53 protein-coding genes and 2 pseudogenes (2 of these 55 running past the window's edge) are annotated in these 56,777 nt (G+C 63.0%); 21 read left to right on the top strand and 34 right to left on the bottom strand.

Annotated features, from left to right (window positions below; all coding sequences use genetic code 11):
- The 5 genes in view from NKH17_RS11300 to NKH17_RS11280 are tightly spaced (at most 45 nt apart) and all read right to left on the bottom strand, a layout consistent with a single transcriptional unit that may run on beyond the window.
- A protein-coding gene (locus tag NKH17_RS11300; protein WP_352688721.1) for a hypothetical protein crosses the window boundary here: on the bottom strand, nt 1-471 show its 5' portion. It extends 210 nt beyond the left edge of the window; only the first 471 of its 681 coding nucleotides appear in the window; it begins with the start codon at nt 469-471; its stop codon lies off the left edge, out of view.
- Between the two features lie 45 nt (nt 472-516).
- On the bottom strand, nt 517-1,917 hold the full coding sequence (locus NKH17_RS11295) for an APC family permease (protein ID WP_292653875.1): 1,401 nt from the start codon (nt 1,915-1,917) through the stop codon (nt 517-519).
- A gap of 15 nt (nt 1,918-1,932) precedes the next feature.
- Nucleotides 1,933-2,094, bottom strand: coding sequence for a hypothetical protein (locus NKH17_RS11290; RefSeq protein ID WP_023673991.1), 162 nt, complete (start codon nt 2,092-2,094; stop codon nt 1,933-1,935).
- Between the two features lie 17 nt (nt 2,095-2,111).
- Nucleotides 2,112-2,489, bottom strand: a complete 378-nt coding sequence (locus NKH17_RS11285) for a hypothetical protein (protein ID WP_023716770.1) — start codon at nt 2,487-2,489, stop codon at nt 2,112-2,114.
- Nucleotides 2,490-2,500: 11 nt separating this feature from the next.
- Complete coding sequence (locus NKH17_RS11280; RefSeq protein ID WP_352476575.1) at nt 2,501-2,788, bottom strand: hypothetical protein; 288 nt, start codon at nt 2,786-2,788, stop codon at nt 2,501-2,503.
- A gap of 286 nt (nt 2,789-3,074) precedes the next feature.
- Here NKH17_RS11280 and NKH17_RS11275 point away from each other — a divergent pair, with 286 nt between their 5' ends.
- From NKH17_RS11275 to NKH17_RS11260, 4 genes are read left to right on the top strand one after another with little or no spacing between them, the layout of a single operon-like run.
- A complete protein-coding gene (locus NKH17_RS11275) occupies nt 3,075-4,208 on the top strand; it encodes an aminomethyl transferase family protein (RefSeq protein ID WP_352895962.1) in 1,134 nt (377 codons plus the stop codon).
- A gap of 14 nt (nt 4,209-4,222) precedes the next feature.
- Nucleotides 4,223-4,819 carry a dimethylamine monooxygenase subunit DmmA family protein gene (locus tag NKH17_RS11270; RefSeq protein ID WP_352895960.1) on the top strand — a complete coding sequence of 199 codons (597 nt, stop codon included), beginning with the start codon at nt 4,223-4,225 and terminating at the stop codon, nt 4,817-4,819.
- Nucleotides 4,816-5,781, top strand: coding sequence for a PDR/VanB family oxidoreductase (locus NKH17_RS11265; protein ID WP_352895958.1), 966 nt, complete (start codon nt 4,816-4,818; stop codon nt 5,779-5,781). Before NKH17_RS11270 ends, NKH17_RS11265 begins: the two co-directional genes overlap by 4 nt.
- A 9-nt stretch (nt 5,782-5,790) precedes the next feature.
- The gene (locus tag NKH17_RS11260) at nt 5,791-6,831 is read left to right on the top strand and encodes a heme-dependent oxidative N-demethylase family protein (RefSeq protein WP_352476579.1); all 1,041 of its coding nucleotides are present in this window, start codon (nt 5,791-5,793) and stop codon (nt 6,829-6,831) included.
- Between the two features lie 51 nt (nt 6,832-6,882).
- On the opposite strand, the gene NKH17_RS11255 is transcribed toward NKH17_RS11260, so the two are convergent.
- Nucleotides 6,883-7,596 carry a helix-turn-helix domain-containing protein gene (locus NKH17_RS11255; RefSeq protein WP_254820747.1) on the bottom strand — a complete coding sequence of 238 codons (714 nt, stop codon included), beginning with the start codon at nt 7,594-7,596 and terminating at the stop codon, nt 6,883-6,885.
- A gap of 250 nt (nt 7,597-7,846) precedes the next feature.
- Between NKH17_RS11255 and NKH17_RS11250 the strand changes: the two genes are divergently transcribed.
- Nucleotides 7,847-9,205 (top strand): trimethylamine monooxygenase, encoded by a 1,359-nt coding sequence (locus NKH17_RS11250; protein WP_352895956.1) that lies wholly within the window; start codon nt 7,847-7,849, stop codon nt 9,203-9,205.
- A 26-nt stretch (nt 9,206-9,231) separates the two neighbouring features.
- Here NKH17_RS11250 and NKH17_RS11245 read toward each other — a convergent pair whose 3' ends face one another.
- Nucleotides 9,232-10,575 (bottom strand): aminotransferase-like domain-containing protein, encoded by a 1,344-nt coding sequence (locus NKH17_RS11245; RefSeq protein ID WP_352895954.1) that lies wholly within the window; start codon nt 10,573-10,575, stop codon nt 9,232-9,234.
- 103 nt (nt 10,576-10,678) lie between these two features.
- On the opposite strand from NKH17_RS11245, the gene NKH17_RS11240 reads away from it, so the two are divergent.
- The 5 genes from NKH17_RS11240 (at nt 10,679) to NKH17_RS11220 (ending at nt 15,461) form a co-directional block, all read left to right on the top strand.
- Nucleotides 10,679-11,647 carry a substrate-binding domain-containing protein gene (locus NKH17_RS11240; protein WP_352895952.1) on the top strand — a complete coding sequence of 323 codons (969 nt, stop codon included), beginning with the start codon at nt 10,679-10,681 and terminating at the stop codon, nt 11,645-11,647.
- 70 nt (nt 11,648-11,717) lie between these two features.
- Nucleotides 11,718-12,548: an ABC transporter substrate-binding protein gene (locus tag NKH17_RS11235; protein ID WP_502910594.1), complete on the top strand. Its 831-nt coding sequence runs from the start codon at nt 11,718-11,720 to the stop codon at nt 12,546-12,548.
- 8 nt (nt 12,549-12,556) lie between these two features.
- Nucleotides 12,557-13,477: an amino acid ABC transporter permease gene (locus tag NKH17_RS11230; RefSeq protein WP_352895948.1), complete on the top strand. Its 921-nt coding sequence runs from the start codon at nt 12,557-12,559 to the stop codon at nt 13,475-13,477.
- The gene (locus NKH17_RS11225; RefSeq protein ID WP_352895945.1) at nt 13,464-14,237 is read left to right on the top strand and encodes an amino acid ABC transporter ATP-binding protein; all 774 of its coding nucleotides are present in this window, start codon (nt 13,464-13,466) and stop codon (nt 14,235-14,237) included. Before NKH17_RS11230 ends, NKH17_RS11225 begins: the two co-directional genes overlap by 14 nt.
- Nucleotides 14,238-14,279: 42 nt before the next feature.
- Nucleotides 14,280-15,461 (top strand): M20 aminoacylase family protein, encoded by a 1,182-nt coding sequence (locus tag NKH17_RS11220; protein ID WP_352895943.1) that lies wholly within the window; start codon nt 14,280-14,282, stop codon nt 15,459-15,461.
- Nucleotides 15,462-15,587: 126 nt separating this feature from the next.
- On the opposite strand, the gene NKH17_RS11215 is transcribed toward NKH17_RS11220, so the two are convergent.
- The 9 genes and pseudogenes from NKH17_RS11215 to NKH17_RS11175 all read right to left on the bottom strand — a co-directional run bounded on the left by NKH17_RS11215 (nt 15,588) and on the right by NKH17_RS11175 (nt 27,201).
- Nucleotides 15,588-17,234 (bottom strand): hypothetical protein, encoded by a 1,647-nt coding sequence (locus tag NKH17_RS11215; protein ID WP_352895941.1) that lies wholly within the window; start codon nt 17,232-17,234, stop codon nt 15,588-15,590.
- 148 nt (nt 17,235-17,382) lie between these two features.
- Nucleotides 17,383-19,366: pseudogene (locus tag NKH17_RS11210) on the bottom strand (ABC transporter permease).
- The gene (locus tag NKH17_RS11205) at nt 19,363-20,439 is read right to left on the bottom strand and encodes a quaternary amine ABC transporter ATP-binding protein (RefSeq protein WP_352895939.1); all 1,077 of its coding nucleotides are present in this window, start codon (nt 20,437-20,439) and stop codon (nt 19,363-19,365) included. Before NKH17_RS11205 ends, NKH17_RS11210 begins: the two are co-directional and overlap by 4 nt.
- A 74-nt stretch (nt 20,440-20,513) precedes the next feature.
- Nucleotides 20,514-21,489: pseudogene (locus tag NKH17_RS11200) on the bottom strand (ABC transporter substrate-binding protein).
- 414 nt (nt 21,490-21,903) lie between these two features.
- Nucleotides 21,904-22,689, bottom strand: a complete 786-nt coding sequence (locus NKH17_RS11195) for an SDR family oxidoreductase (RefSeq protein WP_352476591.1) — start codon at nt 22,687-22,689, stop codon at nt 21,904-21,906.
- Nucleotides 22,690-22,697: 8 nt separating this feature from the next.
- On the bottom strand, nt 22,698-23,462 hold the full coding sequence (locus NKH17_RS11190; protein ID WP_352895937.1) for an SDR family oxidoreductase: 765 nt from the start codon (nt 23,460-23,462) through the stop codon (nt 22,698-22,700).
- Between the two features lie 126 nt (nt 23,463-23,588).
- Nucleotides 23,589-25,097 (bottom strand): sugar ABC transporter ATP-binding protein, encoded by a 1,509-nt coding sequence (locus NKH17_RS11185; protein ID WP_352895935.1) that lies wholly within the window; start codon nt 25,095-25,097, stop codon nt 23,589-23,591.
- Between the two features lie 33 nt (nt 25,098-25,130).
- Nucleotides 25,131-26,069, bottom strand: coding sequence for a sugar ABC transporter substrate-binding protein (locus NKH17_RS11180; protein ID WP_254820381.1), 939 nt, complete (start codon nt 26,067-26,069; stop codon nt 25,131-25,133).
- A gap of 148 nt (nt 26,070-26,217) precedes the next feature.
- On the bottom strand, nt 26,218-27,201 hold the full coding sequence (locus tag NKH17_RS11175; RefSeq protein WP_302897181.1) for an ABC transporter permease: 984 nt from the start codon (nt 27,199-27,201) through the stop codon (nt 26,218-26,220).
- Between the two features lie 308 nt (nt 27,202-27,509).
- On the opposite strand from NKH17_RS11175, the gene NKH17_RS11170 reads away from it, so the two are divergent.
- Complete coding sequence (locus NKH17_RS11170; RefSeq protein ID WP_031211026.1) at nt 27,510-28,472, top strand: sugar-binding transcriptional regulator; 963 nt, start codon at nt 27,510-27,512, stop codon at nt 28,470-28,472.
- On the opposite strand, the gene NKH17_RS11165 is transcribed toward NKH17_RS11170, so the two are convergent.
- The 7 genes from NKH17_RS11165 to NKH17_RS11135 all read right to left on the bottom strand — a co-directional run bounded on the left by NKH17_RS11165 (nt 28,469) and on the right by NKH17_RS11135 (nt 38,302).
- Nucleotides 28,469-29,962, bottom strand: a complete 1,494-nt coding sequence (locus tag NKH17_RS11165) for a xylulokinase (protein WP_352895932.1) — start codon at nt 29,960-29,962, stop codon at nt 28,469-28,471. The two genes, NKH17_RS11170 and NKH17_RS11165, sit on opposite strands and share 4 nt — an antisense overlap.
- Before the next feature lie 20 nt (nt 29,963-29,982).
- On the bottom strand, nt 29,983-31,305 hold the full coding sequence (locus NKH17_RS11160) for an NAD(P)H-dependent oxidoreductase (RefSeq protein WP_254820384.1): 1,323 nt from the start codon (nt 31,303-31,305) through the stop codon (nt 29,983-29,985).
- Nucleotides 31,306-31,518: 213 nt separating this feature from the next.
- Entirely contained in the window at nt 31,519-32,625 is a 1,107-nt protein-coding gene (locus tag NKH17_RS11155) for a mandelate racemase/muconate lactonizing enzyme family protein (protein WP_352895930.1), read from the bottom strand.
- Nucleotides 32,626-32,675: 50 nt separating this feature from the next.
- Nucleotides 32,676-33,401: a GntR family transcriptional regulator gene (locus NKH17_RS11150; protein WP_352895928.1), complete on the bottom strand. Its 726-nt coding sequence runs from the start codon at nt 33,399-33,401 to the stop codon at nt 32,676-32,678.
- Between the two features lie 281 nt (nt 33,402-33,682).
- Complete coding sequence (locus tag NKH17_RS11145) at nt 33,683-34,837, bottom strand: efflux RND transporter periplasmic adaptor subunit (protein WP_254820387.1); 1,155 nt, start codon at nt 34,835-34,837, stop codon at nt 33,683-33,685.
- Nucleotides 34,838-34,853: 16 nt separating this feature from the next.
- A complete protein-coding gene (locus tag NKH17_RS11140; RefSeq protein WP_352895925.1) occupies nt 34,854-38,033 on the bottom strand; it encodes an efflux RND transporter permease subunit in 3,180 nt (1,059 codons plus the stop codon).
- The gene (locus tag NKH17_RS11135) at nt 38,027-38,302 is read right to left on the bottom strand and encodes a hypothetical protein (protein ID WP_352895922.1); all 276 of its coding nucleotides are present in this window, start codon (nt 38,300-38,302) and stop codon (nt 38,027-38,029) included. Before NKH17_RS11135 ends, NKH17_RS11140 begins: the two co-directional genes overlap by 7 nt.
- Nucleotides 38,303-38,553: 251 nt before the next feature.
- On the opposite strand from NKH17_RS11135, the gene NKH17_RS11130 reads away from it, so the two are divergent.
- Nucleotides 38,554-39,135: a TetR/AcrR family transcriptional regulator gene (locus NKH17_RS11130; RefSeq protein WP_031211029.1), complete on the top strand. Its 582-nt coding sequence runs from the start codon at nt 38,554-38,556 to the stop codon at nt 39,133-39,135.
- Between the two features lie 544 nt (nt 39,136-39,679).
- On the opposite strand, the gene NKH17_RS11125 is transcribed toward NKH17_RS11130, so the two are convergent.
- From NKH17_RS11125 to NKH17_RS11100, 6 genes are all read right to left on the bottom strand, one after another.
- Nucleotides 39,680-40,702: a LacI family DNA-binding transcriptional regulator gene (locus NKH17_RS11125; protein WP_352476602.1), complete on the bottom strand. Its 1,023-nt coding sequence runs from the start codon at nt 40,700-40,702 to the stop codon at nt 39,680-39,682.
- Nucleotides 40,703-40,759: 57 nt separating this feature from the next.
- A complete protein-coding gene (locus NKH17_RS11120; protein WP_352801405.1) occupies nt 40,760-41,554 on the bottom strand; it encodes an ATP-binding cassette domain-containing protein in 795 nt (264 codons plus the stop codon).
- A gap of 4 nt (nt 41,555-41,558) precedes the next feature.
- Nucleotides 41,559-42,545, bottom strand: a complete 987-nt coding sequence (locus tag NKH17_RS11115) for an ABC transporter permease (RefSeq protein ID WP_254820392.1) — start codon at nt 42,543-42,545, stop codon at nt 41,559-41,561.
- Between the two features lie 105 nt (nt 42,546-42,650).
- Complete coding sequence (locus tag NKH17_RS11110) at nt 42,651-43,583, bottom strand: substrate-binding domain-containing protein (RefSeq protein WP_352895918.1); 933 nt, start codon at nt 43,581-43,583, stop codon at nt 42,651-42,653.
- Between the two features lie 251 nt (nt 43,584-43,834).
- A complete protein-coding gene (locus tag NKH17_RS11105; protein ID WP_352895915.1) occupies nt 43,835-44,629 on the bottom strand; it encodes an SDR family oxidoreductase in 795 nt (264 codons plus the stop codon).
- A gap of 77 nt (nt 44,630-44,706) precedes the next feature.
- Nucleotides 44,707-45,864, bottom strand: coding sequence for a fumarylacetoacetate hydrolase family protein (locus NKH17_RS11100; RefSeq protein WP_254820395.1), 1,158 nt, complete (start codon nt 45,862-45,864; stop codon nt 44,707-44,709).
- 222 nt (nt 45,865-46,086) lie between these two features.
- Between NKH17_RS11100 and NKH17_RS11095 the strand changes: the two genes are divergently transcribed.
- The 8 genes from NKH17_RS11095 to NKH17_RS11060 all read left to right on the top strand — a co-directional run bounded on the left by NKH17_RS11095 (nt 46,087) and on the right by NKH17_RS11060 (nt 53,442).
- On the top strand, nt 46,087-47,370 hold the full coding sequence (locus NKH17_RS11095; RefSeq protein ID WP_352895913.1) for an NAD(P)/FAD-dependent oxidoreductase: 1,284 nt from the start codon (nt 46,087-46,089) through the stop codon (nt 47,368-47,370).
- An 83-nt stretch (nt 47,371-47,453) separates the two neighbouring features.
- Nucleotides 47,454-48,341 (top strand): ABC transporter permease, encoded by an 888-nt coding sequence (locus tag NKH17_RS11090; RefSeq protein ID WP_352895910.1) that lies wholly within the window; start codon nt 47,454-47,456, stop codon nt 48,339-48,341.
- The gene (locus NKH17_RS11085) at nt 48,338-49,216 is read left to right on the top strand and encodes an ABC transporter permease (protein ID WP_352895907.1); all 879 of its coding nucleotides are present in this window, start codon (nt 48,338-48,340) and stop codon (nt 49,214-49,216) included. Before NKH17_RS11090 ends, NKH17_RS11085 begins: the two co-directional genes overlap by 4 nt.
- Complete coding sequence (locus NKH17_RS11080; RefSeq protein WP_352895905.1) at nt 49,201-50,271, top strand: ABC transporter substrate-binding protein; 1,071 nt, start codon at nt 49,201-49,203, stop codon at nt 50,269-50,271. The genes NKH17_RS11085 and NKH17_RS11080 overlap by 16 nt, the downstream gene beginning before the upstream one ends.
- 175 nt (nt 50,272-50,446) lie before the next feature.
- Nucleotides 50,447-51,055: a cupin domain-containing protein gene (locus NKH17_RS11075; protein ID WP_254820400.1), complete on the top strand. Its 609-nt coding sequence runs from the start codon at nt 50,447-50,449 to the stop codon at nt 51,053-51,055.
- Nucleotides 51,045-52,130 carry an ABC transporter ATP-binding protein gene (locus NKH17_RS11070; RefSeq protein WP_352895901.1) on the top strand — a complete coding sequence of 362 codons (1,086 nt, stop codon included), beginning with the start codon at nt 51,045-51,047 and terminating at the stop codon, nt 52,128-52,130. Before NKH17_RS11075 ends, NKH17_RS11070 begins: the two co-directional genes overlap by 11 nt.
- Nucleotides 52,131-52,158: 28 nt before the next feature.
- Nucleotides 52,159-52,974 carry a 2'-5' RNA ligase family protein gene (locus NKH17_RS11065; protein ID WP_352895898.1) on the top strand — a complete coding sequence of 272 codons (816 nt, stop codon included), beginning with the start codon at nt 52,159-52,161 and terminating at the stop codon, nt 52,972-52,974.
- A 114-nt stretch (nt 52,975-53,088) separates the two neighbouring features.
- Nucleotides 53,089-53,442, top strand: a complete 354-nt coding sequence (locus tag NKH17_RS11060; protein WP_352895895.1) for a SnoaL-like domain-containing protein — start codon at nt 53,089-53,091, stop codon at nt 53,440-53,442.
- 93 nt (nt 53,443-53,535) lie between these two features.
- On the opposite strand, the gene NKH17_RS11055 is transcribed toward NKH17_RS11060, so the two are convergent.
- Entirely contained in the window at nt 53,536-54,015 is a 480-nt protein-coding gene (locus tag NKH17_RS11055; RefSeq protein WP_352505457.1) for an SRPBCC family protein, read from the bottom strand.
- Nucleotides 54,016-54,017: 2 nt separating this feature from the next.
- Nucleotides 54,018-54,368 carry an ArsR/SmtB family transcription factor gene (locus tag NKH17_RS11050; protein WP_254820403.1) on the bottom strand — a complete coding sequence of 117 codons (351 nt, stop codon included), beginning with the start codon at nt 54,366-54,368 and terminating at the stop codon, nt 54,018-54,020.
- Nucleotides 54,369-54,541: 173 nt separating this feature from the next.
- Between NKH17_RS11050 and NKH17_RS11045 the strand changes: the two genes are divergently transcribed.
- Complete coding sequence (locus NKH17_RS11045; protein ID WP_352801413.1) at nt 54,542-54,895, top strand: ArsC family reductase; 354 nt, start codon at nt 54,542-54,544, stop codon at nt 54,893-54,895.
- Between the two features lie 61 nt (nt 54,896-54,956).
- Here the strand turns inward: NKH17_RS11045 and NKH17_RS11040 are convergent, their stop codons facing one another.
- From NKH17_RS11040 to NKH17_RS11030, 3 genes are all read right to left on the bottom strand, one after another.
- Nucleotides 54,957-55,322 carry a DUF488 domain-containing protein gene (locus NKH17_RS11040; protein ID WP_352895891.1) on the bottom strand — a complete coding sequence of 122 codons (366 nt, stop codon included), beginning with the start codon at nt 55,320-55,322 and terminating at the stop codon, nt 54,957-54,959.
- A 39-nt stretch (nt 55,323-55,361) separates the two neighbouring features.
- Complete coding sequence (locus NKH17_RS11035) at nt 55,362-56,618, bottom strand: aminopeptidase (protein ID WP_352895888.1); 1,257 nt, start codon at nt 56,616-56,618, stop codon at nt 55,362-55,364.
- A gap of 81 nt (nt 56,619-56,699) precedes the next feature.
- Nucleotides 56,700-56,777, bottom strand: the 3' end of a protein-coding gene (locus tag NKH17_RS11030; protein WP_502910590.1) for a LysR substrate-binding domain-containing protein. The gene runs 837 nt beyond the window's last position; only the last 78 of its 915 coding nucleotides appear in the window; the start codon falls outside the window, past its right edge — the gene reads right to left on this strand; the stop codon is at nt 56,700-56,702.

The following is a 56,777-nucleotide window of genomic DNA, read 5'->3' as shown; positions in this document are numbered from 1 at the left end:
AAAGATATCGAGGTGGTCGGCGATGACGGCTTCGGGGAAGCGCACGCCCTTGCGGTCGCTCCGCAGCACCGCCTCGGCTGGAAATCCGGCGGCCTTCGGCAGTGTCTGGACGAGATGATCGAAATTGGAAAACGTCGTCGGCGATCCCGGCCGCATCATCATGTCGAAAGTGCCTGGCACCGCGACCTTTTCGGTGATCGAAACGCTCAGCCAGCGCGCCGGCAGCTTCCTTATCGCCAGCGTGTCGACGATGGTCCGCACCTGCACCCGCCGGCCGTTCCACGAGCCGGCGAAGGTGACGACTCCGGCGGCGCCGTCCGAGATGTTTGCCACGTCGGGGATGATATCGCGAAGCCCCGCTTCGTCGGCGGCAAGCGCAGTCGAAGCCTTGGCGCGGCTGGCGCGCGCAAGCCAGGCTATGTGGAGGACGAGAGCCAGGGCAACCGCCCCGGCGAGCAATGCTGAGATCACCTAGCGCACCTCGTCACGCAAATGCCCGCCCAGACCGGCGCGCCGTCAGTACCCCTGCGGCTTCGGCCACGGCATGGTGAACTGGGCACCACGGCGTACGAATTTGTAGCGGTAGAAGTGGAACCACAGCGAGATCAGGAAGTAGAAGGCGACCATGGCGATCAGCTGCGAGCCGAAGCCGAGGAAGATCGCAAAGAAGGTGACCACGCAAAGGCAGAACAAGACGATCGCCGGCAGCGGATGGAACGGATGGGTGTAGCCGCGGCGGATCGAGCCGAGCGGCCACTTCTTCCTGAACATGATGATGTTGATGCTCATGAAGGTGTATTGCAGCACGCCCGACAGGATCGAGAAGGTGATCGCCTGGTTGAGGTCGGCGATGAAGGCAAAGGCGAGCGCGATCGGCAGCAGGAACAGGATCGAGCGATAGGGCGTGCGGTATTTCGGATGCACCGCCGAGAACCAGGTCGGCAGATAGCGGTCGCGGCCGAGCGAGAACCAGGCGCGCGCGGCATCGTTGATGCAGCCATTGGCGGAGGCAAGTGCCGCAAGCAGCGTCGCGATGAACAACAGGTTCTCCAGCAGCGCACTGCCGGTCAGTTTGCCTGCATCCCACAGCGGATAATAGGTGATGCCGAGATATTCCCAGGGCATCAGCGAGGCGCAGACATACCAGGTCATCGCGGCCGCGATCAGAAGCGTGATCATGCCGGCCATCGTGCCGTAAGGCAGCGAGCGCGCCGGCGAGCGAACTTCCTCGGCGGCCTGCGTGGTGCCCTCGATGCCGAGATAGTACCAGATGCCGAACTGGAAGGCGGCGATGACGCCGATCCAGCCATAGGGCAGGGCGTTGCCGGGGGTGACCAGCTCGTTGAGCTTCAGCACGGCGCCTTGGGTCCACGGGCTGACCGAGAAGAACAGGATGACGATCGAGACATAGGCGATGGCGGTGATGACGAAATTGACGTTGAGCGTCATCAGCACGCCGCGATAGTTCAGCCATGCCAGCACGACGATGGTGGCGGCGATGAAGGAATTGTGGTTGAGGCCCTCGACGCCGGCCTTGGCGACGATGGTGTCGCCGAGCAGGATCGCGTCCGACACTTCGAGCATGGTATAGGCAAAGACCAGGAAAAGCGCGACGTTGAAGGCCATCAGCGGCCCGACAATGTGCTTGGCCTGGGCATATTGGCCGCCGGCGGCGGCAACCGTCGAGGTGACTTCGGAATCGATCATCGCGACCGACGTGTAGAGCAGTCCGACGATCCAGCAGACGATCAGCGCCGCCAGCGCGCCGCCTTTGTCCGCCGCGAAATTCCAGCCGGTGAACTCGCCGACCAGAACGATGCCGACACCGAGCGCCCAGACATGGGCGGGGCCGAGCACCCTGAGCAGTGAAACCCTGTCGCCTTGCACTTGCACCGCTGGTTCAGCCGTGATCGTCATCGTTCAATCCCCCACTCAGATCCGGTGTTTTTCGGACACGGCTTCAAGCTCGCCTTCCCTGGACGAGGTCAGCATCTCTTCGGAATAGGTCGTGTCGATCTTGAACCAGTCGTAGAGCATCCACAGCGCGAGCACGATCGAGATGCCCCAGCATGCGTAAGAGAGTGCCACCCACATGACGATGCTTCCCTGATTTATTTGTCGTCGAATTTTTCGTTGATGACGTCGCGGTATTCGCGGTCCGATGCGCGGAACAGAAAAATGAAATAGCCGATCAGCACCGCAGCCATGATGATCAGCGTCGGCCAGTCGATGATGTAGTGGAACCGGTTCTGGATGATGTCGTGCGCGGTTTCCGGCGTGTAACCGAGCTTTTCCCAGATCGAGGCCATGGTCGGGTTCTGGCCGAGCGCCTCCCACGTCTTGGCGTCGAGCGCGTCGATGGATTTTGCCGCCCCTGCCAGGCCTAGTTTCAGCGGCAGCCACAGCGCGACGAAAATCGCGACCACGACGACGGCGATATCGAAAACCTGTCCGGCCTTGCTCTGTTCGGGCGGTGTATAGCGGGCCATGCGTCTCCCCCTCAGGACTTGCGGTTGCGGTAGGCGTCGGCATTCTTGATGTCGAGGCCGTAAATGAAGTCCTTGTCTTCCTTGTAGTGGTTGACCATCGCCAGGATCGCGGCCGTGTTGAAGATCAGCACGGCGGCCGCGGCGACCGCGACGACGAGCTTGATGCCGGCATCGGGGATGTATGGCCATGTCATGAACAGGACGAAGAGAATCGTCGCCCACAGGCAGACGATCAGGAGCATGGATCCACGCACGTCGGAACGATACAACGCTTCCACGCGCTGTTGCAGGTCGGACATCGGCTTTCCCCTTTTTCAACGCCGGTCCGGACTGGCCGGTCATTGCCCTCTTTCAAGAGAGTGAAATTTTTTTCATAAAATCCGGCCGAATTCTGGAATTGTCAAGACGATTTTACGCGACGTTAACCGTTTGTTTGAGCTCGCCAGATTTGCCTGACAATGAAATTATTTGCTTACGGGTATTGCAGGCTCCCGGCGTTTGCGATCAATATTCAAGGCAACGCTCCCGCCTGTGTGCAGGGAGCAGGGGAAAGCAAAAAGTTTTCTTTCGAACGGAGGACAGCGGATGACGGCATCCTGGAGATTTTCGACGCTTGCGGACCGCCATCGCGCGCTCGGCTCGAAGCTCGAGGACTGGAGCGGCATGGGTACCGCCTGGACCTACGACAAGGACGCCGACGAAGAGTATATCGCCATCCGCACCAAGGCCGGCCTGATGGACGTGTCCGGCTTGAAGAAGGTCCACATCGCCGGGCCGCACGCCTCGCACCTGATCGACCTGGCGACGACGCGCGACGTCGAAAAGATCTGTCCCGGCAAGTCGGCCTATGCCTGCATGCTCAACGAGGCCGGCAAGTTCACCGACGACTGCATCCTCTACCGCACCGGCCCGAATTCCTGGATGGTCGTGCATGGCTCGGGCACCGGCCATGAAGAGCTGCAGCGCGCTTCCGTCGGTCGCGACGTGTCGCTACGCTTCGACGACAATCTGCACGACCTTTCGCTGCAGGGGCCGCTAGCCGTGGACTATCTGGCAAAGCATGTGCCCGGCATTCGCGACCTCAACTATTTCCACCACATGCAGACGCAGTTGTTCGGCTTTCCGGTGATGATCTCGCGCACCGGCTACACCGGCGAGCGCGGCTACGAGATCTTCTGCCGTGGCCAGGACGCCGGAACGATCTGGGACAGGATCCTCGACGAGGGCAAGAGCGCCGGCATTATCCCGTGCCGCTTCACCACGCTCGACATGCTGCGCGTCGAGAGCTACCTGTTGTTTTACCCCTACGACAATTCGCAGAAATATCCGTTCGAGAATGAGGGGCCCGGCGACACGCTGTGGGAGCTTGGTCTCGACTTCACCGTCAGCCCCGGCAAGACGGGCTTTCGCGGCGCCGAGGAGCACTACCGCCTCAAGGGCAAGGAGCGCTTCAAGATATTCGGTGTGCTGCTCGAAGGCAGGGAGCCGGCCGACGAGGGCGCGCCGGTCTATCGCGACGGCAAGAAGGTCGGCGTGGTGACCTGCGCCATGTATTCGCCGCTGGTCAGGAAATCGATGGGCATTGCCCGGCTCGACGTCGACTGCGCGGTCCAGGGCACCCGGCTCGAGATCCGCAACAAGAGCGGCGCCATCAGCGCAACCGCCGAGCCGCTTCCGTTCGACGATCCGAAGAAGACCAAGCGCACGGCGAAAGGCTGAGGCATACTGCGGGTATGGCAGCGAAAAGCATCATCAGCCGCCCGGTCTATGGGACCCTGTCTCCACAGCCCGGCAAGCACCATCTTTTCGTAGCGGACGCAGAGGGAGCGCTGGCGATTACCGATCTTGCCGCCAAGGCACCGGCGGATTTCTTCGGCGGCGCCCACATCATCTTCATTCCCGGCCGCGACGGTAAATATGCCGAGGCGGTCGAAGCACTGAAGCCGGCGCAGCTCTACCTCGGCCATTCCTTCGCCAGTGCCCTGCCGCGGCTGAAGCAGACGCTGGCCAACGCCCATATGGGCCTCAGGCTCTACCTTGCCGGCACCGAAGAGCTGATCGGCCAGGCCATGCAGGCGGCGCTCGAAGCCGGCATCGACCACACCTCGATCCAGACCGAGCATCGCGGCTCGCTGGCGCGCCGCGTGCAGTGCGTCCATTGCAAGGGCATCACCGAGAACGTCACGACGCAGCCGGCAACCTGTTCGCATTGCGGCCTGCTGCTTCTGGTGCGCGACCACTATTCGCGGCGCCTCGCCGCCTTCCAGGGCGTCTGCATCAACGCCGAGGACCGCAGCGAAATTCCTCCGATCGAGGAGGTCTTTCGATGAGCACCGGCACCACCAAACTCGATGTCGTCGTCAGCGATGTCGTCCCGATCAACAAGCTGGTGACGCGCTTTCATTTCCGCAGGCGCGACGGCCAGCTTTTGCCGACCTTTTCCGGCGGCGCCCATGTCGTCGTCGAGATGCGCGATGGCGAACGCACCAGGCTCAATCCCTATTCGCTGATGGGCTCGCCGCTCGACACCCGCGAATACACCATCTCGGTGCGCCGCGACGACGCCGGCCGCGGCGGCTCGCTGTTCATGCACAGGCAGGTCAGGCCGGGCACGGAGATGGTGGTGAGCTACCCCGTCAATCTGTTCTCGCTCGATCTTCGGGCCAGGAAGCATCTGATGCTGGCCGGTGGCATCGGCATCACCCCGTTCATGGCGCAGACCGCGCAGCTGGCGGCGCAAGGCGGCAATTTCGAATTGCATTACACCTGCCGCACCGCCTCGCTCGGCACCTATGCCGACCTGCTGAGAGAGCGCTACGACCGCCGGGTCAGGCTCTATCACGACGACCGCGACGAGCGCGTCGATCTCGACCGGCTGTTGTCGTCGCAGCCGCTCGGCACGCATCTCTATGTCTGCGGGCCGTCCGGCATGATCGGCTGGGTGCGCGACCGCGCCGCTGCCATCGGCTGGCCGCCAGAGACCGTGCATTTCGAGCATTTCGCCGCACCCCAGCCGGGCGCGCCGTTCGACGTGACACTGGCGCTCAGCGGCAAGACGATCCGTGTCGACGAGCAGCAGAGCCTGCTCGAGGCGATCGAGGCGGCCGGCGTCGATCCGCCCTATCTGTGCCGCGGCGGCGTCTGCGGCCAATGCGAGACCAACGTGATTTCGCATGACGGCAAATTCATCCACAACGACCACTGGCTGAGCGAGGAAGACCACCGTTCGGGTTGCAAGATCATGCCTTGCGTCTCGCGCTTCGAGGGCAGGTCGCTGGTGCTGGAAAGATAGGAGGCGAGCTTGGGCATCACCTTTCGCAAGGAAACGTTCCGCGACGACTTCACCTTCAGGAATAGCCCCGAGCACATCAGGCGATTCCCGTTCCCGTTCCATGAAGACAGCTACATGTATGCGGTCAACATCGAGCCGCATGTCGTCGGGCCGAGGGGCAGCGTGCTGGAGAATTTGATCGACGTTGACGAGCACTATGTCGCCGAGATGCAGGACCGCGCTTTGGTGCTGGCCGAGGATCCGCTGCGCTGCCAGTCGCTGCCGCACATGACGCTGGCCGGCTGGGACCTGCTCGAACTCCTGATGGAGCAGCAGGCGCTGGGCTATCCCGAGCATTTCACGCTGATCCGCGACGGCGATCGCTGGCGCTGGATCAACCGGCCGCTCGGCATCGACGACAGCTTCACCTTCGGCGACGTCTCGACGCTGCCCTATGGGCCGATGGAATACATCACCCGCCAGAGCCAAGGAGATTTCTGCATTCTCGACCAGCGCGACGGCAATCTGTGGATGGATGCCGGCATGGTCACCACCCAGGCCGACTGGTCGCTCGATTTCGACATCGGCATGAACTTCTTCGAATGGCACGCGCCGGTGCCGCTGGCGCACGAGAAGGGGATCTTCGTCCGGGCGCTGAAATTCCTCACCAACATCCAGCAGGGTAAGCCGGCGCGCCGGCTGAACTGGACGATGACCATCAATCCGCGCCTCGACACCAGCCCGGAAAATTACCACAAATGGGGTCCGGACCGCGCCACGGTGACGCCGGAAAATGTCGGCGAAAAAGTGCATCTGCGCGTCGAGCTGCAGAGTTTCTGGCGGCTGCCGCGCTCGAATGCGATCGTCTTCCCGATCCGCTGCTACCTGATCAAGATGGACGAACTGGTGACGCAGCCGAAATGGGCAAGGCGGCTGCACCGCGTCATCCGCGACCTGCCCGACGAACTCGCCAATTACAAGGGCCTGACGCGTTATCGGCCGACCTTGGTCGAATGGCTGTCGAAATTGGATGATGGCAGCCCGACATCGCCGGGCTTCGGGCCGGATTAAAGCTGCCCGCGAAGCTGCTAATCTCCCCCACGAGGGGGGAGATTGGCCAACTCACCCCGCGCTCTGCGGGTAGCAGATGATCGACAGATAACGCATCGGCAGAACGCTCAGCACTTCCGGTCCGTGCGGCGCATCGGCGTCGAAGAACAGGCTGTCGCCGGGCTTCATCGGGTAGAGATTGCTGCCGTGCCGGTAAACCACCTCGCCCTCGAGCATATAGAGGAATTCCATGCCCTCGTGCTGGAAGGTCGGGAACACGTCGGAATCCTCGGTGAGCGTGATCAGATAGGGTTCGACGACGACGCCGCTGGTGTTGGAGCCGATATGGCCGAGCAGATTGTACTGGTGGCCGGCGCGCGTGCCGCGGCGTTCGACGTCGAGGCCTTCGCCGGCCTTGACGAAGACGGCACTGCGCTCCTCCTCGAAACGGCGGAAGAAGGCGGTGACCGGAACGCCGAGCGCCCGCGACAGCGCCTGCAACGTGGTCAGCGATGGCGAGGTGATGCCGTTCTCGATCTTCGACAGCATGCCGAGCGAAATGTCGGTGGCGGCAGCCAGATCGGCGACGGTGATGCCGAGCTTTTTGCGGAATGCCCGCACCTCGCGGCCGATCGCGACCTCAAGCACTTTTTCGCGGGTGTCGCGAATGGCGTGCGGGTTCTGGGTGAGCGGCACGCGTATCTTGCGCGGCTCGATCGCGGCGGGCTTGGCTTTGCCCGCCACGGCGCCGGCATCATGCTTCAGACTGGATGCTTTTTTTGCCATTTCGCCACCCCGGACCTTGCCGATTCATTTCACTCACGGTGAACATATTCGGTGCCGATACAGAAGCGCAACTCTCACGACAAGCCGAATTGCGCAATGACCGGATTTCGCCCGAGCTTCCACGTCGTTTAGAAATCCAGCTCGGCGAAGCGCGGTTTCGCGACAAGCCCTGTTGACAGCATCGAAGGGGCAATTACTGTCCTGTCAGTGAAATTTGTTTCGTTAGAGAAATGAGATCGGGAGGCCCGCAATGAAAGATCGTGTTGCCATCGTTGGAGCCGGGCCGTCCGGCATGGCCCAGCTCCGGGCCTTCAAGTCGGCCGCCGACAAGGGCGCCGATATTCCCGAGATCGTCTGCTTCGAAAAGCAGTCCGACTGGGGCGGCCTGTGGAATTACACCTGGCGCACCGGCCTCGACGAGCACGGCGACCCGGTGCATGGCTCGATGTACCGTTACCTCTGGTCGAACGGCCCGAAGGAATGCCTCGAATTCGCCGACTACACCTTCGAGGAGCATTTCGGCCGGCCGATCGGCTCCTACCCGCCGCGTGCCGTCCTGTGGGACTATATCAAGGGCCGCGTCGAAAAATCCGGCGTGCGCCAATGGGTGCGCTTCAACAGCCCGGTGCGCATGGTCACCTTCTCCGACACGACGAAAAAATTCACCGTCACCGCGCATGACCGCACCAACGACGTCACCTATTCGGAAGAGTTCGACAACGTCGTCGTCGCCTCGGGGCATTTTTCCGTGCCCAACGTGCCCTATTTCGAGGGCTTCTCGACCTTCAACGGCCGTATTCTGCACAGCCACGATTTCCGCGACGCGATGGAATTCAAGGGCAAGGATATCTTGATCATCGGCCGCTCCTATTCGGCCGAGGACATCGGCTCGCAATGCTACAAATACGGCGCCAAATCGATAACCTCTAGCTACCGCTCGAAGCCGATGGGCTTCAAATGGCCGGAGAACTGGAAGGAAGTGCCGCTGCTGCAGAAGGTCGTCGGCAAGACCGCGCATTTCAAGGATGGCAGCACCAAGGACGTCGACGCCATCATCCTGTGCACCGGCTATCTCCATTCCTTCCCGTTCCTCACCGAGGATTTGAAGCTGAAGACCGCCAACCGCATGTGGCCGGACGGGCTCTACGAGGGCGTCGTCTGGGAGAAGAACCCGAAGCTTTTCTATATCGGCATGCAGGACCAGTTCTACACCTTCAACATGTTCGACGCGCAGGCCTGGTTCGCCCGCGACGTCATCATGGGCCGTATCAAGCTACCCTCGGCCGAAGCGATGGCGGACCACGGCCGGAAATGGCGGGCACGCGAGGAGACGCTGGAAGACGCCGAGCAGATGATCTGGTTCCAGGGCGACTACACCCGAGAGCTGATGGAGCAGACCGACTATCCGGGCTTCGACGTCGAGGCCGTCAATCGGACCTTCATGGAGTGGGAGCACCACAAGGCGGAAGACATTATGGGCTTCCGCGACCATGCCTACCGCTCGCTGATGACCGGCACGATGGCGCCTTTGCACCATACGCCGTGGCTGCAGGCGATGGACGATTCGATGGAGAGCTATCTCGAGGTGAAGGACGTGGCGGCGGAGTAGACAGCCCGAACGGCGATTGCCTTGCCTCAGACAACTTCCCGCGCCGGGTCGGCTGCAAGCGCCAGGGAATTTGCGACGTGCTCGAGGTGCTCCTCGTCCAGAATGCTGGTCGCGACGCGGACGGCGTTCGTTTTTCCCGTCGAAAACTTCGCTCCGGCATGGACCGCGATGCCGTGGGCGGCCAGCGTGACCATCGCGTAAGGTTCCGAAGCAACCGGAATGAGCACGCTGAGACCGTGCCCGGCGTCGATATCGACATTGCGTTCGGCCAGTTCGCAGGCGAGCCGTTCGCGGCGGCGGCGGTAGACCTGCTTCGCCCGCTCCACCAGGGCGGCCGTGGCCGGGTCTTGCAGCAGCCAGGCGGTGGCCGCCTGCAGGATGCGGCTGGTCCATCCCGAGCTGAAGCTGCGGTAGGATTGGATCTGCTCGACGATCGTCGCCGATCCGGACAGGACGGCGAGCCGCAGGTCCGGGCCGTGGGTCTTGGAATAGGACAGGATATGGACGACGCGATCGGGAAAACGCCGACCCAGCGAAATGCGCGGCGCCGAGGCAATATCGCCGACGCCATCGTCTTCGACAATCAGCACATCGGTACCGGCGAGCAGGTCGCCGATGACTTCCAGCCGCGCCGGCGACATGCAGGCGCCGGTCACCGAATGGACGCGCGGCTGGAACAGGAACGCGACCGGCCGCTGCCGCAGAGCGCTGGCGAGCGCGTCCGGCAAGGGGCCGTCACCGTCGCAGTCCACCGGGATGATCGGTACGTCGAGATCCTCGAGGATGTCGAGCAGGCGAAGCGCCGTCGGGTTCTCGATGGCCACCGGCGCTCCCGGCGGGACCAGCGCATGCAGCAAGGTGTAGATGGCGTTGTAACCGCCATTGGTGGCCAGGAACGCACCGGGATCGTACGGCCATGACGGGCGCACTGCGGCCTCCAGCTCGGGCAGGATACGCACCCGCTCGTAGCTGTTGAGCTTTTCGGCGCGCGCACCATGCGCCAGCGCGATGTCGAGCGGCGGCAAGAGCCTCACATCGGGCTCCGCGATCGCCAGGTTCAGAACATCCTGTCCGTAATTGCCGCCGCTCATGTGGCGCTCGGGGCGGGCGGCAAAGCGGTTGCCCATGATCCAGGTGCCGTTGCGTCCGCGGCCGCCGATGATCTTGTAGCGCCGCAACTCGCTCCACGCCTGCGAGACCGTCGCCGGGCTGACGCCGAGCACATAGGCCAGATCGCGCACCGGCGGAAGTTTCGCGCCGACCGGCAGCGCGCCGCTTCTGATCAACGCACTGGTCTCGCGCGCGATGCCGCGCATCGTGCGGTCGCCAAGGCGTTCAGCGAACCATCCTGCATCGAAATCCATCGGCATCGGCGACCGTTGAAGCTAATGTTCAATAACATAATAACATTTGATCGGCAGAAAATAAACATTTACCAATCGCCGGTCAAACATAGCTTTGAAGTTCATGCCGATGGCCGTTTCGATCACTATAGCCACCCGCGATTGGGACTATCTCACTCCCTTGGTCCTGGGTGACGTCGCCTCCAGCCGCCTGTCGGTGAAGGTTGATCGTGTCGCCACGCTAATCGCGGATATCGGCACCGATCCGAACTACGATGCGGCGGAGGTCTCGTTCAGCCGTTATGTGTCGGCCATGGCGTCGGGCCGGGATACGGTGGTTGGAATACCGTGCTTCATCATGCGCGGCTTTCGCCATCGCTGTATCATCACGGTCGAGGACAGTCCGCTGGAGCAGTTTTCCGACCTTGCCGGCAAACGTATCGGCGTCACCGGCTGGCGCGATTCCGGCAACACGTGGACGCGCGGGGCGCTTCGCCGGGAGGGCGTCGGCATCGAGGATGCCTATTGGTTTGCCGGCCGGTTGACATCCGAGCACCCGATCGCCGACCGCCTCGACGGATTCGGCAGGCCGGGGCGCATCGAAGCAGCACCAGGCGAGCGCCCGATGATGGAGCTGCTGGCGCAAGGCGAGCTCGACGCCGTTTTCACGCCCTTCATGCCGGACGGCTTTTTCGGCCCGGCTTCCGGCTTCCGGCAAGTGCTGCGCGATTTTCGCGCGGCCGAACGCGCCTATTTCGCCGACGTCGGTTATGTGCCGGGCATGCATCTGGTCGCCGTCAAGGCCGCAATGGCCAGGGAACATCCCTGGCTGCCGCAGGAACTCGCCAGGCTGATCGACGAAAGCCAGCGCGTCTGGACGGCAAAGCGCCGAAAATATGCCGACACCTCGCCGTGGGTCCTCGAGGAGCTGCTTCATGCGGGGCGCGACCTGCCTGCCTCCTGGAACGCCAGCGGCCTGCCTGCCAACCGGCGCATGATCGAGGATTTCGTCATCGAGCTCCATGCCCAGGGCATTCTGACGGAACCGATTTCCGCCGAAGCCTTGTTTCCTTTCGAGGCCGGGTCGCGGGCCACCTGACAACGCAACGAAGAACACGAAGGAGAATGCCATGAGGACAATCAGCTTCATATTCGCCTCGCTCGTCACCATGCTGGCGCAGGCCAGCTTTGCCCAGGACGTCCAAAAGCAATCGGTGAACGAAGACTTGCGCGCCCGGCTGCCGGAAGAGATCCGCACGGCGGGAAAGATCACGGCTGTCAACAACGGCTCGTTCCCGCCCTATGAGATCGTCACCGGCACCGAACTGTCAGGGGCGACCAAGGACATTTCGGACGCCATCGGCCAGTTGCTCGGCATCGAGGTCGATCATGCCTCCGTCGCCGGCCTGCCGGCTTTGCTGAGCGGCATCAATGCCGGCCGTTATCAGTTCGCGATGGGGCCTGTCGGCGACTATCCCGACCGCCAGAAATCCAACGACTTCGTCGATTGGGTGCGCGAATACGTTGTCTTCGCCGTCGAGAAAGGCAACCCGCAAGGCATCACCTCGCTCGACACCGCGTGCGGCAAGCGCATCGCCGTCATGTCGGGTGGTTCGGCCGAAAAGGTCATCAAGCAGCAGGCGCAGAAATGCACCGAGGGCGGCAAGCCGGCCGTCGAGGTGCAATCCTTCACCGACCAGCCAAGCTCGATACTGGCCGTCCGGTCGAAGCGCTCCGACGCATTCTTCTCCTCGCAGGCGCCGCTGACCTATTTCGTCGAGCAGGCGAAGGGCCAGCTGGAACTCGCCGGGGTCGGCCAGGCCAACGGCTTCAAGGACATCTACCAAGGCGCCGTCGTCAAGAAGGGTTCGCCGCTGGGCGGCGTGCTGCTCGACGCCTTCAAGATCCTGATGAAGAACGGCACCTACGCCGCGGTGATGAAGAAGTGGGGCCTCGAGAAGAACATGATCGACGCGCCCGGCATCAACCAGGGCCAGTAGAGGCTGCCATGACCGACGCGACCGCTGCCTACGCGGCCGGGCTGCCGCGACGTCCCGACGACGCGCTGCGCGACGTCAAACGAGCCCACCGGCCATTCCCGCTCGTCCGGCTGGCGCTCTGGGCATTCACCGTCGCCGTCGCCGCCGGCTTCGCCTATATCGTCGCGGTCAACCCGAATTTCGGCTGGCCCGTGGTCGCCCAGTATTTCTTCGATCCGACGGTCATGCAGGGGCTTTCCGTAACGCTCGGCCTGACGGTCGTGGCGATGATCCTAGGCATCGTGCTCGGCCTGCTGCTCGCCATCGCGCGCATGTCGAACGACAGGCTGGCATCCTTTCTCTCCGGCCTGTTCATCTGGTTCTTCCGCGGAACGCCGCTGCTGGTGCAACTGATCCTGTGGTACAACCTTTCGACGCTGTTTCCGCGCATTTCCATTGGCTTCGCCAGCTGGAACACCAACGACCTGATCACGCCTTTGACAGCCGCCGTTCTTGGTCTGGCGCTGAACGAGGCCGCCTACATGGCCGAGATCATTCGTGGCGGGCTGCTGTCGGTGGACAAGGGACAGGCCGAAACGGCTGAAGCCTTCGGCATGACCCGCGCGCGGGCCTTGCGGCGCATCATCATCCCGCAAGCCATGCGGTCGATCGTGCCGCCGACCGGCAATCAGCTGATCAGCATGATCAAGGCGACGTCGCTTGTCAGCGTCATCGCCATGGCCGACCTGCTCTACTCGGTGCAGTCGATCTACAATCGCACCTTCGAAATCATTCCGCTGCTGATGGTTGCAGTGCTGTGGTACCTGCTGATCACCTCGGTTCTCAACGTGGCGCAAGGCGCGATCGAACGCCACTACAGCCGCGGCGACCGCGGCGCCCGTGAGAAGACGGCGACCGCCACACTGGAGGCCGCCAATGAGCGCGCATGACACGCCCCTGGTCAGGGCGCGCAACGTTCACAAGGCGTTCGGCCCGCTCGAGGTGCTGAAGGGCATCGACCTGGACGTCGCGCCTGGCGAGGTGGTGGTCATTCTCGGACCGTCCGGCTCCGGCAAATCAACCTTCCTGCGATGCATCAATCATCTGGAGGCGATCGACCAAGGGTCGATTGAGGTGGACGGCGAGCAGATCGGCTACCGGCTGCACAACGGCCGGCTCGACAAACTCTCCGACCGGGCGATCGCGGCGCAGCGGCGCAAGATCGGCATGGTGTTCCAGCAGTTCAACCTCTATCCACACATGACGACCCTGCAGAACGTCATCGAGGCTCCGGTCGGCGTTCACCGGGAGAACCGCAAGGAGGCGATCGGCTACGCCCGCGAACTGCTGACCCGTGTCGGTCTCGCCGACAAGATCGACGCCTATCCGCGCCAGCTTTCAGGCGGCCAGCAACAGCGCGTCGCCATCGCCCGCGCGCTCGCCATCCGCCCGAAATTGATGCTCTTCGACGAGCCGACGTCGGCGCTCGATCCGGAACTGGTCGGCGAGGTCCTCTCCACCATGCGTGATCTTGCCAAGCAGGGCTTGACCATGATCGTCGTCACACACGAGATCGGCTTTGCCCGCGAGGCGGCGGATCGGGTGGTGTTCATGGACGACGGCAATGTGATCGAGGCCGGGCCTCCGGACGAGGTTCTCGCCAAACCCAGGCACCCGCGCACGCGGGCCTTTTTAAGCCGTTTCATCTGACAGCAAAGCCGGCACGATTACGTGCTCGGCAAAGGACCTTCGATGCCAAAGACCTCCAACCAGTTCGCCGACATTTCCGACTTCGCCGACAAGGCCGCCGAGCTTGCGGTGGTTCGCCAGCACCTGCACGCGCATCCCGAGCTTTCATTCCAGGAGCACGAAACGGCTACATACGTTGCCGAACGGCTCGAAGGCTGGGGCTACGAGGTGACGCGCAATGTCGGCGGGCTCGGCGTCGTCGGCCGCTTGCGCCAGGGCAGCGGCCGCAGCATCGCCATCCGCGCCGACATGGACGCCTTACCGATTACCGAAGCGACCAATCTCCCTTATGCCAGCCAGGCCAGCGGCAAGATGCACGCCTGCGGCCATGACGGCCACACCACGATGCTGCTCGGCGCCGCCGAATACCTGGCGCGCACGCGGCATTTTAACGGCACGGTGAACCTCATCTTCCAGCCGGCCGAGGAAGCCGGCAAGGGAAGCGGGGCGCAGGCGATGATCGCCGACGGCCTGTTCGAGCGCTTTCCCTGCGATGCGATATTCGGGCTGCATAACCATCCGGGCGCGCCGACGGGTTCGTTCCTGATGCGCGCCGGGCCGCTGATGGCGGCGAGCGATACCGTCACGATCAAGATAACCGGGCGTGGCGGCCACGCCTCGCGTCCGCACCTGACGGTCGACCCGATCGTCGCTGCCGCCAACATCGTCATGACCCTGCAGACGGTGGTGTCGCGCAACGTCAACCCCATCGAGACGGCTGTCGTTACCGTCGGCACCATTCACGGCGGCACGGCCTCCAACGTCATCCCGGAACACGCCGAGATCACGCTGAGCGTCCGCTCTTTCTCGGCCGAGATCCGCGACACGCTCGAGCAGCGAATTCGCAATATCGCAGCACTTGTGGCGCAGGCGCATGGCGCAACGGTCGAGATCGATTACGAGCGCGGCTACCCGGTGGTGATCAATTCCGAGGGCGAGACGTCCTTCGCGACAGACGTCGCTGTCGAGCTCGTCGGTCAGGACAAGGTGTCCGTCTGCCCGTTGATCCCCGGCAGCGAAGATTTTTCTTATTTCCTCGAACACAAACCCGGTTGCTTCCTGCGTCTCGGAAACGGCGAGGATTCAGCCATCCTGCACAGCTCGAAATACGATTTCAACGACGGCAATCTGACCGTCGGCGCAGCGCTCTGGGCTCGATTGACCGAGAGATTCCTGGCCATGTGATCCACACCTGCGGCTTGGATTGTCGATCGGCCGGTCGAGCAGAATTGGGGAAACCGGCCGCGCGACTATCGTCAACGAACTCTCACCGCATTCCAGCTCCTTCGAACAGGGTAGGTGTTTATTCTCTCAGACGAACAAAAAGTCACTCGTTGTCAGCGTGTTCGTAAAGTTTGCGAGAGTAACTTGATCGACTCCCGCGGTAATGATGGTGTCGGTTCCACTTTGTGCAATTGTGAGATCATCGAACGATTGCACGCCCTCCACGCCGCTAAACACAATGGTGTCGCCTTGGGTCTGGCTGAAGTCGTAAATGGTGTTTTGGGTTCCGACCGTCATTGAACCATCGTCCTTGAATATGAATTGGTCTTTGCCGCCCTGAGCCAGTTCGCTCAGTTGCCCGTCGCCCCACATGTCATTGATGACCGTGCAGCCGGGTGCCGCGCTCCCGGCGTACAGGGTATCATTTCCACCCTTGGCCGAACCGGACATTTGCAGAGCGTCGCCGCACAGGAAGTTACGGACCTGGCCGCTTTCGCTGTTCTGGCCCCCGGTAAGAATGTCGTTGCCCCCCTGGGCGGAACCGGACATAGAGCGCGCGTCGCCGTATAACTCGTTTAGAACATCAGGAAAGGCGCTTTTGTCCCCGCCAGTCAGGGTATCATTGCCGCCCACAGCGCTGCCGAGCATCGTGACAGCGTCGCCATACCCCAAATTGTGGGTGCCTTGCAGCACGGCCACGTCATCGCCCCCAAGCGCATGGTCGGACATGTTGCCGCCCGCGTCGCCGTAGAAAGTTATCTCCGAGCCACCCGCGCTCGTGAAAGTGTCGTTGCCGCCCGCGGCGAAACCGGAAAGATCACCGCCCGCATCGCCATAAAGAGTTTTGCTCCCGATCTCCCCACCCAGGTCCGTATAGTGGTCGTCGCCGCCCTGAGCATGGTCAGACATGTTGCCGCCGGCGTCACCGAAGAAGGTGTTGGTGGAAAAGAAGCTACCCGTGAAGGTATCGTTGCCACCCTTGCTGTAGGCCGACATATCGCCGCCGGCATCGCCGTAGAAAGTGTTGAAGGAGTCGGTCCTGCTCGTGAAATTGTCGTCGCCGCCTTGCGCATTGCCGGACATGTTGCTGCCCGCGTCACCGTAGAAAATGTTATTGGCTTCTATCGAGCCCTGGAAGGTGTCGTTGCCGCCCTTGCCATGGTCGGACATCTCGCCGCCCGCGTCACCGTAAAAGGTGTGATCGGCTCCTTGTCGAGTGCTGGTCACGAAAATGTCGTCGCCGCCTTGAGCAAAGCCGAACATGTTGCCGCCGGCGTCACCGTAGAACGTGTTGTCTACCCGTCTACCCACTTCACTGCTCAACGTATCGTTGCCGCCCTTGCTGTGGTCCGACATATCGCCGCCGGCATCGCCGTAAAAAGTGTTGAAGGAGTCGCCTTCGGCCCTAAAACTGTCGTCGCCGCCCAGAGCATGAACGAACATGTTGCCGCCGACGTCACCGTAGAAGACGTAGGTGCCCAGCGAGGCGCCTGTGAAACTGTCGTCGCCGCCCTTGCTGTGGTCCGAGCTATCCTCGCCGGCATCTCCGTACGCAGTGGTGGTGGAGGATGGCGATCCCGTGAAGATGTCGTTGCCGCCCCTCGAGAAATCTAGCAGGCTGCCGCCAGCATCGCCGATTAAGATGTTTGTATTTAGATCGCCTGCGAGGACGTCATCGGTGCCCCGTTGACGGTCTACTAGATCACCGGGAGTAAAGGGAACGCGTATAGCCATTATTCGCTCTCCTGTTGAGCCTGCCCGTCCGATGACAGCCGTACGATGTGAGGTAACAGCGAGCAATCATCCCGAATGGCTATATCTTTAGGCGTAGGGATCGGTGTGCGCGCTTGGCGGCAGCTTCCTGAGGCCGTCCTATTCTGGACTATCCCAGCCTTGCGCGAGCCTTCGCCGTCCAGGCGTTGAACAGCCGGTCTGCGACGATGCCAATGAAGGCAATGGCCAGGCCGGCGACGATGCCGCGGCCGGAATCGGCCTTGGACAGCGCTATGAACACCTCCTGGCCGAGATCGCGGGTGCCGACCATGGCGCAGATGATGATCATCGCCAGTGCCATCAGGATCGTCTGGTTGACGCCAAGCATGATCTCTGGAAGCGCCAGCGGCAGCTGCACGCAAAAGAAGGTCTGGCGCCTGGTGCAGCCGGACACCTTCGCCGCCTCGATCAGCGCCGGCGGCACCTGCCGGATGCCGTGATTGGTGTAGCGGATCGCCGGCACCACGGCGAAGGCGACGGTGGCGATCATCGCGGTGACGTCGCCGACCCTGAACAGCATCACCACCGGAATGATGAAGCAGAACGACGGCAGCACCTGCAGCGTGTCGATGACCGGCGTGACGGTCTTTTCGAAGCGGTCGCTGCGCGATGCCATCAGCCCGATCGTAATGCCGATGAGGCAAGCGATAAAGGCCGAGATGCCGCACAAATAGACCGTCGCCATGGTCTTTTCCCAAAGGCCGGTGACGGCGCAGAACGCTGTCAATGCCGCGACCAGGGCGGCGAGGCGGAAGCCGCCGAGCTGGTATCCGGCAAGGCCAAGGAGACAAACCGCGCCCAGCCACGGAAAGCCCTCGCAGAAGGCGCGCACCGGGTTCAGCACGTTGAGGATAAGCGCCACGCGGAACGCTTCGATCGTGTCGAAGAAGTTGATGGTGATCCAGTTCACCGCCGCCTTCCACAAAGGCGCGGTGGTGAAGGTGATCGCTTTCGGCACCGCGGCGAAGGCCGGCACGAACAGGCCGAGCAGCGTGGTGACGGCGAGAATGGCGACGGCCAGCGTCAGGTTGGGATAACGCCGCCAGAAGCTGGTGCCGGCCTGATGGCGGACATTGCCCTTGGCGTGATTGTGCGCGATCGCCTGGCTCAGCCGGTCGAGTGCAATCGCCAGTGCGACGATGGCGAGGCCAGCTTCCATCGCCTCGCCGACCTTGAGCGCGCGCAACGCCAAAAGCACGTCATAGCCGAGCCCACCGGCGCCGATCATCGAGGCGATGATCACCATATTGAGCGCCAGCATGATGACCTGGTTGACGCCGACCATCAATGTCGGCCGCGCCGACGGCAACAGCACCCCGCCACAGCTTCTGCCGTGCCGTGCAGCCGGCCATCTCGCTGAAATCGTCGATCTCCGACGGCACCCGCGACAGGCCGAGCATCGTCGCCCGCACCATTGGCGGCGTCGCGAAAATTGCCGTCGCGATCATTGCCGAGACCGGGCTGTTGCCGAAAAGGAGCAGCATCGGGATGAGATAGGCGAAGGTCGGGATCGTCTGCATCAGATCGAGGGCAGGGGAGATCAACAGCCTCTCCGCCCAGGGCTTGCGCCATGCCCAGATGCCAGCGAACAGCCCGGTGACAATGCAAAACGGCACGGCGATCGAGATCAAGCCCAGCGTCAGCATGGCGCTGGTCCACTGCCCGAACAGCGCGATGTAGAGAAAACAGCCGCCGGCCAGCGCACCCAGTTTCCAGCCGCCGGCCGCGCGTCCGGCAAGGTAGGCGGCAGCGCAGACGCCGACCCAGGACAGGCGCGGCAACACGACCATATCGGCGCCATGGCCGATCTTGAAATTCTTGGCCAGAAGAGAGAGCGCGAAATCGAGCGGCACGCCGAGCACCGCGGTGATCGAACGGGTCAGCCAGGAGAAATTCGACTTCACCCAGTTCATCAGCGCACCGACCCAGTCTGCGACAGGAACGATCGCGCCGGCCGGGTAATTGACCGCCCAGGGTAGGCTTTCCTGCAGCAGGAAGACGACAAGCACGGCGGCGAGCGCGCAGGCCCAGATCGCCAGCCAGGTTTGAACCGGCCGGGGCCTCGCTGCGCTGGCGCTTGCCGTGACCGTCATGCGCCGGCCCCACGACGTTCTATGCCGGCCAGAAGATCGATCACCGCCTGCGGCGTGACTAAGCCGATCGGCTTGCCGGTGCCGTTGACCACCGCGAAGGGCTTGCCGGCAGAGACGATATCAGCCGAAAAACTTGATATCTTGGCATCCGGCGCGACCGTGCCGCCGTACTCGGCGCCGTCGCAGGCGCGCATCAGGCTGCGCGCCGATATCACCTTGGCGCGATCGACATCGCGGGTGAATTCGGCGACATAGTCGGTCGCCGGATTGACCACCAGCTCTTCCGGCGTGCCGATCTGGATGACTTCGCCGTCCTTCATGATGGCGATCCGGTCGGCCAGCCGGATGGCCTCGTCGAAATCATGGGTGATGAAGACGATCGTCTTGTGCAGCATGGTCTGCAGCCGCATCAGCTCGTCCTGCATCTCGCGGCGGATCAGCGGGTCGAGGGCCGAGAACGGCTCGTCGAGGAACCAGATTTCCGGCTTCGTGGCGAGGCTGCGGGCGATGCCGACACGCTGCTGCTGTCCGCCGGAAAGCTCGCGCGGATAGAAATGCTCGCGGCCGCGCAAGCCAACCAGCTCGATGACTTCACGGGCTCGCTTCTCGCGCGTCGGCCGGTCCTGCCCCTGGATGCCCAAGGGAAAGGCGATGTTCTCGAGTACGTTGAGATGCGGCAGCAAGGCAAAATTCTGGAACACCATGCCCATACGGTGGCGTCGCAGCTCGATCAGCGCGGCATCGGAAATCTTGAGCAGGTCCTTGCCTTCAAACTCGACCTTGCCGTGGGTCGGCTCGATCAGCCGCGACATGCAGCGCACCAGCGTCGACTTGCCTGACCCCGAAAGTCCCATGATGATGAAGATCTCGCCTTGGCGGATTTCGAGATCGACGGCGCGCACCGCCCCAACCAGTCCGGCCGCGGCGATGTCCGTCATGCTGGCCTTGCCGTTGCGCCGGCGGATGAAATTGGCCGCGTCCGCGCCAAACAGCTTCCAGACATTGCGACAGGCAAGCTTTATCGGGCGTGCATCGTTGCCCGCTTTCGCCGCCTGTTCAATCGTATCGCCCATTCAATCGTCCTTCTGGAATAGGGGATCGAGACCCGGCCCTGAATGGCCGGGTCGTCGCGTTTCCAGTCAGACGGTCACTCGGCCCAGGCTTTCCAGTCGGCTTCGTGGGCGGCGATCCAGGCGGCGGCGACGTCTTCCGGCGTCTTGCCTTCGAGATCGATCTCGCCGCTCATCTTGTTGAGCTCGTCGGTATCGACCGTGTAGTTTTTCGCGGCCTTGTAGGCGACCGGCCATTTGTCCTTCATGCCGGCCCAGGAATATTTCCAGATCTCGCCATGCGGCTTGCCGCAGTCATATTTGGCGTCGGGGTTCACGCCCCATTTCGGGTCGTTGTAGCATTCCGGCGTATAGTCGGGGAATTCGACCCATTCGCCCTTGTATTTTAGCCGGCGCCCAATGCGGCGAATAGATCCACAGCATGATCGGCGCCTTGCGCTGATAGGCCGAGTCCAGTTCGGCGAACATCGCCGCATCGGTACCGGCATGGATGACGGTGAAGGGCAGTTTCAGCGCCTCGACGCGTTCGTCGTCAAAACCTTCCCATGTTACGGGGCCGCCGAGATAACGCCCCTTCGGCGCGGTTTCGGCGGTCGAGAATGCTTCGGCGCATTTCGGGTCTTTCAGCGCTTCCCAGTTCGGCAGGCCGGGGCATTTCTCTTTCATATATTCGGGAAACCACCATTCTTCCTTGGCCTTGGGTCCGAGCTTGCCGAGGCGTTCGGTCTGGCCCGTCGCGTCCGAGGCCTTCATCGCCTCGCCGGCCGTCGTGTCCCAGAATTCCAGGCCGACATCGATGTCGCCATTGGTCAGGCCGGTGGTCAGGCTGGAGAGATAGTCGGCGGTCGGGTACTCGACGGTGTAGCCGAGCTTTTCGAGGATGCCGGCGAGGATCTTTGCGTTCAGATTGACGCTGGTCCAGTCGAACAGCGCGATCTTGATCGGGTCGTTGGATTCCGGCGCTGCCGCATGGGCCGAAGACGTCAGCGCGCTCGCCGCGGTAAGTATTAAGGCTCCCATTGAGAAACTCGAAATCATGTTCCGAAGTGACATGCTTGTTCTCCTGTCAAGCTCTGGTGAAGTTATCGTTCGTTCCCTTCTTGCATCTTTTTTTGATTGTGTTGGAAAAGCTGGTCGTTGCGCAAGGGCGTTGGCGCCAGATTGCTGCCGGCGCTGAAGCGGCGCAGAGCGGATGATGCCCAATTTTGTGAAGATGTGCCGGAGAGGACCGTGTCATGGCTGCTGATGGATTGCTGCCAAGGCAGTCCGCGGATCGATCGCCGGTCTGGCGGCGCTCTGAAAGATGCGAGCCATCAAGGTCCCATGATCTCAGCTGTCGGCCTGGCGAACCCATCTCGCCAGAGCCGTTTCATGGGATGAAATTATATATACCAACATTCATGTCTCGCAACGCGTAATGCCGTCACGGTCATGCAATTCGGACAGGGCACTGCCGCCCGAGTATCCTCACGACATGATCAGGCCGCCATCGACATTGATGGTCTGGCCGGTGATGTAGGCCGCATCGTCGCTGGCGAGAAAGCTGACCAGGCCGGAGACGTCCTCGCCGCTGCCGGCGCGGCCCATCGGGATGTTCTTCACCCATTCGGCCATCAGTTCGCCGGGCTTGTAATCGCCCATCAACTTGCCCCACGCCGCATCGTTATAGGCCCACATGTCGGTGTCGATGATGCCGGGGCAGATCGCGTTGACGGTGATCTTCTCCTTCGCCACTTCCTTGGCCAGGCTCTGGGTGATGCCGACGACGCCGAATTTCGAGGCCGCATAATGCGGCGTGTAGATAAAGCCCTGCCGCGCCTGGCCGGATGCGGTGTTGATCAGCCGGCCGCCGTCGCCGTGCTTGCGGATGCGCGCGATCGCCTCCTGGCAGCACAGGAACACGCCCTTGGTGTTGACCGCCATCACCTTGTCCCATTCGGCCTCTGTCATCGCCTCGACCCTGGCGATTGTGATGACACCGGCATTCTGTACGGAGATGTCGACGCGGCCGAACTGTTGCTCGGCCAGGTCATAGAGGGCGACGACCTCGTCCTTCCTGGTCACGTCCATGCGCAGCGATGCGACCCTGGCGCCCGCAGCCTTCAGGTCGGCGGCAACCTCATCGACGCGCGCGTCGATGGCGCTGACGACGACCGCCGCACCTTCCGCGGCGAAGCGCCTGGCCATTGCCGCCCCAATGCCGCCGCTGGCGCCGGTGATGACCGCCGTTTTTCCCTGGAATCGCTTCTGCATCTTTTCTCCTACCAGCAGACGAAGCCGCCATCGACGATCAGGTCGATGCCGGTGACGAAACTCGAGGCGCGGCTGGCCAGGAACACGGTCGGGCCGACCATCTCTTCCGGCGCCGCCATGCGGCCCATCGGCGTGTCGCGCTCGAAGATCTTGACCTGGTCGGCGACCTCCGGTCGCTTGTTCATCGGCGTCAGCGTGTAGCCGGGGCTGACGACATTGACGCGCAGGCCGCGATCGGCCCATTCCATGGCCAGGCTCTTCGACATGTGGATGACCGCGGCCTTCGACGAATTGTAATGCGCCTGGGTCAGGCCGCGATTGACGATCGAGCCTGACATCGAGGCGATGTTGATGATCGAGCCTTTGCCCCGCGTCAGCATGGCGCGGGCCTCGGCCTGGCAGGACAGGAACACGCCGCTGACATTGACGTCGTAGAGCTTCTGCCATTTCTCCAGCGACAGCGTCTCGGCCGGCTCAGCTCCGGCGACGCCGGCATTGTTGACGGCGACCGTCAGCGCGCCGAGTTCCTTCTCCGTACGCTCGATCGCGGCCGCAAGATCGGCCTCTGAAGTCACCGTGCCGTTCAGCACCAGCGCCTTGCGGCCAAGTGCCGTGATCCGGTGCGCGGTCTCCTCCAGCCCGCCTTTGGAGGCGTGGCCGAAGCAGGCTATGTCGGCGCCGGCCTCGGCCAAGCCGATGGCGATTGCTTGGCCGATGCCGCTGCCGGCGCCCGTAACAAGTGCCACGTCACCATGAAGTTCGAATAGTTTCATCGTCGGTCCCTCTGTTCCAACCGCCGTCCTCCGGAAATAAAGGGGCGCCAACTCTGTTGCTGGCGCCCCGCGCGGTCTGGTGCCCGGGAGGATACCACCTGCTGCGCTTTGTTTCGATGGGCCGTCCTAGCTCGTGGCGAGTTCCATCACGGCGACATTGCTCGCTTCGCGACGGTCGAGAATGCCGCGTTGCCGGCCGCGGCTCAGCACCAGCACGCGATGCGACAGGCCGAGCACTTCCTCGAGATCGGAACTCACCACCACCACCGCCATGCCGGAACGGGCAAGGTCGGCGATGACATCATAGATCGCGGCGCGTGCACCGACGTCTATGCCGCGCGTCGGCTCGTCCAGGATGAACACCTTGGGCGGGCGCGACACCCATTTGGCAATGATCACCTTCTGCTGGTTGCCGCCGGAGAGCTTGCTGACCGCCTGGTTCGGCCGGCCCTTGACGCCGAGCCGGCGAATGCCGGCCTCGGCGAATTTCTGCACCGCCTTCGGGAACACCCAGCCATTCGGCGCGACATGGTCGAAATTGCCGATCGCCAGGTTCTCGCCGATCGTCTGGTCGAGCACCACGCCTTGCGCCTTGCGGTCTTCCGGTACGAGAACGACGCCGGCCTTGATCGCCGCCGCCGGGCCCTTGAGATGCACCGGCTTGCCGGCGACGCGCACCGAACCCGATGAGATCGGATCGGCACCGGCGATCGCCCGCACCAGCTCCGTGCGTCCGGCGCCGATCAGCCCGGCAATGCCCATGATTTCGCCGGCCCGCACTGAAAAGCTGACATTTTGAAAGCTGCGTTCCGGCGAGGACAGGTTCTCGACTTCGAGCAGCGTGTCGTTGCCCGACGCCGATACCGTAGGGAACATCCGCTCGACGCTGCGGCCGACCATCTGCTCGACGACGGTGCGCACCGGAACGTCGGCGCGCTCGTGCCGGGCGACGATGCGTCCGTCGCGCATCACCACCACGCGGTCGGCGATTTGGGCGATCTCGTCCAGCCGGTGGCTGATATAGATGAAGGACATGCCTTCCGCCTTGAGCTTGCGGATTTGCTGGAACAGGAGCTCCGTTTCCTCGCCGCCAAGGGCGGCCGTCGGTTCGTCGAAGATCAGCAACTCGGCATTGAGCGTCAGCGCCTTGGCGATTTCGACCTGCTGCTGGGCGGCGATACGCAGCGTGCGCACTTTGCGCTCGGGTGAGACATCGAGGCCGAGGCGCTTCAACTGGGCCGATGCCCGTGCATTCATTGCCGTGCGATCGATGCGGCCGCCGCGCATCGGCAGGCGCCCCACATAGACGTTTTCGGCGACCGACAGATCGGGCAAGAGCTTCAGCTCCTGGTGGATCATGCCGATGCCGGCGTCGATCGCCGCGGCAGGATTGGCGGGGGAATAAGGGTTCCCCCGCCAGGTGATGGTGCCGGCATCGGGTTTCGTCGACCCGGCGATGATGTTCGAGACGGTCGACTTGCCGGCGCCGTTTTCGCCAAGCAGCGCCACGACCTCGCCCGGCCGCACCTCGAAGCTCGCATCGGCCAGGACCTGCACCGGCCCGTAGCTCTTGCAGAGGCCGCTGACGACGAGCCCGTTATGGGGGCTGTGCGTATGGCGAGGATCGGTGGACATCGTTGCGCTCGCTGACTGCCGGACTGGTCTCAATCAGGGATGCTTGGCGATGAACTGCTCGACATTGTCCTTGGTGGTCAAAGTCGCATCCTGCAGCTGTTCGGCGGGAATGGTCTCGCCGGCCACCAGCTTGATTGCCGCGTCGACGGCAAGCCGGCCCATGCCTTGCGTCTGCTGCGTTGCCGTCACGTCGAAGACGCCGTCCTTTAGTGCCTTGAGCGCCGCCACGTCGCCGTCGAAGCCGGCAACCCAGACCTTGTGGCCGGGATTGGCGACCTTTACCGCCTGCGCCGCACCGAGCGCCAGCGCGTCGGCCTGGCCGATGACGATCGACACATCCGGATGCGACTGCAACAGATCCTGCGTCAGCTTGAAGCCTTCGTCCTGGTGCCAGCCTTCGCTCCACAATTCGCCGACCACCTTGATGTCGGGATAGCCCTTCAACGCTTCGCCGCAGCCCTTCGAGCGATCGACCTCGGGCGTCGTACCCTTCTGGCCGTGGATGATGATCAACTCGCCCTTGCCGCCGGCCTGCTTGGCGATGTAGTCGCAAACCGCCTTGGCAGATGCCACGCTGTTGGTGGCGATGAAGGTGTCGCCGGGTGCGCCGTCGGCGTTGCGATCGACATTGATGACTGGGATGCCGGCCGCCTTGGCCGTCTTGGTCGGCACGGTGGCGGCGGTGGCGCCCGCCGGAATGTAGATCAGCGCATCGATGTTCTGCGTGATCAGGTCCTGCACCTGGCTGACCTGGGTCGCCGAATCGCCCTTGGCATCGACAGTAACGACCTCGATGCCCTTTTCCTTGCCATAGGCTTCGACGGATTGCTTGATCTGGTTGAAGAAGTCGGCCTGCAGATTGGCGACGGCGAGGCCGAGCTTCTTGGCCTCCTTGGCCGAGGCCATATCGGACAGGCCAAGCAGCGGGATGACGGCCGCGGCGGCAAGCAGCAATGAACGTTTGGTCAGCATGTTATTCCTCCGTTGATGTTCAATCTGTCCTGCCCGCGCATCGCGGCGCCCCTTGGCCGAACAACTCCCAGTTTCGGATCACCGATCCGTTTTCGCCCGAATATCCGGGTGAATCTCATTGAGCCAATTCTTCATTGTGCCCCATTCTTCATTGTGCTCGGCGCCGCCAGGTGTCGGTGGCCACCGCCAGCGCGATCACCACGCCGATAACCACTTGCTGGATGAAGGGCGAGACACCGAGCAGGTTCAGCCCGTTGCGCAGCACGCCGATGATGAGGACGCCTATGGCGGTGCCGCCGATCGAGCCGACGCCGCCCGACAGGCTGGCGCCGCCGATCACTACCGCCGCGATGGTGTCGAGTTCGTAGCCGAGGCCGGAACTCGGCTGGACGGAATCGAGCCGCGCGGCAAGCACGATGCCGGCGAGACCGGCCAGCACGGCGCAGATCGCATAGACCCAGTTCGTCAGCGACTTGACCGGTATGCCGGACAGCCGGGCGACTTCGGCACTGCCGCCGATTGCGTACAGGCTGCGGCCGGTGGCGCGGTAGTTGAGGAAGATCGCGAAAATGACGGCAAGCACGATCATCAGCCCGACGGTGACCGAGAGGAAGCCGAAATGGCGGATGATCGACAGGCTGGTGAACCAGTCGGGAAAGCCGACGATCTGCGAGCCGTCGGTGATCATGTTGGCGAGACCGCGCGCCACCGACATCATCGCCAACGTGGCGATGAAGGGCGGCAGCTTGGTGATCGTGACCAGCAGGCCCGAAACCAGGCCGCAAAGACCGGCGACGACGAGGGCCGCGGCGATGCCGGCGGGCAGGCCGAGATTGAGATAGTCCGGATGGGCGACGAAGCCCATCACCATGGAAGCCAGTGCCAGCACCGAGCCGACGGACAGGTCGATGCCGCCGATCAGGATGACCAGCGTCATGCCGATCGCCATGATGCCGAGCACGGTGACCTGGTCGAGCACGTTGAGGATGTTGCGGATGGTCAGGAACGTGTCGGTGGTCAGCGAGAGCGCCAGGCACAGCAGAACCAGCCCGATCAGCGGACCCATGGTTCCGGCAAAGACAGCTGAAAACCTTGCGCCCGCGGTAGCCTGCGCGCCAGAGCCGGCCTTCAACTCGCCTGCCTTCAAATTGCTTGTGTCGTTGCTCACAGCCACTTTGTCTCCTCCACAGCAATCCGGCGCTGCATCACCGGGCCACTTTGCTCACCAGGCTCCTCCCTGTGAACAATTTATCTTTAACATGCAATTTTGTTCAGCTAAACTGTTCGTCGGAAAATTGTCAAGGCCTGCCGCTTCATTCGAGGACGGGTTTGCGCTGTCCGCCGGTTTGGCTTACGCAAGGTCTCCGAAATCTTGGGCATTTCGAAGTCGCCGGATTGGAATTTCATGAGCAGAGCCGGCGGCTGCGGCAAGGCAAACAGATGACGATCGTAGAGAACGAAAGAGCCTCGCGCTTCCCCGACGCTGAACTCAAGGCCCGCGCCGCCTGGCACTATTACGTCGAGGGTCTTACACAGGAACGGATTTCCGAAATTCTCGGCGTCGGCCGCATCAAGGTGCATCGCATTCTCTCCGCCGCCCGCGAAGAGGGGGTCGTCCAGTTTCGCATCCGTGACAGCGTCGTCGAATGCGTGATTTTGGAGGAAAGCCTGAAGCAGCGGTTCGGGCTCAGCCAGGCCGTGGTCGTGCCGTCGGCAGCCGACCGAAGCAATGCGCCGCTGATGATCGGCCACGCCGCTGCCGCCTACCTGGCCGACCATGTGAATGCCGGCGATGTCATCGCGCTGGGCTGGGGGCGGACACTGAAATTCGCCATCAATGAATTGCCGCGGCGGCCCATCGCCAGGACGACGGTGGTTTCGATGCTTGGCGGCCTCACCCATGCCCAGCCGCTCAACCCGACAGAAAGCGCCTGGGATTTCGCCGAAAAGATCGGTGCGGAATGCTTCCTGCTGCCGGTGCCGGTCTATGCCGACAGGCCGGAGCAGCGCGACGCCTTCATGAGCCAGCGCAGCGTTCAGGACGTCGTCTTCCGTGCACGCCGGGCAAACATCGCCGTGCTCAGCGTCGGCTCGTTTTCCAACGACAGCCCGATCGCCAATTATGGCTTCATCAAGCCAAGCGAACTCGAGGAATTGCAGGCGGCCGGTGCCGTCGGCGATATTCTGTGTCATTTCATCGACGCCGAGGGCCGCCCGGTCGACCACGAGGTCAACCGCCGCGTCTGCGCCTATCCGCTGCAGGATCTGTCGGATATCCCGAGCATCATCCTGGTGTCGGGAGGCAGCGAGAAGGTTGCGGTGATGCGGGCTGCGCTTGCCAACACCAAGGTATCGGTTCTGATCACCGACGAAGACGCGGCAAAGGGCCTGCTCAACCGCTAGATTTCGCCGAGAGCGCCGAGGCGGGTATGGATATCGCGCGTCGCCTGGTAGAGGTCGCGGTAGATTGCCTTGCGGTCGCGATAGGCGGCGACAAGCCCGTCGACCGGATCGACATGCCTGGTGGGAGCGGCAGCCATTACCTCTGCTGCGGCTTCCGGCGAGGCAAACCAGCCGACAGCCGCTGCCGCCAGCATGGCAGCGCCGAGCGCGGCGGCTTCGTTGACCGGCGAGACCGAGAGCGGCCGCTCGATCACGCTTGCCATGATCTGCATGAGCAGCGCGCAATTGGTGCCGCCGCCGGCGGCAATCATCGCCGCCGGTCCGCCGGCCTGGGCTTCCATGGCCTCGGTGGCGACGGCCTGCTCGAAGGCGATGCCTTCCAGGACAGCGCGGAAGAGATGCTCCGGCCGGTGGTCCAGCGACAGGCCGACAATGGCGCCGCGCGCCGCACCGTCCCAATAGGGGCTCATGACGCCGGCCCAATAGGGCATGATGAGCAGGCCGTCGCTGCCTGCAGCAACATCCAGCGCCGCGTTCTCCAGCGCTGCCGCCGATGGCGAACCGGTCGTGCGAACGATCCAGTCGACCAGCTGCATGCCCGAGCGCAGCACGGTCTCAAGCATGAAACCGGAGCCGGTCGGCGAGACCAGCGTTCGAAAAGCGTCCGAGGTTTTCACCTTGCCGGAATAGCAGCCGCTGACCACGCCGGAGCCGAGCGAGAGATAGCTCTTGCCCTCGCCGTAGACGCCCATGCCGAGGCCCATAGCTTGGCCGTCACCGGCGCCGGCAACGACCGGCGTGCCGGTCCTCAGGCCGGTCAGTTGCGCTATGCTTGCGGAAAGACTGCCGCAGACCACGCCCGGCGCGACCAACTCGGGCAATTGCTCCAGTTGCAGCCCCGCCGCCGCAACGAGCTCTGGACGCCAAGTGCCTTTCTCAACGTCGAGCAGCCCGAGCGGATCCGCACTTGCGGTGCTGGTGACCAATCGCCCGGTCAGTCGCTGGACGAAGAATCCGTGCACGTCGACCAGCGCCGCTGCCTGGCGAAGCACTTGCGGCTGGTGCTCGGCAAGCCAGGCGATGGCGTAGAGTGCCGGCGTCGGGTCCGGCGGCTTGCCGCTCCAGTCGCGGATCGCCTCGCGGCCGAGTTCGGCCGAAAGCCTGATAACCTGCGGACGGGCGCGTTCGTCCAGCCACAGGATCGCCGGGATGAGTGCTTTGCCGGCGCTGTCCACCAGCGTGAAGGTCTCGCGCTGATGAGCGATGCAGATCGCCGCCACCCGCGCAGCGCCGACCGCCTCGGTGACCTGCTTCAATGCGCCAAGCAGCGCCGTCCACCAATGTTCGGCGTCCTGCTCGAAATGGCCGGGCTTCGGATTTGAAAGCGGGTACGGCTCGCGCGCCTGGAACAGCTCCTCGCCGTCGCGCGAGAAGGCAATTGCCTTCACGGCCGTGGTCGAGGCGTCGATCCCGATTACGACATCTTCCATCAGGCGGAGATCCGGCGGGGTCAGGCCGCGTTGGTGGCGAACCGTCCGTCTGACTGGTCGAGACGGCGGCGGATCTGGGTTATCACCATCGAATCGTCGGGTACACAATTTTCATAGGTCAGGAAGTCGCCGGTCTTGAGCGGCTTGACCACCTTGGCGCGTTCAGCAAGGCCGAGCGGCAGGGCGCCGCGGGCGCGCGCATCCTCCCAGGTCATGGCGAAGCCACGATAGTCGTTCTCGCCGATCATGCCGAGAGATTGGCCAACGCCGAGATCGCTCTTGGCAACCGCCACCGCCTCGGCGACCGGATGGTCGAGCGGCTCCATGTCGGCACGCTTGTAGACGACCGCGCGCGCCGCCGACAGCGGCACTTCCAGGCTGGTCAGATGATAGGGCCGGAAGATCGTGAAATAGGGGCCTTGGCCGACCTTGAGGTCGATCATGCGCTCCAGCACACGCGGATGCCGGGTCTCGATGATGCAGAACACGCCGGGCGCCACACCCTTGCCGATCGAGTAATCGACAACGCCCTTGCGGTGCAGCACGCCGCCATCCTCGCGCGGGCAAAGCACGCTTGCCAGCTCCTCCAGCGTCGCGGTCGGGCCGTGCATGCCCGGCACATCGGGCACCAGGCCGGTCGCATTGGCGATTGCCACCATTTCGATCGCCGTCTTCGAGCCGTCGACGAATTCGACCAGCATGCGCGCATTCATGTTGCGCTCGGCCGCCTCCTTCTCGTAGTCGGCCGGCATGGCGTCGATCTTCAGCGGATTGTTCTTGCCCTTGCCGGCGGCGATGATGTTGAAGCCGAGGCTTTTAGCAAAGCCGATGATCTCCAGCGTGCAGGCGGGCTCGTCGCCGGCGGCACCGGTATAGACGACGCCGGCCTTGCGTGCCTCCTCCTTCAGGAAGCGGCCGATGGTGATGTCGGCCTCGACATTGAGCATGACGATATGCTTGCCGTTCTTCATTACTTCGAGCGCAAACAGCGTGCCGATATTGGGATTGCCCGTTGCGTCGATGATGACGTCGATCCGGCCGGCCGCCGCCAGCGCATGCAAATCTTCGGTCACCGCGATCTTGCCCGCCTCGATGGCGCGGTCGATCGCCGCGGCATTGCCGGCCTGAACGATGTCGGAATGGTCATGGCCAGCGAGCAGCGCCGCGTCGATCGCTGCCTGCGGCCTGACTTCAGAAATGGCGCCGATCCGCATGCCCGGCATCAGCGCGACCTGGACGACGATGTCGGTGCCCATCTGCCCGGCGCCGGCAAGCCCGATGGTGATCGGCCCCTGCTGTTCAGCGCGCTGCAGAAGTTCCGCTGCAAATTGCGGATGGGACATGTCGCTTCCTCCAGTTCCTGACGCGCCGCAGCGTCCAAATCAACGTTTTGAACATTTCTATTTGCAAATGAAAAATATTTCAACCGGCAATTGGGCATTGCCGCTCTGCAATCGGTCGAGGACGATTGGATGAGCGGTCAACCCACACGGCCGTGCCTCCGCAGTCAGAAGGACGCGGCATATTCAGGTTGATTCGGTGCAGCCTTATGCAGTTCAGCTGCCGATTTCGAAGAAGGGCGCGCCAAGCAGGCCGGGAACGACATCGATGCCGAGGCCCGGCCCATCCGGAATGCCCATACGGCTTCCCGAAACCGGCGGCATGTTGGATGCGGTGCGCACCGTCACCCATTCGTGAAAGGCGATGGCGTGCAGCCGGCGCTCCTCCGGCGTCGACAGCGACAGATGCGCCATGGCCGATGTGTCGATCTCGGCGCCGCCAGTGTCCTCGACCGTGATCATGAAGCCGAGGTCGACGGCAAGGTCGCGGATCTGGCGCGTTTTGGTGACGCCGCCAAGGCGTGAGATCTTCAGCGTCAGCCCGTCGGCGGCGCCCTTGCGATGGATGTCGAGCATATCGTCAAGCGAGGCGACGGATTCGTCCAGCACCATCGGCTTGTCGAGCGAGCGGCGCACCGACAGGCATTCGTCGATCGTCGTGCAGGGCTGCTCGAACGTGTAGTCGATGTTGCGCGTCGCATCGGCGAACTGGCGCGCCTGGTAGGGCGTCCAGCCGGCATTGGCGTCGCAGAAGATGACGGTGCCCTTCGGCACGGCGGCGGCGACGGCTGTGACGCGTTCGATGTCGTCATGGACGTTGCCGCCGACCTTGACTTGCAGCCGGTGAAAGCCGCCGTTGACGATGCGCTTGGCGAGTGCGGCCATCGCGTCGACGCTGCCGTGGGTGACGACCTTGTAGAGTTCGGCCGTCTCGCTCTCGCGTCCGCCAAGCAGGGTGACCAGCGGCACGTCGGCGGCGCGCGCCGCGAGATCCGAGCATGCCATGTCGAGCGCCGACTTGACGTAGGGATGGCCCTTGAAAACCGTGTCCATCAGCCTGTTGATACTGGCAAGCCCGCGTGGGTCATGGCCGATGAGATGCGGCGCGATCTCGACGACGCCGGCGCGCGTGCCGGCGGCGAAGGCAGGCGAATAGAAGTTGCCGAGCGGCGCCATCTCGCCCCAGCCGGTGAGCCCGCTATCGGTGGTGACGGCGACGATCACCGCGTCGAACGCATCGGCGACGCGCCCCTTGGACATGCGGTAAGGCCCGTCAACGAAGGGCTGCACGACATGGTAGGCCTTGATGGTTTTGATCTGCACGTTTTCTGTCCGTTGCCTATTTTCCGGGATGACCACCAGAATTGTCTGGCTCAGCCGCCTTCAGGCGGTCCGGCACGATTGGCGCCAGCACCCTTTGAGCCGCGCTGTTCCAGCCCGCGCGCATAGGCGAGCAGTTCTTCGAAATCGAAATCGATGTGCTCCTTGGCGTGGCGCTGGGCAGCGCGCATGTCGCTGCCCTTGAGCAGCCGCACATAGGTCTCGTGAGCATCTTCGGCAGGCACCGGCTCGTTGCGCGCCCGCTGGTGCAGCGCGAAATACATCTGCAGCCGGCTGGTCAGCCGCTGCCAGGTTTCCAGGAGCACCGAATTATCGGCCCATTCATGGATCAGGCCGTGCAGTTGTAGCGCCGTTTCGATCTGCCGCGTCGTGTCCAGTTCGCGCGTCGCCTGCTTCACCGCCGCATGGCGCCGGTCGAGCTCGTCGAAGAAGCGCTGGTCGCGAAGCGGCCAGGTCCGCGCGATGGCGAATTCGTCGAGCACCTTGTTGAGCGAATAGGCATCGTCGATATCCTTCGCGGTAACGTCGATGACGAAGGTTCCGGCGTAAGGAATGCTGGTCAGGATGCCTTCCTGCACCAATTCGCGCATCGCCTCGCGCAGCGGCGCACGGCTCACCCGCATCTGCTCGGAAATCCTGAGTTCGTTGAGCTTCTGCCCAGGTTCCAACTGGCCGGTCAGGATCGCCCGCCGGAGCAGCGCCACGATCTCGGCGCGTCTTGTCGTGTCGGCGATCGGACTGAAATCCAGCGTTGCCATTCCGGCTGCTCCAGCAAACCGGAAGGAAAAACAGATTGTCGACAATCTTACAAGAGGCTGGTTGTGGATTTCTTGACTTCCGCTTGGCCGGCGGCTTGCGGCGCAGGCAAGGCCGTCAGGGCGCACGGCCGCAAAAGCCGACCCCGCTGAACATCACGCCGGCTTCTCGAAGCCGGCGTATGTAGCGCTTTCCCCAAGGAATTGCGTAAGACGAACATAGCAAAACGGCGCCCCTGGCGTGGGAGCCGAGGGCGCCGCGGGACCGGACCTGATGGGGGTTATCAGGTGGCCGGTTTCTCGGGCAGCGGCGAGACCGGCATTCCCGGGCCGATCTTCTGCAGATTGCCGGTAATGACCCGGTCGCCTTCGGCCACACCGCTCAAGATGGCGACCTGATCGCCATTGGTCGGTCCGAGCGAAACGATACGCTGGTCGACCGTGTTGTCCTTGCCGACGACATAGAGGTATTTGCCGAGCTGGCCTGAGCCGAGTGCCGTCTGCGGTACCATCAGCGCATCGGGCTGCTCTTTGACGTGCAGCCGGACGCGGACATATTGGCCGGGGAGCAGCGTGAACTTGGCGTTGCCGATCGTCGCCCGCGCCGTGATCGTGCCGGTCGAGCGATCGATCGTGTTGTCTATGAAGGTAAGATCGCCCTTCTGGCGCGGTTCCGTTTCACCGGGAAGCAGGACATCGACACTGATCGGTCCTGCGGCCCGGGCTTCCTCGATCTGTGTCAGGTCGGTCTCGCTCGGATTGAAGGTGACGTAGATCGGATCGAGCTGCACCAGCGAATTGAGCACCGTGCCGGCAACGCTGACCAGCGTTCCGACGGATGCCTGGCTGCGTCCGATGCGTCCCGCGAACGGGGCACGGATTTCGGTATAGCTCAAATTGAGTTCGGCGGTGCGCAAGGCGGCTTGGTTCACGGCGAGCGAAGCCTGAGCCTCACGCAAGGTGCTGGTGCGCTGGTCGAACACGTCCTTGGCGAGATAGCCGCTCTTGGCGAGCTCGCTGCCGCGCCCGAGATTGGAGCGCGCATAGTCGAGTGTTGCCGTGTCGCGCTGGATAAGCGCCTTCGCCTGCTCGAGGGCAGCCTGGAAATCCTCAGGGGCGATCTTGTAGAGAAGGTCGCCCTTCGCAACGTCACTGCCGTCGATGGCGACCTGCTCCTGCAGGTAGCCCGGCACGCGCGCCTGCAGCGTGATGCTGCGGATCGGCTCCACCCGGGCGGCGTAGTCGAGATAGATCGGGATCGTCTTCTTGACGACGCTCACCACCGGCACCGGCATGACGAAGGCTTCCGGCTTGGGTGTTGCCGCCCCGGCTGTGCCGGCGTTGAGGCTGAGGCTGCCCATGTCGAGCAGGTGAACGCTCGCCACCGAAATCGCCCCAAGGGCGACGGCCGTTCCCAGCGCGATTTTCCATTTACGCATGATCAATTCTCCAGTCCTATTCAGCCGCTTCGGCCAGGGGCTCGAAGGCGGGTTCGGCAGTTGGTTGTTCGGTCGCTTCGGAAACCGGTTCGCTCTCGCTGCGGCGCTCGCGCAGTTGCTCGATCACCGCATAGAAGACCGGCACGAACACCAGCGACAGGATCGTCGCCGCGACCATGCCGCCAAAGACGGTGGTGCCGATCGACTGCCGGCTTGCGGCACCGGCACCTGTGGCGAACATCAGCGGCAGCACGCCGAGGATGAAGGCGAAGGCGGTCATCAGGATCGGTCGCAGCCGAAGCCGCGCCGCTTCCATTGCGGCGTCGACGATGCTGAGGCCTTCTTCGCGTCGGCGCCGGGCAAACTCCACGATCAGAATCGCGTTCTTGGCCGCCAGTCCGATCAGCATGACGAAGCCGATCTGCGAATAGACGTCGATCTGCATGCCGCGCAGCCACAGCACGACGAACGCACCGAACAATGCGAGCGGCACCGCCAGCAGCACCATGAACGGCATCGCCCAGCTCTCATATTGCGCGGCCAGGATCAGGAAGACGAAGACGATTGCAAGGCCGAAGACGACGGATGCGATCGATCCTGCCTTGAGCTCCTGATAGGTGATGCCGGTCCATTCGTAGCCGAAATCTCTCGGCAATGCCGTGGCAGCGGCACGCTCCATTGCCGCCACCGCCTGGCCGGACGAAAAGCCGGGGGCGGCGCCGCCATTGATCAGCGCCGACGCATTGTTGTTGTAATGCGGCACGGTCTCGGGGCCGACGATCGGCACAAGCTTGCCCAACGTGCTCAACGGCACCATGCCACCCGACGCATTGCGGACATAGAGCCGCGATATGTCGGCCGGACCGGCGCGAGAGTCCTTGTCGGCCTGGATCGTCACCCGGAAGGTGCGGCCGAACAGGTTGAAATCGTTCACATAGAGCGAGCCGAGATAGATCTGCAGCGTGTTGAAGACGTCCGGCAGGTTGAGCCCGAGCAGCTTCGCCTTGGCGCGATCGAGATCATAGTTGAACTGTGGCGTCGAGGTCGAGAACGACGAGAACAATTGCTGCGGGTTGAGCTCCGGCTGCTTGCGCGCCTCGGCAATCACGGCTTGCGTCGCATCGTTGAGCGCCACGCTGCCGCGGCCGGTCAGGTCCTCGACCTGGAACTCGAAGCCACCAGTGGTGCCGATGCCCGGGATCGACGGCGGGTCGAAGCTCAGCGCAAAAGCCTCCGGAATTTGCAACAGCTTGTTGCGCACGTCGGCGACGAGCTTCGAGGCGCTCTGGTCGGGGCCGCGTTCGTCCCATGGCTTCAGGATCGCGAATTCGACCGCCGAGTTCGACTGCGCGGCACTGGTCAGGAAGTTCAAGCCGCTGATCGAGCCGACGATATCGACGCCCGGCGTGTTTTGCAGGATGTCGCGCGCCTTTTGCGCCACTGCATCGGTGCGTTCCAGCGAGGCCCCGTCGGGGAGCTGGATGACGACGAAGAAATAGCCCTGGTCCTCGACCGGAAGGAAGGTCGACGGCAGGCGCTGCCAGACGAAATAGGTCGCGACAAGTCCGGCCGCGAACACGCCGAGCATGATCCAGCGCAGGCGGATGAGAATGCGTACGCCATTCGCATAGGCATGCGCCAGCCGTTCGAAGCCCCTGTTGAACCAGCGGAACAGCACGAACTGTGTTTCCGGCCGGTGGCGCAGGAAGGCGGCGCTGAGCGACGGGGTAAGCGTCAGCGAGACGAAGGCCGAGATGCCGAATGAGATCGCCACGGTCAGGGCGAACTGGTTGTAGAGTCGGCCGGACACGCCGGGAATGAAGGCGACCGGCACGAACACGGCCATCAGCACGGCGGTCGTGGCGATGATCGGGCCAGTGACCTCGGCCATCGCCGTGCGCGTGGCGGCCAGAGGTTTGAGGCCGGCCTCAAGTTGGCGTTCGACATTCTCGACGACGACGATGGCGTCGTCGACGACGAGGCCGATCGCCAGCACCATGCCGAGCAGGCTGAGCATGTTCAGCGAGAAGCCAAGCATATGCATGACGGCCAGCGTCGTCACCAGCGACACCGGAATTGCGATCGTCGGGATGATCGTGGTGCGCCAGCTTTGCAGGAAGATGAACACCACGGCGACGACCAGGACTAGCGCTTCGCCGAGCGTGATCAGCACGTCGTGCATTGAGGCCGAAACGAAACGTGTCGTATCGTAATGCATGGCGTAGCTGACGCCCTTCGGGAAACGGGCTGACAGCTCCTGCATCTTGTCCTTGACGCGCTGCTGCAGATCGAGCGCGTTGGAGCCCGGCATCTGGTAGACCGCGAGCACCACCGTCGGGTCCTTGCCGAAGAAGGCCGACGACGAATATTGCAGCGCACCGAGTTCGATGCGCGCAACGTCGCGCAGCCTGACCAGCGAGCCGTTGGCGGTATTGGCCCGCACGACGATGTCGCCGAACTCCTTGGGATCGCTCAGCCTGCCGACGGCGTTGACCTGCATCTCGAAGGCAGTGCCGGCCGGAGCCGGTGATTGCCCGATCTTGCCGGCCGCCACCTGGACGTTCTGCTCGGCGACGGCGTTCTGCACGTCGACGGCGGTAATGCCGAGATTGGCGAGCTTGTCGGGGTCGAGCCAAATGCGCATCGAATAGCGCCGCTCGCCGAAGATCTGCACGTCGCCGACGCCGGGCAGGCGCTTCAGCGGATCGACCACCTGCAGATAGGCGAGGTTGCTCAGCGCGACCGGATTGACGGAACCGTCCGGCGAGGTGAGGTCGACGATTAGGACGAAGTTCGGGTTCTGCTTCTTGATCGTCACCCCGCCCTGATTGACGATGGCCGGCAGCGAGGAAGCCGCCTGCGAAACGCGGTTCTGGACGTCGACGGCCGCCGTGCTCAGATCGTAGCCGACGTCGAAGGTGATGGTGATCGTCGACGAGCCGTCATTGGAGCTCGACGACGACATATAGATCATGCCTTGGACGCCGTTGATCTGCTGTTCGAGCGGTGTCGTCACCGTGTCGGCGACGACCTGCGCGCTGGCGCCCGGGTAGTGGGCGCTGACCACGACCTGGGGCGGCGTGATGTCGGGAAATTGCGAGACCGGCAGAAGAAAATAAGAGATTCCCCCGGCGAGCACCATGATGATGGCGATCGCCGACGCAAAGATCGGACGATGGATGAAGAAGTTTACCATGAGATGCACGCCTCGCCCGATGCTCTGGCCCGGCCGAAGGCCTTGGCCACCCTGGACAGCCGCCGGCTGCGCGTTGAGCCGGAATCTTCGAGAAAGCCGAAATCTTGCAGGGGGCGACGCGGCGCATTGCGGCGGTCGGCCTGCTCGTCCGCCAGCGTACGCAGCATCGCCTCGAAAGACCGCGGGTCGACGCGGTCGGCTTTCATCAGCATGCGGATCATCGGATCCCTCACGACTTCATCGATCGTCAGATCATTGCGCTGCGACATCGAAGCGGCTCCTGGTTTTGGCGATCCGCGGCAAGCCGCGGATCTGGTGTTTTCTTGCTCGCCGGCCGAGGCCGTGAGGGGCGGTTCGTCCCCTTGCCGATCGGGGCGGGGCTGATGACCGGCACTTGCGAGTTTGACATGATGCAATGCGGGTGTTACAGGTAAGTAACATCGCTAACGTTACAGACCGGTAACACCCTAGTCAAGAGGTGGACCGAGGGAATTTCGGAAACGCAATCACGGAGGTTTTGATGACAGACGGTGTTGTGGAGCGTGTTCGCCCCCGGGACAGGATCCTGGAGACGGCACGGGACATGTTTCACAAGCATGGCATTCGCGGCGTCGGCATCGACGCCATCACCGAGGCCGCCGGCACCAACAAGATGACGCTCTACCGGCATTTCGAGTCCAAGGACGACCTGATCATCGAATGTCTGCGGGCGACCGCCTGCAGCGCCAACGCGATGTGGGAGAAGTTCGAGGCCGAGAATCCGGGCGACAAGCTGGCGCAACTGCACGCCTGGGTCCGGATGGCGGCCGATTGCCTGATGTCGGATCGCCGCGGTTGCGACATGGCCAACGCCGCCATCGAGCTGAGCGAGGCCGATCATCCGGCAAGGCAAGTGATCAAGGAACTCAAGGAAGCGCAGCGCGAGCGTCTGGTCTCGCTGTGTCGCGACGCGGGTATCGGACAGGCCGAGCTTCTCGCCGATACGCTGTCGCTTCTGCTCGAGGGCGCCCGCGTCAGCCTGCAAAGTGTCGGCGCCGAAGGCCCGAGCGCGCAGTTCGTCCGCATGGCGGAAGGCCTGATCACTTCTTTCAGGGCCAGATAATCTCGCAAGCGGCGAGACGATCCGCGGCGTTTTGATTGCGCGCCGTACCGCCGGGTGATGTCTCGTCCCATCGCGATGTGCCATCTCGCGTCTCCCTTGCCGATCCTCCGCAGCAGCATTGCTGGCGCGGCGTTGTTTGCTGGTCGTGAGGCAGGATAGGGCCGCAGGCGAACCGGTGAGAGTGACAAGTGTGACAGGATTCTGCCCGACAAGCCGCGGCGAAGCTCAACGATTTGCGGATCAACAGTCGTGTCCGATGCTAGTAACGACCCCAAGCATCGCCCGCTATCCCGGCGCCGGAACAAAAAAAGCCCGCTGCCGGGAGGAGGTGGCAGCGGGCTCGATTTCGAATACGGCACGGGAGGAGGTGTACCGCACTCAGCGTCGGCATCGCATCTGGGAGGAGTAGATGGCCGACACCTGCGAAACTATCAATTGCCCAATGATTCGGCAACCACAAAAGTTGCATAGGTGATGTGCAGATTTGCGGTATCAACCGAATTTTAACGATCAAGGCCCGAGCGACCATCGCCCCCGCACGACATCACTGCACCGGGACATTTTCCTTGAAGATCAGGCGCGGCTCGATGAATTTCCGCGTCAGATAGGGCGCCGACGAGGCGATCGAGCCGAGCAGGCGAATGACCGACTGTTCGGCGATCAGCCGCGCATTCTGGTCGATGACGACGTCGAGCAGATCGTCGACCAGATAGCCGCGCGTCTCGCGCGTCAGGTCATGGCAGATGAACACCGGCTTCGTCCGCGGCCTGGCTTCGAGCAATGCTTTTGCCACGCCCGAGCGCCCGGCCCCGATACAGTAGATCCCGAGCAGCTCCGGCTCGTTGTGCAGCGCCTTCATGGTCGCGGTATAACTGACCTCCGGCTCGTCGTTGATCTCGACGGCGCTGGTGACGGTCAGATTGGGGAACTCCTCGCCGAGCACCGAGCGAAAGCCCATTTCGCGTTCCTCGTGGCCGCGATAGGAACGTGAGCCGACCACCATCGCCAGATGGCCCTGGCGGCCGCCGAGGAACCGTCCCATCAGCAGCGCCGCAGTGCGGCCGGCCACCCTGTTGTCGATGCCCACATAAGCTGAGCGCGGCGCGCCGGGAACGTCGGACACCAGCGTGACCAGGCGGATGCCGGCCTCGACGATCTCGCGCAAGATGTTGCGCGTTCTCGGATGGTCGATGGCGATGACGCCGACACCGTTCGCCTTGAGCGAGAGGTTTTCGACGGCCATCTGCAAGGCACTCGGCGAGATGCCGGCGAGCTTGTGGATGCGGCAGGAGGCGACCAGCGGCAGGCGCGCCGCATAATCCTCGATGTGCCTGGCCAGATCGGCCATGAAGGCATTGCTGCCCATCGGCAGGAAGAATTCGAGATGTGCCGGCCGCGAGGGCAACGCGACCTGGTCGACGACCGGCAGATAGCCGAGCTGCTTGGCCGCCTCCATCACGCGCTGCCGGTTGGCGGCACTCGCCCCCGGCCGGTTGTTGAGCACACGGTCGACCGTCGCGGTCGACAGGCCGCAGCTCCTGGCAATATCCGAAACGGTGGCTTTCATGTCGCAACCATGTGGCGATGCGATCCAGTGCCTCGACGATAAGCCCGGCCCGGCTGCTCAGCCGGGCCGTTGCGTGCCCTCGGCCAGCGCGTCACGGATCTCCTTGTCCGACATGCCGGTGATGACGCGCTCGACTTCGGCGACGCTGGTCTTCTTCGGGTCGATATCGTCGGCGACCACCTTGCCGCGGCGCATGACGACGATGCGGTCGACCACCTGGAAGACATGATGGATGTTGTGGGCGATGAAGATGCAGGAATGGCCGGAATCGCGCGCACTGCGCACGAAGCTCAGCACCCCTTGTGTTTCGGCGACGCCGAGATTGTTGGTCGGCTCGTCGAGGATGATGAGGTCGCTGTCGAAATGCATGGCGCGCGCAATCGCCACCGCCTGCCGCTCGCCGCCGGAGAGTGAGCCGATCGGCGTCGTCGGCGGGATGTTCTTCGAGATGCCGACCTGCTTGAGCAGGTCACGGGCAACCACGTTCATCGCCTCCTGGTCCATGCGGTTGAGGAAACGCGGCGGCTTGATCGGCTCGCGTCCAAGGAACAGGTTGCGGGCGATCGACAGCTGCGTCACCAACGCGGAATCTTGGTAGATCGTCTCGATGCCATGGGCGATGGCGTCGCTGGTACTGCGCAAATTCACCTTCTTGCCGCGGATAAAGATGTCGCCGCTGGTCAGCGGGACCGCGCCCGACAGCACCTTGATCAGCGTCGACTTGCCGGCGCCGTTGTCGCCGAGCAGTCCGACGATCTCTCTTTCGTTGACATGGAAATTGGCATCAACCAGCGCCTGCACACGCCCATAGGACTTGCGGATGTTCGTCATGCGGATCAGTGGCTCGACCATCGTCTCAAGTCCCTGCCTGATGCCGGCGTTCCAGCCATGAGTGGAGCGCCATCATGCCGAGGATGATGGCGCCGATGAAGATGTTGTAGGCAAGGCCCGGCACACCGATCAGCACGATGCCGTTGCGCATCACGCGCAGGATCAGGATACCGAGCACCGTGCCGATGATTGTGCCGCGCCCGCCGGTCAGCGCCGTGCCGCCGATCACTACCATGGCGATGACTTCGAGCTCGTAGCCGGTACCGCTGTTGGGGTTGGCCGCCGAGGTACGCAGCGAGGAGATGACGCCGGCGAGCGAGGCCAGGATCGACGACAGGATGAACAGGCCGATCTTGACGCCGCTGACATTGACGCCGCGCGCCCTTGCAGCACTCGGGTTGCCGCCGGCCGCCTGGATCCAGTTGCCGGTCCGGCTCTGCGTCAGCACGTAGCCGAGCGCGATTGCGGCGGCGATGAACCAGAACAGCGACATATAGATACGGAACGGCCCGATGAAGAAATCGCCGACCAGGGCTTCCGCCAGCCAGCTGCCCTCGGCGCTCCAGGTCCGCTGCGGAAACCCGCTGGTGACGAACAAAGCGGTGCCGCGCACCACCAGCAGCATGCCAAGCGTCACCAGGAAGGACGGGATCTTGAGCTGCGTCACGAACCAGCCATTGACCAGTCCGATGAAGGCAGCGACCACCAGCGCAACGACGAAGGCGGCTTCGAGCGAGGCGACGCCGCTGTTGAACAAGGTCCACATCAGGACCGGCGAGAAGCCGAACACCGAGCCGACCGAGAGGTCGAATTCGCCTGATGTCATCAACAGCGTCATCGCCAGCGCGATCAGCCCGAGTTCGACCGTGAAGGCCAGCGTGTTCGAGATGTTTTGCGGCGACAGGAAGTCGTGGTTGATGCCCCAGAACACGGCGATCTCGATGACGAGCAGCACGAACGGCCCGAACTCAGGCCGCGCGATCGAGCGTTGGATAAGAGAACGATTTTCCACCTTGGACCCGCGATAGGATTGGATTGGCCGAGACCGCAAGCGGTTCGGCGGAATGATGAGACGGTCACGGCCGCCGAAGCGGCCGTGACCAACTCGATCGCGGACCTATTTGCCGGACAGGATCTTGTCGTATACCGCGGCGGTGTCCTTCTCGTAGAGCGCGCCGGTGATCACGTCGAAGCCTGGCGGAATACCGCTTGCCGCCATGTTGGCGAGCGAGAGCGCGACGTAGCTGGTCGCCTGCGGATCCTGCCACTGCGCGGCATTGACGTAGCCGTTCAGCACTTCCTGGGTGGTGTCGAGCGAGTTGCCCCAGCCGACGACCGGGATTTCGCCCGGCTTGACGCCGACCTGGTCGAACACTCGCTTGATCGAACCGGTGACCAGGTCGCCGAGACCGATAACCGCCTTGACCTTGGCCCTGTTGGCGGTGAGGTAATCGACCATGCGGTTGATCACTTCGGCCTGGTCGAGCGTCGCTTCGGTGATTTCGTAGGTGATGCCGAGCGGCTCGAACACGCTCTTGATGCCTTCCTCTTCCTGGACGCCATAGGTGGCGCCGGGGATTTCGACCGGCATCCAGACGAAGTCGCCCTTCTTCACCAGGCCCTTGTCGACCAGATACTGCGCCCAATGCTTGCCGAAGGTAACGTTGTCGCCGCCGACATAGGCGTTGAAATCCGCCTTCGGGTCGGGCGTGTTGAAGTTGATGATCGGGATGTTCGCCGCCCGCGCTTCCTTGACGATCTCGACAAGGCTGCCCGGATCAGGACTGGTCGTGGTGATGCCGTCGGCCTTGGCGGAAATCGCGGCGCGAACAGCCTCCTGCTGCGACGCCACGTCGCCATTGTGGAACGACGTGTTGACGGTGTTGCCGGTGTCCGCCGCCCATTGCTTGGCGCCGGCAAGGAAGTAGGTCCAGACCGGATCGGCCGGGCCGCCATGCGAAATCCAGTAGAACGTCTTGGCCTGTGCCGCGGCCGGAATGGCCAGCGCCACCACCAAGCCAAGTACAAGCAGTCTTAGGCTCGTCAGCATTTGATTTCCTCCCATTTGAACCGAACTCCTCCTCCGACGACGATCACCGCGAAAAGCCGTGCGCGGCCAAAACGGTGGTCGCATTTTGCCAGCGTCGACCTGGGCGCATTAGAGCATTCCCTTTTTCGATCGATGGCAAGCCTCGATTGCCAATGGACGTTGGCGCAAAGCACGACGCCATCAGCAATCCCATCAGATTGCATCAGTTTGGCTGATATTTTCCGGGCGGCCGACGATCGGCCCTGCGACCGTCACGCAATGCCGCGCGGCGGCGCGCCGAGCACGGATTGCTCTAGGTCGATAAGCGTCCCGGTCATCAGCCCGGAGGCGTCGCTGAGCAGGAACAGCGTTAGCTGGGCGACTTCGTCCATGGTCAGCAATCGACCAAGCGGCAGGCCGGCGGCGGCGATCTTTGCCCAGTTTTCGCCCTTGCCCAGCGTGCGCGCCTGCATCTCTTGTTCGGCCGGCGTCGCTACCCAGCCCATGTTGATGCCGTTGACGCGGATGCGATCGGAAAGATGCGCGTTGGCAATGTTTCTGGTCAGCGTCGAAAGCGCGCCCTTGGTGGCGGAATAGATGGCAAGGTCCGGCGCACCGCAATGCGCATTCACCGACAGTATGTTGACGATGGCGCCCGCCGCCCGCCGTGTCTTCATGTCGGCTACGGCCGCCTGCATGAGGAAGAACGGCGCGCGCGCATTGACGGAAAACAACCTGTCCCAGTCGTCGACTGTGCCAGTTTCCAGCGAGGCCCGGTCGGTGAGGGCCGCGGCGTTCACCAGACAATCGATGCGGCCGAGTCTTTTGATCGCTTCCGCCATGACAGCTGCAGGCGCGGCCGGATCTCCAAGCTCGGCCTGGATGAAGACGACGGGCCGGCTTGGTCGTGAAAGCTCTTCGGCGATGCGTGCGCCACGCTCGGCATTGCGGCCGACAATGGCGATCCCTTCGCCGCCGCCGGCTGAGGCCAGCCGGGCGATGGTCTCGCCAAGCCCTTGCGTCCCGCCGGTAACGACAAGGGTCTTGCCCTCAAGAGCGACGATCAATGGACTCTCCCGAATGCCGACGAGCAGGTAATTTCCAATCAGAGAATTCTAGATCTATCGGATGTGAGGCTGGGGGACTAGATGAGGTCGGCCCTTGCGAGGTCACGCATCAGATGGCTGGCGCCGTAGGTCCAGTGTGGGCAGTCGGGCGACAGCCGCACGCGGTTGACCAAGGCACCGAACTTCTCCGACGATATGGTGACGATGTCGCCGACCTTGTGGGTAAAGCCTTTGCCTGTTTCGCCGCGATCCTTCGACGGCACGAACATCGTGCCGAGATAGAGCGCCAGCCCGTCCGGGTATTGGTGATGTGGCCCCATGGCGGCGGCGACCAACTCTTCCGGCGAGCGGCTGATCTCGGCCATCGAACTGGCGCCCTCCAGCGAGAACCCATCCTCGCCTTCGACTTTCAACCGTACGATCGCCTGCTTCACGTCGCCGATGGAAAATGTCTCATCGAACAGCCGGATAAAGGGGCCAAGTGCTGCCGAAGCGTTGTTGTCCTTGGCTTTGCCGAGCAGCAGCGCCGAGCGCCCCTCGACGTCGCGCAGATTGACGTCGTTGCCGATCGTCGCCCCGACGATCCTGCCGCTGCTGGCCGCAATCATGGCGATCTCCGGCTCCGGATTGTTCCATGTCGAAACCGGATGCAGGCCGACATCGGCGCCGAAGCCGACCGAGGCCATCGGCTGGCATTTGGTGAAGATCTCGGCATCGGGGCCGATGCCGACTTCCAGATATTGCGACCAGGCGCCGCGCGCAATCAGCTTGGCCTTGATCTCCATCGCCTCCGGCGAGCCGGGCTTGAGCTTGGACAGGTCGTGGCCGATCAGCCCGGCGATGTCGGCGCGAATGGCGTCGGCCTTTTCCGCCGAACCGCGCGCCTGCTCCTCGATCACCCGTTCGAGCAGGCTGACGACAAAGGTGACGCCAGACGCCTTGATCGCCTGCAGGTCGACGGGGGACAGCAGGTACGGTTTCCCCGGGTCGCGCGCTGTCTCGAAACTGTTGGCCGCAATGGCATCGAGCGGGCCGATCGGCCGCCCCTTTGCCGAGCGGACGTGCGCTGCCGGATCCGGCAATTCGCAAACGTCGCGTACGGTCGGTGCCACATTTGACGTGATGTCGAAGACCGTGCCGTCACGCACCGTGACCACCAGCGGATGGGAAGCATCGCTCGCCCGGGCGCGGCCCACGAAGAGGCCTTCGGCGGGCAAATGTGTGGCGTTCGTCATGGCTTGTATTTCCTGTTGTCTTGTCCTTCGGCCGCGGCACTTTCAACAAATTCCCGCCAAAGGTCTATCCCGCTTGCAGGGCGAGCTTTGTCAATTCTTTGGGTCTTCGCATCGCTGGACCTTGATCGAGCCTGACGTGCGCCAACGGCGACGGAAAACGCTCTTTCAAAATAATGAAACCGTCGCTAGGGTTTTTCACCTACTGAAGTCTCCAGGTGACGCTTGCTCTTACGGTTTTCCGACCCAATCTGGCAGAAGCCGCGGACAGCCACGGCGTTCCAGTCGCTTGTTCCAGCCGGCCAATGCGTCGATGTCGTCATCGTCGGCGGCGGCATCATGGGGCTGTCAACGGCCTTGCACGCTGCCCGGCTCGGCCTTGCCGTCCAGGTGCTGGAGGCCGGCGAAATCGGCAGCGGCGCGTCCGGTCTGAACGGCGGTCAGGTTATTCCTGGCCTGAAATACGATCCGGACTGGCTGCTGGAGCATTTTGGTCTCGAACGCGGTGAGGCGCTCGTCAACTTTGCCGCCTCGACGGCGGACGCCGTCTTCGAATTGATCCGCGACGAAAAACTGGCGGTGCCGTTCGTTCGCAATGGCTGGATTCAGGCCGCGCACACCGAGACCGCGCTGAAAGCGGCGGCGAATCGGGATCGGCAGTGGCGGGCGCGGGGCGCCGATGTCCGGTTGCTGAGCGGGACGGAGATCGCGACGATGACCGGCGCGCAAGGCTATCTCGGCGGCTGGCTCGATCGCCGTGCCGGCGTCATCGACCCGCTCGCCTACACGTCGGAACTGGCGCGCGTCGCTGCAGCGGCAAGCGTAAAGATCGCCGAGCGCCAGAACGTGATGCAGATCAGCAAGGATGCTGGTATTTGGCACGTTGCCACGGAAAGCGGCGCCGAACTCAAGGCCAGGGCGGTCGTCCTGGCGACCAACGCCTATACCGGCGGCCTGCTTCCCGGCCTCGCCGAGACGATCGTCCCGCTGCATTCCTTTCAGATCGCGACAGCGCCGCTATCGTCCAATCTCGCGGCGGCGATCCTGCCGGAGGGGCAGGCGGTTTCGGATTCGCGCCGCATCCTCGTCTATTACCGCAAGAGTGCCGACGGCCGGCTGGTGCTTGGTGGGCGCGGCCGCATGGCCTTGCCGAACGGCCCGGCCGACTGGGCGCATCTGGAACGCGCGCTGCTGCGGCTCTACCCGGCGCTGTCCGACGTGGCCATTGAAAAGCGCTGGTTCGGCCGGGTGGCTATGACGCCGGACCATCTCCCGCATATCCACGAGCCAGAGAAGGGTCTGCTGGCGGTCGTCGGTTGCCAGGGCCGCGGCATCGGCCTGATGACCGCGCTTGGCGAGCGCATCGCCTCCTATCTGTCGAGCGGCGACACCAGGCAATTGCCGTTCCCGATCTCGCCGATCCGGCCGATTCCGTTTCACGCCTTTCGGCAGGTCGGCGTTGCCGCGACCATCGCCTGGTACCGGATGCTGGACGCCTTCGAACGCTGACGTTCATTCCCGACGTGAAACAGCTTGACAGCTTCACGAATATGAAAAAAGCTTAGTCGATTTCAAATTGCCATAGGCAGTCGATGTCGACCATCGCCGCAACGCAGCCGCTGCCGGAAACCCGGTCTTCGCCGGGTTTCCGCTTCGCCATGCTGCTGCCGGGCGGGCTCGTCACCTTTGTGCTGATCCTTTTCGCCCTTGGCCTTGTGTTCTTCCTCGCCTTCCGCAGCAATGACGGCTCGCTGCTGGGGGCTGGTTTCACCCTTGCTAATTTCGTCACCGTGGCAACCGATCCGCTGTATTGGACGGTGACGCTGCGCTCGCTGAGCATCGCCGGCGTGGTGACGCTGGCAACCGTCGTCACGGCGTATCCTGTCGCCTACTATCTGGCCTTTCATGCCGGGCGGCGACGCGGGCTGCTGTTGCTCCTGCTGACCCTGCCGTTCTGGACCAGCTATCTGCTGCGCGTCTTCGCCTGGAAGATCGTGCTTGCCTATAATGGCGTGCTGAACTCGGCGCTGATCGAAAGCGGCATTTGGTCGGAGCCGACATTGGCCTTCCTTAATACGCCGGCAGCGGTCGTCGTCACGCTTGCCCACGCTTATGCCCCGTTCGCCATCCTGCCCATCTATGTGGCGCTGGACACGATCCCGAAATCGCTGCTCGAAGCCGCTTCCGATCTCGGCGCAAAACCGTTCACCAGCTTCCGCCGCATCGTGCTGCCCAATTCGATGCCGGGCGTGCTGGCGGCGGCCCTCGTCGTCTTCGTGCCGACCGTCGGCGACTATGTCACCCCGGCGTTGGTCGGCGGCCCGGCCAGCACCATGATCGGTACGCTGATCCAGGCCGAGTTCGGCAAGGCCAATGACTGGCCGTTCGGCGCCGCACTCGCCGTCGCCGTCATGTTGGTCATCCTCGCCGTGGTGCTGGTGGTGCGCTTCGCCGACCGCCGATACGGCAGCCGCACATGAACGCGGCGCGGGTCGATGCAAAACAGGGCGGCGGCTGGCTTGGCGCCTATGTCCTTGCCTATTTGATATTCCTGTATTTGCCGATATTGCTGATCCCGCTGTTTTCCTTCAACGATTCAATCCAGGCGGCGTTTCCGCTGCAAGGCTTCACGCTTGAATGGTACGGCACGCTTTACGGCAATTCGGCGCTGTCCGGCGCGCTTGCCACCAGCCTCGTCATCGGCGCCATTGCCGCCACCGGCGCAACACTCTGCGGCGTGACCGTGTCCTATATGGACCTCTACGGCCGCTCGCCGCTGGCCGCCACGATCAGTGCCATTGCGCGGCTGCCGATCCTGATCCCAGGCGTCATCGTCGGCATATCGCTGCTCATCCTGGTCAACCTCGCCGGCTTTGGGCCGTCGCGCATTGCCATTGTGCTCGGCCATGTGTTGGTGGCGCTGCCGACGACGGTGGTGGTCATGCGCAGCCGCTTCGCCGCCATCCCGAAGACCATCCGCGAGGCAGCGCTCGACCTCGGCGCTTCCGACTGGACGACCTTCAGACGGGTGATGCTGCCGCTCAGCCTGCCGGCCATTATTTCGGCGTTCATGCTGGCCTTCCTGACCTCCTTCGACGAGTTCATCGTCGCCTTCTTCCTTGCCGGCACCGAGCCGACGCTGCCGCTTTATATCTGGAGCCAGCTGCGCTTCCCGAAATCGCTGCCGACCGTCATGGCGCTCGGCACTTCGATCCTGGCCGTGTCGTTCCTCATCGCCGCACTCGCCGAAATGCTTCGCCATCGCGGGCTTGCTGCCACCCGGCGGTCAGCGCCCGCCAACCTGTCAAAACCAGAAGAAACCGAAAGAGGAGAACTGCAATGGCATTCGAGCTGAAATCGATAAAGGCAAAGACAGCGAAAACCGGACTGGCTGCCTTCGCGCTGGCGCTTGCGTCGACTGTCGCTTTTGCCGGCGACAAGCTGCAATATTTCACCTGGTCGGGCTATGAACTGCCCGACTTCAACAAGAGCTTCCTCGCCGCGCACCCCGATGGTGTCGAAGCCTCGATGTTTGGCGACGACGATGACGCTTTCACCAAGGTCAAGGCCGGCTTCCACCCCGATGTCGCGCACCCATGCTATGACAAGGTGGCGCGCTGGAACAAGGAAGGCCTGCTGCAGCCGATCGACACCAAGCGCATCAAGAACTGGGATTCGATCTTCCCGGTCTTCAAGAACCTGCCCGACCTGCAGGCCGGCGACGGCAAGGTCTGGATGGTGCCGTGGGACTGGGGCAACACCTCGATCCTCTACCGCACCGATCTGGTGAAGAACCCGGAAGCCAGCTGGAACCTGCTTTGGGACAAGCAATATGCCGGGCGGATGGCGACCATCGATGCCGTCCACGACACACCGGTGGTGGCAGCCCTTCTCGCCGGCGTCAATCCATTCGACATGACACCGGAACAGATGGACAAGGTGGCAGAAAAACTTCGCGAGCAGCGCCCGCTGCTCTCGAACTACACCACCGACATGACCTCGGTCGAACAGGCATTGGCGAGCGGGCAGCTGGTCGCGGCCATGACCTGGAACGCCTCGGCCACCTCGCTGAAGAAGCAGGGCGTGCCTGTCGAGTTCATGAAGCCGAAAGAAGGCATGCTGACCTGGGCTTGCGGCTTCGTCATGCTCAAGGACGCCAAGAACGTCGACCTAGCCTATGACTTCATCAACAGCCGGCTGGAGACGGATTCCGGAAAGTATCTGATCCAGGCCTACGGCTATGGCAGCTCGATCAGCTCGGCTTTCGCCGCCGTGCCGGAGGAGGAGTTGGAGAAACTGCAGCTACCTTCCGATCCCGAGGTGATGCTGAAGACCACGATCTTTACCGGGCCGATGAAACAGAATGACGAACTCGCCAAGATGTTCGAGAAGGTCAAGGCAGGCGGCTGAGTTCGCACTTCCTTCTCCCTTGCGGGAGAAGGTGTCGCCGAAGGCGACGGATGAGGGGTGTTCCAGATGGCACCGACGGCACTCCGGCCAACACCCCTCATCCGTCTCGGCGCTTCGCGTCGATCCACCTTCTCCCACAAGGGGAGGGAAAACCTTACCAAATAAGGACGAACGAATGGACATGCTGGATGAAGCGGCTGAGAAGCCGAAGGACGACGCCGACGTCAGGGTCGGCCGGCGCGTGCGGGCGCTCAGGCTGGAGCGCAATCTCTCTCTGGCCGAACTCGCCGCCAAAGCCGGCGTCTCGATCGGTGCGCTGAGCCAGATCGAGCGCGGCATGTCGTCATTGCGGGTGCGAGTGATCTGGCCGCTTGCCGCCGCCCTCGACATCGAGCCGTCGGCGCTGATTGTTGACGGCAACGATGCCGGCAACGATCTTTATTGCGTGCGCGCCAACAGCCGGCGTCAGATCCCGGTCAAGTCGGAAGGCATCGCCAAGGCGCTGCTGTCGCCGCCGGCTGCCACGCTGACCGGCATGCTGGTGACGGTGGAAGCCGGTGGCGGCACCGCCGAAGCCTACGCCCATGCCGGCCATGAATTCGGCTTCGTCCTCTCGGGCGAGGTCGAGCTGGTGGTCGATTCGACGAGATACGGGCTGAAGGCCGGTGACAGCTTCGCCTTCAAGAGCACCTTGCTGCATGCCTTCCGCAATCCGGGCAGCGAGCGCTGCCAGATCCTGTGGGTCAACACCACCAAGCCGTCCGAGGTTCGCGATGGCGCCTGATCCGCTCGTCCGGCTGGACAAGGTCTCCAAGATTTTCCCCGGCGGCATCGTCGGGCTCGACGCCGTCGATCTCGATATTTCGCGCGGCGAGTTCCTGACCCTGCTCGGACCGTCCGGCTGCGGCAAGACCACCAGCCTGCGGGTCATCGCTGGTTTCGAAAGCCCGTCGAGCGGCAGAGTCCTGCTCGAAGGGCGCGACATCAGCGCGCTCAGGCCCTTCGACCGTCCGGTCAACACCGTATTCCAGGACTACGCGCTGTTTCCGCACATGAACGTCGCGGAAAATGTCGGCTTCGGCTTGTCGCTGCGCAAGCTCGCCGGTGCCGAACAGGCAAAGCGCGTCGGCGCAGCGCTCGACATGGTCGGCCTTGCCGACAAGCTCGGCGCCCGCGTGTCCGAATTGTCGGGTGGCCAGCGCCAGCGCGTCGCGCTTGCCCGCGCCATAGTCTGCGAACCGCGCGTGCTGCTGCTCGACGAGCCGCTGTCGGCGCTCGATGCGCATCTGCGCGAACAGATGCAGGTCGAGTTGAAGCGCCTGCAGTCGCGCCTCGGCACCACTTTCGTCATGGTCACGCATGACCAGACCGAGGCGCTGTCGATCTCTGACCGCATCGTCGTCATGAACAAGGGCCGCATCGAGCAGATCGCGCCGCCGGCGACCCTCTACGACCGGCCCGCCACCAAATTCGTCGCCAGCTTCATCGGCACGATGAACCTTCTGCAGTCGCGCTTTGTCGGCCGCGACGGCGAGCGCTTGCGGTTCGCCGCCGGCGCCCTGCCGCTGGAAGCGGTTTCGGAGACGGGCGAATTGCCTGGCGAGGGCACGTTGCGCACCATCGGCGTGCGTCCGGAGGATCTTTTGGCGACGACCGAGGCCACGGCCGGCACTGTCCCCGTGCGGGTGAACAGCATCGTCTTCCACGGCCGCACCTTGCGTCTTCATGCAGAGCTGGGGCAGGGGACACAGGTGGTGATCGACGCGCCACGCCCGACAGAGGGTTTTCAATTCAGCGTCGGCGATGTGGCGCATATCAGCCTGCGCCGCGGCGCCAACTGCCCAATGCTGCCCAGCTAGTCTGATTTTCAACTTCCAGAAAACCGGAGTGTTCCCACATTATCGGCAACGGGGCGCAGACTTCGAATTCCTGCTCGGCAGGGCTTCCTCGACCGCTGAAATCGCGGGTGTTGGCGCGGAAAGCATTCAGCGCCCGTTGCGTTTCGATTTGACGAGTTCTCTGTCTGTTCTAAATTTCTCGGTCGGATACAATTTGCCGGACGAGAGATCAATTATGAGTGGGCAACCTGCATTCGTCGAACAACGGCCAGACCTTTTTCCGATGGGAGGGGACCAAGCGACGTTTCGACGACCGCATATTCTTGCCATGTTGGCTGAGAGCGCGGTCGCTGGTCCCTTGGCGCGAAAGGCTATCGCCTTGAATCGAGAGTTAAGGCTGCAAGGCTGGTTTGTTCCGGAGAACCACATCCATATCTCGCTCGTCGGCCTCGGTGACCATGATGGGTATCCGGAAAAGCTGGTTGAAATCGCTCGGCATATCGGCTCGATGATCGTTGCAAAACCGTTCGATATTTCTTTCGATCGCCTGACGGCTTTTGGTGGTGGTTCGCTGGTTCTGCGCAACGGTGACAGCAATCCAGCGCTCCAAGAATTCTGGCGCAATCTCACCGCTCTGATTTCCGACAGCCCGCTAAAGCTCTTTCTCACGAAGTCCATTGAACCGCATGTTACGCTGCTTCGTGACGAAGTCCGTGTCCCCAGGATTCGCGAACGGTCGATTGATCCAATTGGCTGGACAGTCCGGGATTTTGTGCTGATCCACAGTGTAATCGGCAAGGGGATTTACCGCGAGCGCGCACGTTGGCAATTGAACGGCCAAGACGATGCCTTGGCCGGGATGTAGAGCCCCCCAAGATATTCATCATCCTGACATGGCATGTCAGCTGTCTCGGGATTGACGATGGCAGGCCAGCACGCGACCCGCTACTTCCAATGCGTCTTAACAGGAGGAACCCCCATGACGATCACGGAAATTGCCAAGGATTTCACCGAGCTCCTCAAGCAGGGCGATCACCAAGGTGCTGCTGAGAAGTACAATGCCGATGACGTCGCCAGCTACGAAGCCATGGAAGGGCCGATGGCCGTCTCCCGTGGCAAGGAAGCTCTGAAGCAAAAGAACCAGTGGTGGCAAGAGAACAACGAAATGCATGGCGGCTCGGTCGAGGGCCCATATGTCAACGGCGACCAGTTCGCAGTGCGCTTCAAGTTTGACATAACGCCCAAAGCTACCGGCGAACGTGCCACCATAGATGAGGTTGGTCTGTACACGGTCAAGAACGGCAAGATCACCGAAGAGCGGTTCTACTATTGAGGCCGGAAATACCACCGGCTTCCGGGAGCCGCCCTGCAAGGTTGAACAATAAGCATGGCGGCCGGGAGGATGACCTGGCCGTCTTCGAGAAGCTCAGATCGTTTTGACATAGCCCGCCAACTGATCCGCCACCGTGCCCCAGCCGTCGTAGAAGCCCATCTCCTCGTGGCTGTTACGCGTGGCTTCGTCGCGGTGGATGGCGGTCGCGGTGTAGCGCGTCGCCTCGCCCCGCGATTGCAGCGATATGACGGCTGTAATGAATGGGTCGCCTGACGGCCGGTAGCCTGGCAGCAGCGCATCGGTCCACACCAGCCGCTCGTCCTGGACGATCTCGAGGTAGCAGCAACGCCTGTCGTTGACCTCCTTGCCGTCGGGCGACTGCATGCGGGTGCGGAACAGGCCGCCGGGCCGCAGGTCGATCTCGCAATCGGTGATGATCCACGGCTTCGGCGTGAACCATTGGCGGACATGCTCGGGCTTCGTCAAGGCCATCCACAGCAGTTCGCGCGGCGCCTCGATCGACCGTTCGAGCACGAGGTCGAGCTTCGGATCGGGTTGGAACAACGGAGCCATGTTCATCTGTCTTTCTCCTTGAGTTTCAGCACGTAGTCGTCGAACTGGTCGAGACGGCGCTCCCACAGCGCCCGCTGCTCGGCCAGCCAGTTTTCCGCGAGCTTCAGCGGCTCCGGCGCGAGCCGGTAGGTCCTGACGCGGCCTGCCTTCTCCGAATGCACCAGCCCGCAGCCTTCCAAAACCCTGAGATGCTCGATGAAGGATGGCAGGGCCATCTCGAACGGCTGGGCAAGCTCGCTGACCGAGGCGGGGCTTCGGTTCAGTCGCTCGACCACGCGTCGGCGGGTCGGATCGGCGAGCGCCCGGAAAATGCCGTCGACGGGCGGGGGGCTTTCGGTCTGCAGGCTCGTCATAGTCGTTTCCTTGCCTCGGCCATTCCGCGTGACCAGAGTTGGCTTAGAAACACTTAGGGAAATTCCTTACTATTGGCAAGGGCGAAAATCATGGATGCCCGGCAAGGCCGCTGGAAAACTGAGAGGTGCGGTTTTAGGGTGCCGTCAGATTCGACCGGTCCGAGGATCCGTTTTTGACGATCACCATGTATGGCATCACCAATTGCGACACGATCAAGAAGGCCCGTTCCTGGCTGGCGAGCCATGATGTTGCCTATCGCTTTCATGACTACAGAGTCGACGGGCTGGATGCGGATCGGCTGAACGGCTGGTCAGGCAAAGTCGGTTGGGAAATTCTGCTCAACAAGGCGAGCACGACGTTTCGCGAACTGTCGGAGGAGGACAGGATGGGCCTGGATGAAAGGAAGGCCAAGGCGCTGATGCTGGCAAAGCCGACGATGATCAAGCGTCCGGTGCTGGAACTTGGCGATCGCATACTGGTTGGCTTCAAGCCTGATGTTTATCAAGAGGCGATCGGTAGGAAGTAGAACCGACCGACCGCGATCCGTCGCGCCCCCCTCTGTCCTGCCGGCATGAATATCGATCGTATCAGACGCTTGTGGTTTTCCCATGCAAATAGCTCGCCAGCGCGACCGCATTATTATGGGCCTCGTCATGCGCGCCGTAGAGCAGCGTCACCTTGCCCTCACGCAGCAAGGCGCGCAGTTCCGCCACCGCCTCGCCGTTCCGGTCGAGCTCATCGCTGTATCGCCGCTGGAACTCCACCCAGCGCGCCGGCTCATGGCCAAACCATTTGCGCAACGCGTCGCTTGGAGCGATGTCCCTCAGCCATAGCGTCAGCGCCGCGTCCTGCTTGGCGATGCCGCGCGGCCATATGCGATCCACCAGCACCCGCTGCCCGTCATCGGGCGCCGGCGGCTCATAGATGCGCTTGACCGCGAGTTCCATTGCCAACCCCGCATGCGTCACAGGCGCGGCTGCGTGCTGGTGCTCTTAAACCCACTCGCCCTTGCGCATCACCGGCACGCGGCTGCTGTCCTTGTGGACGCCGTCTATATCGATCTTATCCGAGCCGATCATCCAGTCGATGTGGATGAAACTCTTGTTGCCGCCGCGCGCCGCAATCTCGTCCTGGCTGAGCGAGGCGCCGTCGACGAAGCACTTCGAGTAGCACTGGCCAAGCGCGATGTGGCAGGCGGCGTTCTCGTCGAACAGCGTGTTGAAAAACAGCAGCCCGCTTTTGGCGATCGGCGAGGAGTGCGGCACCAGCGCCACCTCGCCGAGACGGCGCGAGCCTTCGTCGGTATCGAGCACCTTCTGCAGCACATCCTCACCCTTCGAGGCTTTTGCCTCGACGATGCGCCCCGCCTCGAAACGCACCGCAATGCCGTCGATCAGCGTGCCCTGGTAGGACAGAGGCTTTGTACTCGTGACATGACCTTCGACGCGCCTTGCATGCGGCGTGGTGAAAACCTCTTCGGTCGGGATGTTGGGGTTGCAGGTGATGCCGTTCTTGGCGGTCGAGGCGCCGCCCATCCACTCGTGGCCGTCGGCCAGCCCGACGGTCAGGTCGGTGCCGGGACCAGTGAAATGCAGCGCGTGGAAATTGTGGCCGTTCAGCCATTCGGTGCGGCTCTTCAACGCCCCATTGTGCGCCGTCCAGTTGCCGATCGGGTCTTCGACGTCCACCCGCGAGGCGGCAAAGATGGCATCGGCGAGCTTGGCCACGGCGACGTCTTCGGCATCGTCCGGGAAAACCTGCTTGGCCCACGCCTGATCGGGATAGGCCACAATGTTCCAGTTGATGTCGAAGCCGGTGATCTTCTCAAGCGCCGGCTGATAGGCCATCGAATTCGCCTTGTTGGCACGCGCCACCTTTGCCGGGTCCTGAGAAGAAAGCAGCGAGGGATCCTCGCCGCGCACGGCAAGCCTCGCCGCATTGTTGGCGAAGGCTTTTGCCATGCCTTCATAGAGCCAGCCGGCGGCGCGGTCGAAACCGGCGTCGGCGCCGTAGCGGAAGCGCGCGAGAGTGATCTCGTCGTCGTTGAAGATCGGCGTCACCAGGCCGGCACCTGCCTTGTAGGCGTGCTCGACGATCCGCCGCGTTAGAGGCAGCGCGGCGATAGACGAGGTCAGCACCAGATCCTGACCCGGCTGCAATTGCAGCCCGACCTTGACGGCGACCTCCGCCAGCCTGTCGAGCTTCACCGGGTCGATGGTTGCGGAAACGCCGCGCGAATGTGTGGTCATGATCCTGCCTGCCGTGATTGGGGACTGTGTCTTACATAGACCGGCGCTACCGACCTTTCCACTCCGATCACGCCGGCAGGTCTAGCTGACGCTCTCGAGCGACCTGAACTGCGCCATCGTCGCCTCGATCTCTTCGCGCACCCAGATCTTGAAATCCCT

The organism is Mesorhizobium sp. M1334, assembly GCF_040317995.1.
In the GTDB taxonomy this organism is placed as follows: domain Bacteria; phylum Pseudomonadota; class Alphaproteobacteria; order Rhizobiales; family Rhizobiaceae; genus Mesorhizobium.
Note: the sequence above shows the minus strand (reverse complement) of the source record. Positions and strands in the feature narration are given on the sequence as shown.

Coding starts and splice junctions, on each gene's coding strand:
- NKH17_RS11295 (WP_292653875.1), bottom strand. CDS start 1,917: ATGACGATCACGGCTGAACCAGCGGTGCAAGTGCAAGGCGACAGGGTT.
- NKH17_RS11290 (WP_023673991.1), bottom strand. CDS start 2,094: ATGTGGGTGGCACTCTCTTACGCATGCTGGGGCATCTCGATCGTGCTC.
- NKH17_RS11285 (WP_023716770.1), bottom strand. CDS start 2,489: ATGGCCCGCTATACACCGCCCGAACAGAGCAAGGCCGGACAGGTTTTC.
- NKH17_RS11280 (WP_352476575.1), bottom strand. CDS start 2,788: ATGTCCGACCTGCAACAGCGCGTGGAAGCGTTGTATCGTTCCGACGTG.
- NKH17_RS11275 (WP_352895962.1), top strand. CDS start 3,075: ATGACGGCATCCTGGAGATTTTCGACGCTTGCGGACCGCCATCGCGCG.
- NKH17_RS11270 (WP_352895960.1), top strand. CDS start 4,223: ATGGCAGCGAAAAGCATCATCAGCCGCCCGGTCTATGGGACCCTGTCT.
- NKH17_RS11265 (WP_352895958.1), top strand. CDS start 4,816: ATGAGCACCGGCACCACCAAACTCGATGTCGTCGTCAGCGATGTCGTC.
- NKH17_RS11255 (WP_254820747.1), bottom strand. CDS start 7,596: ATGGCAAAAAAAGCATCCAGTCTGAAGCATGATGCCGGCGCCGTGGCG.
- NKH17_RS11250 (WP_352895956.1), top strand. CDS start 7,847: ATGAAAGATCGTGTTGCCATCGTTGGAGCCGGGCCGTCCGGCATGGCC.
- NKH17_RS11245 (WP_352895954.1), bottom strand. CDS start 10,575: ATGCCGATGGATTTCGATGCAGGATGGTTCGCTGAACGCCTTGGCGAC.
- NKH17_RS11240 (WP_352895952.1), top strand. CDS start 10,679: ATGGCCGTTTCGATCACTATAGCCACCCGCGATTGGGACTATCTCACT.
- NKH17_RS11235 (WP_502910594.1), top strand. CDS start 11,718: ATGCTGGCGCAGGCCAGCTTTGCCCAGGACGTCCAAAAGCAATCGGTG.
- NKH17_RS11230 (WP_352895948.1), top strand. CDS start 12,557: ATGACCGACGCGACCGCTGCCTACGCGGCCGGGCTGCCGCGACGTCCC.
- NKH17_RS11225 (WP_352895945.1), top strand. CDS start 13,464: ATGAGCGCGCATGACACGCCCCTGGTCAGGGCGCGCAACGTTCACAAG.
- NKH17_RS11220 (WP_352895943.1), top strand. CDS start 14,280: ATGCCAAAGACCTCCAACCAGTTCGCCGACATTTCCGACTTCGCCGAC.
- NKH17_RS11215 (WP_352895941.1), bottom strand. CDS start 17,234: ATGGCTATACGCGTTCCCTTTACTCCCGGTGATCTAGTAGACCGTCAA.
- NKH17_RS11205 (WP_352895939.1), bottom strand. CDS start 20,439: ATGGGCGATACGATTGAACAGGCGGCGAAAGCGGGCAACGATGCACGC.
- NKH17_RS11195 (WP_352476591.1), bottom strand. CDS start 22,689: ATGCAGAAGCGATTCCAGGGAAAAACGGCGGTCATCACCGGCGCCAGC.
- NKH17_RS11190 (WP_352895937.1), bottom strand. CDS start 23,462: ATGAAACTATTCGAACTTCATGGTGACGTGGCACTTGTTACGGGCGCC.
- NKH17_RS11185 (WP_352895935.1), bottom strand. CDS start 25,097: ATGTCCACCGATCCTCGCCATACGCACAGCCCCCATAACGGGCTCGTC.
- NKH17_RS11180 (WP_254820381.1), bottom strand. CDS start 26,069: ATGCTGACCAAACGTTCATTGCTGCTTGCCGCCGCGGCCGTCATCCCG.
- NKH17_RS11170 (WP_031211026.1), top strand. CDS start 27,510: ATGACGATCGTAGAGAACGAAAGAGCCTCGCGCTTCCCCGACGCTGAA.
- NKH17_RS11165 (WP_352895932.1), bottom strand. CDS start 29,962: ATGGAAGATGTCGTAATCGGGATCGACGCCTCGACCACGGCCGTGAAG.
- NKH17_RS11160 (WP_254820384.1), bottom strand. CDS start 31,305: ATGTCCCATCCGCAATTTGCAGCGGAACTTCTGCAGCGCGCTGAACAG.
- NKH17_RS11150 (WP_352895928.1), bottom strand. CDS start 33,401: ATGGCAACGCTGGATTTCAGTCCGATCGCCGACACGACAAGACGCGCC.
- NKH17_RS11145 (WP_254820387.1), bottom strand. CDS start 34,837: ATGCGTAAATGGAAAATCGCGCTGGGAACGGCCGTCGCCCTTGGGGCG.
- NKH17_RS11140 (WP_352895925.1), bottom strand. CDS start 38,033: ATGGTAAACTTCTTCATCCATCGTCCGATCTTTGCGTCGGCGATCGCC.
- NKH17_RS11135 (WP_352895922.1), bottom strand. CDS start 38,302: ATGTCGCAGCGCAATGATCTGACGATCGATGAAGTCGTGAGGGATCCG.
- NKH17_RS11130 (WP_031211029.1), top strand. CDS start 38,554: ATGACAGACGGTGTTGTGGAGCGTGTTCGCCCCCGGGACAGGATCCTG.
- NKH17_RS11125 (WP_352476602.1), bottom strand. CDS start 40,702: ATGAAAGCCACCGTTTCGGATATTGCCAGGAGCTGCGGCCTGTCGACC.
- NKH17_RS11120 (WP_352801405.1), bottom strand. CDS start 41,554: ATGGTCGAGCCACTGATCCGCATGACGAACATCCGCAAGTCCTATGGG.
- NKH17_RS11110 (WP_352895918.1), bottom strand. CDS start 43,583: ATGCTGACGAGCCTAAGACTGCTTGTACTTGGCTTGGTGGTGGCGCTG.
- NKH17_RS11100 (WP_254820395.1), bottom strand. CDS start 45,864: ATGACGAACGCCACACATTTGCCCGCCGAAGGCCTCTTCGTGGGCCGC.
- NKH17_RS11090 (WP_352895910.1), top strand. CDS start 47,454: ATGTCGACCATCGCCGCAACGCAGCCGCTGCCGGAAACCCGGTCTTCG.
- NKH17_RS11085 (WP_352895907.1), top strand. CDS start 48,338: ATGAACGCGGCGCGGGTCGATGCAAAACAGGGCGGCGGCTGGCTTGGC.
- NKH17_RS11080 (WP_352895905.1), top strand. CDS start 49,201: ATGGCATTCGAGCTGAAATCGATAAAGGCAAAGACAGCGAAAACCGGA.
- NKH17_RS11075 (WP_254820400.1), top strand. CDS start 50,447: ATGGACATGCTGGATGAAGCGGCTGAGAAGCCGAAGGACGACGCCGAC.
- NKH17_RS11070 (WP_352895901.1), top strand. CDS start 51,045: ATGGCGCCTGATCCGCTCGTCCGGCTGGACAAGGTCTCCAAGATTTTC.
- NKH17_RS11060 (WP_352895895.1), top strand. CDS start 53,089: ATGACGATCACGGAAATTGCCAAGGATTTCACCGAGCTCCTCAAGCAG.
- NKH17_RS11055 (WP_352505457.1), bottom strand. CDS start 54,015: ATGGCTCCGTTGTTCCAACCCGATCCGAAGCTCGACCTCGTGCTCGAA.
- NKH17_RS11050 (WP_254820403.1), bottom strand. CDS start 54,368: ATGACGAGCCTGCAGACCGAAAGCCCCCCGCCCGTCGACGGCATTTTC.
- NKH17_RS11035 (WP_352895888.1), bottom strand. CDS start 56,618: ATGACCACACATTCGCGCGGCGTTTCCGCAACCATCGACCCGGTGAAG.